This window comes from Bacillus sp. SIMBA_074, assembly GCF_046534555.1.
Classification (GTDB): domain Bacteria; phylum Bacillota; class Bacilli; order Bacillales; family Bacillaceae_G; genus Bacillus_A; species Bacillus_A mycoides.
In genome coordinates, this window is the sequence record NZ_JAWRYM010000020.1 from 1 (window position 1) to 57,671 (window position 57,671).

A 57,671-nucleotide genomic window follows, 5' to 3' on the forward strand; every position below is an offset into this window, starting at 1 on the left:
TTCTTTTGAAGAAAATTTAGCCATAAAAAATGCACCTCCAATTGTTAGACCGTGTCTAACAATTGGGGTGCACTTCACTAGGCCCATGACTTTTTCTATTTATATATATTCAGGGAACACTTTACAACTCTTTTCCTGCTCTATATCATGTCCAAAGAAAACAATTGGGTTCTCTTTCCTAACAACTTCTTTTAAACGTTTAATTGAAGATAAAGCTAATTCCGAATCAAATCCAGCGAACGGCACTTCATCTTCAAAATTTTCTTTCCTATACGATGCATCTATCGTTAATAACACTGGGCCAGAGTTCTCTGTCTCAATGAATAGTGACTGATGCCCCGGAGTATGTCCTGGTGTATACAATAATTGAACTCCTGGTACGACTTCATAATCCCCTTCAATGATCTTGTATTTCAAATTCGGCAATATACATTCTTTCATATATTCTTCACTATGTTGTGCCGCCTCGTATTCAGCACGCTGCACAATAATCGGTGTATTTGTAAAAGCACCATTTCCTCCTGCATGATCAAAATGTAAGTGAGAACTAATAATATACAGAAGGTCTTCCGGCTCATAACCAACGCGTTTTAAAATATTCACGATTCTATCTTCTTCCGTCATTTTCGGTAAAATCTGTCCTTCAACAAATGTACCGTTAAAAAGGCCTTCATTATTAATCGCACTTTCTGGCATACCTGTATCTACTAAAATAGGTCCTTCTTCAGTCTCCAAAAGATAACACCAAACCGGTAAGTCTAATAATTTTCCTGGTGTTAATGTACTGTTAACAGACGAATGATCCAACATACAACGACCTGCTGGGACGAAATAAAGCTTCTTTACTGTCATTATGTATCCACCTTTACAAATAATTTAGGATAAAACAATACTATATTTCGCTTATGAGAAATAAACTCCTTCTCACCTTTCATTATTTCAACTATTATCTTTTCAATTGTTCACAACTTTTCATTCCAAATCCAGTGATACTGGAAAGCCTATGCAGAAATCCAATCTTCCTTTAACTATATAAGATAAAAGTATCACTTTTTCTTATAATAACACTTCCGTTCTCTGAAAACAGAATATATTTGATATTTTTATATAATTGATCAAGTCGTCGAAACCAAGACGTTAAAACGAACTTTGGACATAAAATAACCGACTACCTACATGTTTTAAAAAAGGAGTCGGCTATTTTGCTTATTTATTATTGATTTGCATGCTCTTTATATGTGATGAGCGAAAATTCCCAAGATTAATATGCTACTTTAGTTTCCATGCTTTTTCACTGAAATACTTCCGTTATGTGTGTTTAATTTAATTTGATTTTCTCCCTTCCCAATAACTGCATTTCCATTATATTTATTCAAGATATTCGCTTTTCCATTGTCGACAGAGACATTAAATTGAACATTAGTTGGTTCTTTTTCAGTTTCAATATTAATCTTGCCATTGTGAGTCGTAAAATTGAGATTTCGATCAAGTTCATTTGTTTTAAGAGAAAGACTTCCGTTTTTAGATTGCCCTTCTAGTTCACCTTCAACATGATCTAGCATTATTCGTCCATTATTCGATTTCACATGAATATTTTGCGCCGTTATATCTTTAAAGTCCATACTTCCATTATTTGTTTCCGCATTAATTTTTTGCGAATTGATCTCTCTTAATTCAACACGCCCATTGCTTGTATTGATATCAAAATGCGTTGTATTTTGTTGTTTTGCAGAAACGTAACCATTGTTATTGGAAATTTTTAATGAATCATATTGTTTTTCAGGCAGATAGACATTTAATGTTAATGGGACCAATACTTCAGAAATGTTGAAGTTGAACCAACTCTGTTGTTTTTCTTTGTAAGAAATGAGAAGCGTTGAATCTTTTTCATCCGTAGCTAATGTTCTTTCTATGTTAGGATTAACTTCCCCATCTAATGTTACTTTCATGTTACTTTCTGTTGTAGGATTGATGTTAACACGCACGTTATTCGTATCGATAATGACGCTTGACACATTATTATTGTTAATGACCTTTTCTTCTGAAATTGGTACTGTGGCAATTGAACGATAAGTGAATAGACTTCCCACAATCCCAATAATGAAAATAATACCTGCAATGATTGAAAGTTTCTTTTTATTTATCATGCTTAAAACCACCTTTTACTAGTGCTATATTGAACTTTAAATAACGAACAAATCCATTCTTTGCTAGCTTCGTTAAAAATAACATAGCAATTACAATGAAATATCCAAGTCCACAAAGTGCTAAAGAAACGAAAAGATTAAATAGCAAGAATGTATTTGGATGTATAATAGTGTCAACTAGAACAAGTAATGGTGAACCTAAAAATGAGATTCCTAGAACCCATCCTGAAAAAATCAATGCCGCTAATGTAATTGCAGGTCCAAGCACGATTAACAAATTGAAAAAACCTAATCCAATTACTGCCCAAATTGCCCGAAAAACATTTCCTGTTGTTGCACTTGCTGTTACTTTCTCAATATGATAATCTGCTAATAACTCTTTGGCGATTTGAGCTGGAGAACCTAATGAAGCTACAATTTCTTCTTCACTTTTCCCTTCCTCTAATCCGAAAGTAAAATGTTCTTCATAATCTTTTAAAATATCTGCACGCTCTTTTTCAGATAATTTTTTTAGAGATGCATTTAATTGTTGTAAAAATTTATTTTTCGTCATTACGTACACCTTCTTTTATTAATTGATTGACACCTTGCGAAAACTCATTCCATTCCTCCAAAAGTTGATACAAATACGTTCTACCTTTATCCGTCAGTTTATAATACTTCCTTGAAGGCCCTTCTGAAGACTCCTGTAAATACGTTGTAAAATATTCTTCTTTAGTTAATCTACGAAGTAGAGGATAAACAGACCCTTCTGATATTTCAATTTGATTGGAAATACTTCGAACTAATTCATACCCATAACGGTCTTTCTTATCAAGTAAGACAAGAACACAAAGTTCTAAAACTCCTTTTTTAAATTGTACATTCAATATTCATTCACCCTATTCTAATTAGCATTTACTACTGTTTATTGTTTAGTACTGTTTTATAATAAGTAACTACAAGTATAATATAACACTTGGTATTATTCATTGCAAGGTACACTGGAAAAATAAGTATACCTTGCATCCAACGCCTTATAAAATCAAAACGATGGCTCCTCTCCAGTTACAAAGTTCTAAATGAGGCTGAAACAGGCCTTTAACAAAATGGAAAGGACTCAACTTTTTTACATAATGACACTTTACCTACTATAATAAAAGAGAAAAACTCTTACTTTAATGGAGGGAATAAAAATGAAAGCAATTGGTTTACATGAATACTTACCTATTGAAGAAGAAAACAGTTTAATTGATATTGAAGTTGAAAGACCTGTTGCCACAGGAAGAGATATACTTGTTAAAATTAACGCTATTTCCGTTAATCCAGTTGATACAAAAGTTCGATCTCCGAAAGATAAAAAAGAAGATATAGCAAAAATACTTGGCTGGGATGCTAGTGGTATTGTCGTACAAACTGGCAAAGGTTGTACATTATTTAGAGAAGGCGATGAAGTATTTTACGCTGGAAGCATTACGAGACAAGGTACATACAGTGAATACCATTTAGTTGATGAAAGAATTGTTGGTAAAAAACCAAAAACGTTAAGTGATGCTGAATCTGCAGCACTTCCTTTAACAGCCATTACCGCATGGGAAGGTTTGTTTGAACGGTTAGGGATTGATTATAATAAGAAAGATGAAAATTCATTTAAAAACATTTTAATTATCGGCGGAGCTGGTGGTGTTGGCTCGATTGCTATTCAGTTAGCTAAATGGGCTGGACTAAACGTAATCGCAACTGCATCCCGCAACGAAACCATACAATGGGTTGAAAAATTCGGTGCCGATTATATAGTTAATCATCACCAACCTTTAAAAGATCAACTATTAGAATTTGGGCTAAAAGATGTAGATTATATCTTCTGCTTAAACAATACTGATCAGCATTGGCACGCGATGGGTGACATCATTAAACCACAAGGTAAAATTTGCTCTATCGTAGAAAATGAGCACCCTCTTGAGATGGGGATTTTAAAAAATAAAAGTGCCACATTCGTTTGGGAGTTTATGTTTACAAAAGCGATGTATGAAACTGGTGATATGAGTACTCAGCACGAACTATTAAATAAAGTAAGCGAGCTATTAGATGAAGGTATTCTTCAAACTACTTTAAATGATACGTTAACACCAATTAATGCAGAAAATCTTAAAAAGGCACATGCATTGCTTGAGAGTGGACGTACAATTGGGAAGATTGTATTAGAGAAATTTTAATAACAAAAAGTCCGATTTCTAAATAAGAAATCGGACTTTTTTATTACCTTTATTTACTTGAAATCTCTTGATCATTTTGAACGTCTAACGGAGCTCGCTTCCCTATTCCGAAAGCATAGAAACTAATTGTTACGATAGCTAAGAAAACAATACCTACAATTAGTGAAATACGTGTATCATCGTTAAACCACATTCCGATTAATACCATAATTAAAAAGGCTATCGTTAAATAGTTTGTAACAGGAGCAAATGGCATTTTGAACGGATGATCTTTCATCTCTGCTCCCTTTTCTTTTCTAAAACGAATTTGACTAATTAAAATGACAAACCATGGTACCATACCAGGAAGTACACTCGCACTATATACATATACGAATAAGTTTTTTGGTGCAATATAACTTAAAACAACACCAAACGCTAGACCGATAATTACACCAACTGTACCGAATAAAGGTACACCGTTATTAGAGATCTTCGTAAAGTATTTCGGTGCTTGTCCATTTACACCTAGTGTATAAAGCATACGTCCAGCACTATAAATACCACTGTTACAACCAGACAATGCGGCTGTAATAACAACGAAGTTAATAAGTCCCGCAGCTGCCGTAATACCAACTTTCGCAAAAGTTGCTACGAACGGACTACCAATTGAACTTAATTGATCCCAAGGATAAACAGTTACAATAACGAAAATAGCACCAATATAGAAAATTAGAATACGCCAAATTGTACTTTGAATTGCTCTAGTAAGTGTCTTCTTCGGATCTTTCGCTTCACCAGCAGTAATCCCGATTAATTCCACACCTTGATATGCTCCAACTACAAGTGATAAGGCAAAGAAGAATCCGGAAAAACCACCTGTGAAGAAACCACCATTTTTCCATAGATTAGATATGCCAATTGCTTCTCCCCCGTTCCCAATTCCGAAGAAAATGAGACCGAATCCGGCAATAATCATTAATAAAATCGTAACGATTTTAATCATCGCAAACCAAAATTCAAATTCACCAAATGATTTAACTGAAATTAAGTTAGCCGCACCAAGAATAACCATCGCGATAACACCTGGTATCCAAGCTGGTAAATCCGGGAACCAATATTTCATATACGCTCCAACTGCGATAATCTCTGACATCCCAACGATAACCCACTGGAACCAGTTACTCCACGCTGTCATATAACCAGCTAGCGGATGAATATACTTGTGGCCAAATGTCGCAAATGAACCTGTACTTGGCTCCATATACAACATTTCTCCCATGGCACGCATAATGAAGAAGATAAAAATACCTGCAATCGCATAGGCAAGCATTACTGACGGACCTGTCCATTTAATCGTGCTGGCTGACCCCATAAACAAACCAACACCAATCGTTCCGCCTAAAGCGATCATTTGAATATGACGTGCTTCTAAGCCCCTTTTCAATTCTTTGTTTGCCACTTCATTTCCCCCTCTTAGATGATTCATAGCCGCATTTAAAGTAAGATGGTGTACCCTAATTCCTCTTCGGCTTGAAAATGATGAAACAAACGTCATTTTAGACTAACTTTAAAGCTATCCTAAAATCTTATTTTGCCTCTTATGAAATTTCCAAAACCTCTCATCTTCCTACTTTATATAAAACTTAAAATTGCTTATTTTATAATAATTCATTTATCTGAAAAATACAATTACTTTTTATGGAAGATTGTTATATACAAATCGCATGCAATTCATTACTATACTAGTAACCAAAAACATATATTCAATATTATTGAAAAATAAATATTTTTTTCCAAAATTATCTATTAAATAATAAATAAACTATTACAACGCATTTTTATTCAACAAAACCTTAACTGTCTCTCCTCTGTAAACTCCTTTTCGCTCGCTAACTTTATTCCTGCACATTGTTTTTCTTTAATTATTTCTCAAAGGACCTGCTCATTCATCATTAAAAAGCATAAAGTAACGTAAACCCGTTAAAACAAAAGAGTGACACAATGTTTTCCCCTCTTACGTAAAGGAGGAAGTATTATGGGATATGGTGGTAGTTGCGGTGGAGGCTGTGGTTTTGGTGGCGGATTCGCCTTACTAGTTGTGCTCTTTATCTTATTAATCATAGTTGGAGCTAGTTGCAGCGGATTCAGCTGCAAAAAAAAGACACTCTCGAGAGTGTCTTTTTTTATGCATTCATCTTAAATTATATTACTACTTATATTATTTTAAGTATTACCATACTAGGTTTCGCTACATATCCATCAGGCAAATAAATTCAAATCACCCGAAACGAGAAGATTAGCATCTCCAACAGAAAGATTTGATATCTTTATAACCTTATATATCCCCACCCATATAAACAGGGAACATATACCGCATCATTCTTTACTTAACACTTTCTAATTCCCATTGGTGATAATTACCCGGTGAAGTTGTATGTTCAGATCTTAAAACACGCTCACCAGCACCTACAAGCGGTGCAATACCATTATCTGCAACAGAACTAGTCCACTGATTTTCTCTTGATGTTATATAATTAGAATCAGATTTTATATAGAAGTTCTTCTGATTAGTAAGCTTGTCTAATTTAATAGTAGATTTATTGTGTTCAGTATCTAACCAACTATAGTCATAACCATTTCCAATGTTTAAATACTTATAATTACTATGACTACTATTCGTAAACTTCATAAACACTTCTTCATCTTTTTTGAATGGTTCTTCCGGTCTAGATTTACCTTTTCTTTCAAGTATTACTGGTGTTGCTTGAACGTCTGGTCCATGTATTGCTTGTTGGATAGGACCGAGTCTCAATCCATCCCAATTATTCCCCTTAAGTGAAAAGTGTACATATCTCCCATTAATTGATTGGCTTAAAGTACCGGCGCTCCAAGATTCGTTTACACCGTTAGCGAAGTTAGTAGCTGACTTCAAATAATACTGTTTTCCTTCTACTATAGCTTCTCCGGAATTATCTACTACTATTTTATCGATAGCGTCTAGATAGCTTTTATTTGAAACAAGAGGCGTGGAAACTTCAGTTTTATTGTCTTTTACATCAATTAATTCAAACCTAGCGTGAGATTCTCCAAGAGATGCACGGTTAACTGCTATGTCTACAGGTTCATTTTCTTTAGATTCATATACATTTGAATTCTGATTTCGAACTAATGTTACCTTTTGGCTCTCACCTTTTTTATTACGAACCGTAACAAAGATTTCTTTATTTAAATTAAATATACCTGGTATAACCGAAGCATAAATCTTTTTCTTGCTATAATCATAACTGCTATATGATAGAGTTGGTTGTAGTGCGCGGTGATCAAAGAAACCAAGATTCACACCTCGTTCTAAAAGAGAACGATTTGGACCATAACGAACTAGATTTTCTTTTGGCTGACCATTTACAATATGCTTCGCTACCCAAGCCCCCTTGCCTATCCCGCTATTTTCAAAAAATTCGTCCAGTGAAAGATTATAATCAACGCTAGCAGGTTTTGTTTTGTCCGTTCTTGGTGTATACACTCTAAATTTTGGTATAGAACCCAAATTTGTTTCTACTAATGTAGTAGAAGCATTTACATTTGATGCAAAATGCGACCAATCACCTAAATTTTCAAACTTTCCATCTTTCATTGTATATACATTCATTGTACTGGTAGGCAAGACCTCAATAGAAAGAGGTGCCCCTTGTTCTACCGCTTTTAATTCATCTAATGTTAGAGAAATTTTCACATCCGCTTGACCTTCTACACTATCCATCAGAATTTCAGTTTTATTGTTTCCGCCTTTTGCTGTAGTTAACAAGTTGGCTTTATAACGATCTTGTGTCGCCTTAACAGTATTAATAATTTTATTACCTAATCGAATGTTAAAGTGAGGTGAAACATCCCCAGCAGATGCTGTACCCGTGTTTTTATATTCTAAATGGAAGCGCACATTTGCTGCTTTAGCTAAATCAACAGTTGTTGCTGTTGACCAATCAAAGCTATTAGAGATGCTTTCTGTTTCCGTTTTTGTATTAGAGTAACCATATCCTACATTTAACGATCCTTTTCCTGAAGGTACAGGACCCACTGCCGATCCCTCGGCGCCGCCTTCAACCGCTAAACCAACATTAAAAGAATGTTGTACAGATAGACTTTTTTCCCAGCTCTTAGTACGTGATTCACCATTTGAATCTGTAATACTAGCAACCGGAGTAATATCGATACGTTTTACAGCAATTTGTAGATTTGGCACATTCGCGATCATGGGGTTAAAATCTGTATCAGAATCACTATCATAATGCTCCACTTCATAGCTATCTGTAAAAGGGTCTCCATCTGAGTTGGCACTCTTAGGATTTGTTATAAATCTCTTTTTCCCAAAGTCTTGCACTAAGTCATATAACTGGGCTTCATTTTTCCCTGTCTTTTCATTAAATACAATTTTAAATCCTTTTTCTTCCACATCATTAGGAATACCATCCTCGTCCCAATCATTATTTTTCTGAGGCTCTTCCATAATCATGATTCCTTTTTTTCCAGAATCACCAAAGATAATATTCTGTCCTTCCTTTAGATTAGTATCTTCTTTAAAGGTTTCCACTTTTCCGCCTTGTTCAGGCTTTGTTTCAGCTAAAGCAGGGGATGTTATCGTCAATGCCATAGTTAAACTACTTACTGCACCAAGTATTGGCTTTAATTTTTTCATCTTAGTTTTCCTCCATATTTCCTATACGTGTTTGAACATCTACTAGTAAGATTGATTTCATAATATCTCACAAGTCTTTCATTTCCCTTTCGCAAATGTTACAAAAGTCTTTCACAAATCTTTTTTTACTTTATTGATATAAAGGGTCCCGTTGCAGAATTTCTTAACATATAGAAAGGTGAGAAAATTGCAGAAACAAATTTTATAAATTATTTCCTAACCATACAAAAAGGCAGTTTTACTTTGCTATTTAACAAATTGTAAATCTGATAGGTGACAAAAATAAAAGGAACACAACTTTTTTAAAGTTGTGTTCCTTTTATTGATAAACTATTTAATTATAAAAGATAAAATCCCTATAATTACACATGCAATTCCGCTTAAGAATTGTCCCAGCCCCGCTGTTTCTCCTAAAATAAAGAAATTAAAAATATTTTTTCTTGTTTGTGTTTTCCCTATAAATGCTTCATCCGTTTTCATTCTATATATACCCCATATTACTAAGACTACGCCAAAAAGTATAAATAATAATTTTAAAATCATCGTATAGTTACCTCTGTTCAATATATTTTTTATGTATGTGATTCCATTTTTTATTCTATAAAGGCAGTTTTAAAATAAGGTTCCTTTTTCCATGCCTCTTTATTTTTCTAGTACATCTGAACGAACTAGTATTTAATCATCTGTTTTAATTACATCTGTTGAAATTAAATTTTTCTTCTGGCTCCTATGCATTTTTAATATTTAATGACGGGTTTTCTTTTTCAACAGAAGTGATTGCACTAAAAAATGCTAAAGCTGCGGGAGTTACTTTTTTTCATTTGATCCATTTTATTTCTCCCTCCCTTTCATCATATCTACAAAATTGCAAAAGATGAAATTATACTTATACTTTTCACTTCAGATTAAAATATAATCACCTTCGATACAGTAATCTTATTCTATATATCTTTCAATTTCCTTTCATAAATGTTACAAAAGTCTTTCAACCGCCTCATTTCTTTTCTGATGTAACGGGAAGTGTAAACCAAAATTCACATCCCTGTTTTCCGTCTTGGCGGTCCCGAACACCAATTTGTCCTTTATGCAGTTCAACTAGCGATTTTGCAATGGCTAAACCAAGTCCAGAACCTCCAGATTGTGAACTTCTTGATGGATCCGTTCTAAAGAAACGGTCAAATATACGCAATTGATCATCTCGAGAAATCCCTTCCCCTTCATCACACAAAATGAATTGAACTTGTTGCTTCTGTTTATTTCCCTCTACAATTAATTCGATTGTTCCACATGTAGGAGAATGCCGAATCGCGTTATGCAACAAATTATTGATAACTCGCGCTATTTTACATGGCATAATCCAAATTCGTGGTAATGTCTCAGAAACGTGCAATTGCAAATCAATCTCTTTATCTTGTAATAAGATATCATGTGAATCTATTACTTTTAATAAAATGCTATCTACATGTATTAAACTTGGATAAAAAACTTCTTGTCCAAGTTCTAACTTAGAAAGGTCAAATAAATCATTAATTAATCCACTTAATCGTTGTATGTCATTTAGAATTGTCTTTAAATATTGTTGTTTCATATTAGGATCTTCAATTAATCCATCTTGTAACGCTTCTATCATCAACTGTACGCTAGCCATGGGAGTTCGTAAGTCATGGGAAATATTCGCAATCAGCTCTGTACGCGCTTTTTCTCCTTTTTCTAACTTAGCAAAGCTTTCGTCCAATTTTTTGGCCATTTCTTGAAAAGCTTCTGCTAATTCTTTAAACTCTTCCGGTTCTTTCCCTATTATGTACATCGTTCCAAATTGTCTATCACTAAATTGTTTGGTTAAGGCAATTAAATTTTGAATAGATCTCATAATAGGACGTGTCATTAACCAGTAAATAATTGTAGAAATAATCATCGCTACAATTACTATTACTATTAATAAACGTGTCTGTTCTGGTCTAAGTAACATTTGCCTTTCACTGTACCATATAGAAATTACCATGATACCCGTGCTTAATAGATTCATCAATAAAAGTTGATTTCGTAACTTCATTTATCGTTTCCTCCATCTGGTTCAAAACAATAACCGATGCCCCAAACCGTATGAACCCAACGGTTCTTTATTGTAGGCTTCTCCAATTTCTCACGTAAACGACTCATTAATACAGTTACTGCATTTGTGCAACCTTCATACTCAAATCCCCAAATTTGTTCAAGAAGTTGAGACCTTGAAAACACCTGTTTAGGATGTTTTGCCATGAGATAAAGCACCTCAAACTCTTTCACCGTTAACTCTATTTCATATTGACAAACAAATACACTTCTTTTCGTTGGATCAATTTTCAAATCTGGAAACTCTATCATTCCTGATGTAGGCTCTATTCCTTGAATTGTTACTTGACTTCCTCTTCTTAATATAATTTGTACCCTTAATACTAATTCACGAGGTGAAAAGGGTTTTGTTACATAATCATCCGCTCCCATTGTTAATCCTAAAATCCGTTCTCTTTCTTCTCCTCTCGCAGTTAACATAATAATAGGTACATTGGAATGTTGGCGAATTTCCTCACATAGTTCCCATCCATCTTTTTCTGGCATCATCAAATCTAAAATAATTAGATCAGGTTGAAATTGTTGAAATATATTCCATCCTTCTGTTCCGTTCACAGCAGTGCATACTTCATACCCTTCTCTTTCTAGGTACCGTTTACATATCTCTCGTATATTATCTTCATCTTCTATAATTGCAATTTTTGTTTTCATACATTAAATCTCCTCTGCTCCTTCATCCATGGCGAATGATATAAAATCAATATGCGTAAATTCATCTTATTTTATATACATTGCATTTTTCTTTCGAAAATATAACAAAACCCTTTCACAACTATCATAAAAAATTATCACTCAAGTAAAAAAGTTTCTTTTTCTATAGCCGAGAAAAAGAAACTTTTCACTTTTAAAACATACATGCAACTTAACCTAAATGGTATTTAGAGCGACCTTCTTTTCCCTAAATTAACTTTTTTATCTTTTATTACATCATGAATTATCAATCTAACTTATTAAGTAAATTTTGAAAGAATCCTTTTACTTCATGCATAAAATGTAACGTCTAATAAAATTAGGAGTTGTACTTCAAATTCAAGTTAAATTATCCCTATTAAATCCATTTTTCTTTGCCTGATCAAATCACTTCAGACTCCCTATGTTTCTACAAGATAATAGTTTGATTTTTCATTTTCAGAGATTTATTTGCTAGTTATGATTACATGTTATTTGTACTAGCATCACCAACTGAGTCACCGTTATAAATTGGGAAAAATAGAGTAACAGTAGTTCCTTTCCCAACTTGACTTTTTATACTTATTTTTCCACCATGACTTTCAATGATTCGATAACTCATCATAAGCCCAACACCCGTCCCTTTTTCTTTTGTACTATAAAAAGGTTCACCTAGTCTTTTAATTCTTTCTGAAGGAATACCTATTCCTTTATCTAAAATACTAATCTTAACCTCGGTACTCTTATGTTTTTTCACGCTTATAATGATTTCTTGACCATTTTGTATAGCCTCAATAGAATTTTGTAAAATACTATAGAAAACTTGTTTTAATTGAATTTCGCTACACTCAACTAATAAGTTTTCAGCATCCACATTTAATGTAATACGAATATTCTTCATTATTGCTTGTGTACTTATTAAATCGACTACATTATCTAATATAGTACAAAGGTTTTTAGGCTCAAATACTGCCGCATTCGGTTTTGCAATAGATAAAAATTCTTGAAGAACTGTTTCAATACTACTAATTTCAGAAAGTATTAGGCTTAAATATTCTTTATCCTCCCCCACTTCCTGTTGCAATAATTGCATGAACCCTTTAATTACTGTTAATGGGTTACGAACTTTATGAGCAATCCCAGCTGCCAATTGCCCTACTGCATTAAGGGTATCTGATTTCTTTAATAACTCCGTCGTTATTTTACGCTCTGTAATATCACGTACAATAATCATAATTTTATCCTCAAAAAGCGGTAAAAGTCTTGCTTCAAAATAATAAATTTCATCATCTAGTTGTAGAGAATAATCTATTAATACTGGAGCGGACGAAGTTTTTATTTGATTAATAGCCTTCTCAAATTGCTTTATGATAGGAACTGGTAATATCTCTTGGAATTTCTTCCCTATAAATTCTTCAATTGGAACATAAAATTTGGATACAGAATTAACTTTACAATCCTTAATGGTCCCATCAAGTTCTGACAAAAAATACAAATCAGGAATTGCTTTAAAAATTAATTCTAGTTCATTCGAGGTTTGTTTAAGTTTCTCTTCCATCCTCTTACGCTTAGTTATATCAATTCCAATTGCTCCTACATTCCATCCTAAAGTTGGGATACTATGTAAAATATTGGACCACATAATAGTTTTTATCTCACCGTTTTTACATGTGATATCCATCTCCCAATCTCTAAAATCGTTACGATTAGGTCTATAAGGATGTAGCAATTGCATCGCTTTTGGATTGTTAATTATTTCATCTGCATTATATCCAGTTACTAATTCACATTCCCGATTCCACATAATAATATTTCCTTTTTCATCAATTGCATTAATCATAATCGGCATATTTTGTAATATACTATCTAAACAATTTTCTTCATGATTTGTTATCATATTTATTTGGGAATCTTTTTCATGAATTTTTTTAAGGTGTAATTGTTGTGTTGCCATCTCTTCAATTAGATTTGCAATGCATTTAAAATGTTTTATATGAGAATCCGCAATAACTCCTTTATTAATACTTGAGCCTATAACAAAGGTTGCTATATGCTCCTGCTCAATAATGATCGGAATATGCATTTCTTGGGACGATTGGATTTTTGGATTATGAAAAAAAGGGGCGCCTTTGGAAAATATAACATTTTGATTATTATCAAGGAGACAGAATGGAACTTTAGTTAAATTATAAAATTGCTCTGTTATATTCTTAAACTCGTTTATATTTATAAGATCTTTAAGTGTGTATTTCATTATTTAACCCATCTCCTTTATATTTACTATATCTTTAAGACTCCCAATATAAATTTTCCAACTAGAAACAATAAACAATTCCCTATTACAATGATGGATTCGTTCTGAAATACCCTAAGATCAACCGCATACTTGTATAGAGTAATAATACAAAGGTTTAAACTATAAAAAGGGCCGCAAAGCTTTCTTAAAAAAACGCTCTGCGGCCTTATGCTTTCTTGTTTCACCTAAATAAAAATCAATTGTATTTCTTTCTTAATCAACGGCACGCTATAAATAAATCTATTATCTTCTTACTTTTATATAAACTATTTAATTCTAAATCATACTGATAAACCTAGTTTATAATCATTGTACAAACAAAAAATAATCTATATTTCCCTATTATCTTTACTAATTTTAATAGTTACAAACTAAGCAATTACAACGTTGCATCATCCCTATCAAATCTCAAAATCTTATGTATCAAAATGAGCATAAATTTTTGATTAATAATGTTTTCATTTAAATGCTATTGGTTTATTCATACTATTTCCCTTTATGTGTAGATTCATAACATGAGTATGTCCAAGTTTGATAATACATTTTTATTCACCAAATTTTTTGTCCCCTCCTAAAGACATTTTTTCATGCTCTCCTCCGTAATATAAGTCTATTTTGATAACAAAAATAGCTTTTGTAACTTTTGTAACTGATTTTGTAATTAATGAAACCAAACGAAAACGAAACATAAACCAAGCATAAACCAAACGTAGAACAAACACAGGCCAATACCAGGTTTTATATAAAATCTTATATCCCCCCACATGGCAACTATATTCACAATTTATTGTAGATGATAAAAAACAGTTGCTAAAAAAATCTCTTGTTTGATAAATAAAATTTGTAAAACTGTAGTACTAAAAGAGAGTCTCATTTTTCAATGAGACTCTCTTTTTTTATATACTTAAACAGAATTTTCAGCTCTATCATTCAAAATACATACTCGAGTGAAAACTACCATAATTACTACAATAACTAAAAAATATAGAGGCATGACAACTAAAGAACCTGTATGAAGCTGGCTCATTCCCCAAATCGTCACCGTCACTAGTATATAATAGCCTAGGCTAAATAAGGCACCTGCTGTACCAATGACGTCCTGAAAATCTACTAATGCTAAACTTAAACAGTTAGGTAATGCTACCCCAATTCCTAATAGCAATATAAACATCGCTACTAAAAATCCAATCATATATATTATGTTAGGATTTAATCCAACAAACGTAATAACAGATAAAATGACTGCTCCCCCTGTCATTACAATACTACCTATATATATGATTTTCTCCGGTTTATAAATAGGCAGTAACCGTTTTGAAACTTTCGCTCCAATAATAGAAGCAGACGCAACTACAATTCCTAGAAATCCGTACATACTAGGTGATAACTGAAAGTATTCAATAAAGATAAACGGCGCTTCTGCGTAGTAGCTAAATAAAACACCATTCGTTCCTCCAATCAATAGACCGTATGTTACTACTTTCGGATTTGTAATTAATCTTTTTAACACTGAAAACACATTTATTTTGTCCGTTACTGTGTCCGTTTTTGTTTCCGGAAGAGAAACAAAAGTATACAGCAAAATTCCAACACTCATAACTACTAAACTTAAAAACACCATTTTAAATCCAAACATTTGATCAAGAAAACCACCAATTAACGGACCTATCGCTGGTGTAAAGGCAATGACTGCCGAAATTTGAGCAAACATAACATGACGTTTATGCCCCTCTACACTTTCACGAAGAATCGTTTGTGTCACAACTGAACCAGCACTTGCTCCAAATGCTTGAATAAAACGACTAAACAATAAAAATTCAATAGAATTTGCAATATAGCATAAGAAACTTCCAGCGCCATATACTACAATTCCAAATAACATTGCTGGGCGACGACCAATTATATCTGATAACCATCCAATAAAAAATACACCTAAAGCAAATCCAGCAAAATAAACACTAAGCGTTAACTGTACCTCATTATTACTTACGTGCAACGCCTTTGAAATATCCGGTAAAGACGGTGTGTAAATTGTTTCACTAATTTGCGGAAATGCCACCAGAATGATCATTAACCAAAGTGATGGTACTGAGACTTTTTTCACTTTTAATACCCTCCTATAACTTTGAAAATCTCAGAAATGAATAGACTTTCTTAGCTACGGAACAGGAGGGGCCATTATAGAAATTCGATCATAAAACAACAAAGAAAACACCTCAATTACGCATGTTAATACTTATAGGAGGGTAATATTAACATTGATTTTACAATATAGTCTTTCAATTATATGATAGGTTGTGTTCGTTTTCTAGTGTTCATAATCTGAATATTTGTTAGTAGACGCATATCCTTTCAATTCTCTTGGAAAATTAATACGATTTGAAAAGCGCAACTAAACAACTGAAACGCCCCTTCAATTGTTAAAATCATTCTCACAATTGAAGGGGCGTTTTTTTATTGCTACATTTTCACTGATTGTTCTTTTTGATAGATAATTTCACCATCAATAATTGTTGTTTCTACTTTTAAATCTTTAATTTGGTTTGGATTGACACTTAAAATGCTGTCATTTAATATAACTAAATCCGCCAGTTTTCCGACCTCTATGCTTCCTTTTATCTCTTCTTCAAAACTCGCATAAGCACCATTCCATGTGTATAGTTTAATAGCTTCCATTACGCTTATAGATTGATTAGCACCAACCTCTATTCCAGACTTAGTTTTTCTATTGACAGCAACATGAATTCCTAATAAAGGATTATAGTCAGTAACTGGTGCATCCGAACTACCTGCTGCAATGATACCACGATCAATAAAATCACGAGCAGCGTACATGTGATTAACACGATCACCATAATGCCGGATATATATCTCTCCAAATTCATATGGAAATGGAGGATTTGGAATAGGAATCATCTCGAGTTTTTTCATTCGCTCTTGTAAATCTGGTGAAGAAATTCCCGCGTGCTCGATCCGATGACGGTGATTTTTTCTTGGTGATTCCTCTAGCGCCCTTTCTACACAATTTAAATACATTTCAATGGCTTTATCACCTTGTGCATGTACAGTGATTTGATAACCTTTTTTATGCGCTTCACCTAAAACCTTATAGATTTCTTCCTCACTATAATAAAGAATGCCGTAATTGTTAGGGTCACTTGAATATGACTTACGGGTTGCAATTGTAGGCCCCGTGCTACTTCCATCTGTAAACAATTTAGCCGGTCCAACTTTGAATCTCTCATCTCCGGTACCAGTTATCACACCAGCTTCGACCATTTTATTAACAAATTCATGAGAGTTATTTATTTGACATATCATTGCATATATTCGGACACGAATATCCCTACTCTTCACAGCTCGTTGTAGTAAACGAAAACTCTCCGGTCCATCTCCACCTGCGTCATGTATACTTGTTATGCCAGCTGCAACGAAATGATCTGATGCAATTTTCACAGCCTTCATCATTTCACTTTCTGTATAACTTGCAACCTCGCTCATACTCATATTTGCTGCTTCAATTAACTTTCCTGTAAGCCTTCCTGCCTGATTCTTTTCAATAACTCCCCCACTCGTATCCGGTGTGTTCTCGTTAATTTGCGCAATTTCTAATGCTTTACTGTTCACCACGCTTATGTGGTGACAAGTACGAGTTATAATAATAGGGTGTTCAACTGAAATTTCATCCAACTCAGTAATTGTTGGATAACGCTTTTCCTTCACAGCGGTTTCATTAAAGCCCCAAGCACGTATCCATTCACCTTTTGGCGTCTCTAGGGCCTTCTTTTTCAGATCATCTAACAAAGCATCGATAGAATCAATATGTTCAGCTTTACAACTGACAGCCAACTGATTTAGCCCATGAGAAATGAGGTGAAGATGGGAATCAATGAATCCAGGAAGAAGCGTTTTCCCTTGCAGGTCAATTACATCCGTGTTTTCTCCTATAAAACTCTTAACCTCCTGATTTAAGCCAACAACTACGATATGATTATCTTTTATTGCTACAGCTTCGACTACTGTATTCTTTTGGTCTACTGTAATAACTTCTCCATTTATCAATACAACATCAGCTTTCATACACTCAACCCTTTCGGAATTACTCTTTTCGAGTAATTCATTCAGTATTTAAAGTTACATCTCCTAATAGGCTCATCCGCTTTTTAACAAGATTTATCAATAATTAATTAAAGTTGAGCTAAACATTCTTTCATTGTTTTAACGATAAAAGTAAAGTCTTCCTCTGTGATGCTTAATGGAGGTGCAAGCTGCAAAATATTATTGTAACCTGCAACAGTGTCACCATTTTTACCAATAATTAGACCTTTTTCTTTACAAGCATTGATGACTTTGTTCATCTTTTCAATGGAAGCCGGTTCTTTTGTTTGCTTATCTTCCACTAGTTCAATGCCTAAAAGAAGGCCCTTTCCGCGAACATCCCCTACGTTTGGATGCTCTTTTACATCCTCTAGCTCATATAACAGTCGTTCACCCAATTCTTTGGAACGTTCAATGAGTTTCTCATTCTCCATAATTTCTAAATTCTTCAAAGCTAAAGCGCAAGCAGCAGGATTTCCTCCGAACGTATTTACATGGCGGAAGCGATCGTAATCATCACTACCTACGAATGCCTCATAAACCTCTCGTCTAACTGCTGTTGCTGACAAAGGAAGATACGCACTTGTAATACCTTTTGCCATTGTAATGATATCTGGTTTGACGCCATAATTCATAAATCCAAACGGCTTCCCTGTTCGTCCAAATCCACATATAACTTCATCACAAATGAGCAACGCACAGTGCTTCTCACAAATTTCTTTTACTTTTTCCATATATCCATTAGGAGGCATTAAAATTCCGCCCCCGGTAATAATTGGCTCCATAATCACACCGGCTACTGTTTGGCTTAACTCCCATGTCATGACACGATCGATTTCATTAGCACTTGCCAGTGTATGGACATCATCTGGATTTCGATACGTATCCGGCGGTGCTACATGCAGGAATCCTTGCCCGAGTGGTTCATATTTATACTTTCGCTGTGCTTGACCTGTTGCTGCAAGAGCTCCCATTGAGTTACCGTGATAAGCGCGGTAGCGGGAAATAAACTTATAGCGTCCATGATCACCTTTTTGTTGATGATATTGACGAGCAATTTTAAACGCTGTTTCATTCGCTTCCGATCCACTGTTAGAAAAGAAAATGACGTATTCATCATCAAGCCATTCATTCAATTTTTCTGCTAATTTAATAGCAGGAACATGACTTTGAGTCAGAGGGAAATACGGCATTTCTTCAAGCTGTTCAAACGCCGCTCTTGCAAGCTCTTTTCGACCATACCCAACATTCACGCACCAAAGACCGGACATACCGTCTAAATAACGGTTTCCATCAATATCCGTCACCCATGCCCCTTCTGCTTTTGTGATAATTAAATTCGTTGGACTAGGGGCTGCTCCTCTCATCGCATGCCAAAGGTACTTTTCATCTGTTTTTTTCAAACTTTGTGTTTGCTCCGTCGCTTGCACACTCACCAGCTCCATTCTATCTTTTTATGGTTTTACATCACGCTTTCAATAACGAGCCGTAAGCATTTTCTTGCGAGTATAGAATTCTACGCCATCTTTTCCATTTGCATGGAGATCACCATAGAAAGATTTCTTATAACCTGAGAACGGGAAGAATGCCATTGGAGCAGGAACTCCAAGATTAACCCCAAGCATACCTGCATCAATTTCTTCACGGAATTCACGAATAGCTTTCGCGCTATTTGTGTACAGACATGCACCATTTGCGAATGGCGATGCATTAGCAACATGAATCGCTTCCATCAAGTCTTTTACGCGTACAATAGAAAGAACCGGTGCGAAAATTTCATCTTGCCAGATTTTCATTTCCTGTGTCACATTGTCAAAAATCGTTGGGCCAACAAAATAACCTTGGCTGTTTGCTACATCGTCTTCACGTCCGTCACGAATAAGTGTCGCTCCCTGCTCTACACCGGATTGAATGTATCCGAGTGTCCGCTCTTTATGTCCTTCACGAATAACAGGACCAAGGAAAACACCTTCTTCCAGACCATTACCAATCGTAATTGCATTAGCCTCTTGAAGCAGTCTATTAACGAGCTCATCTGCAACGTCTTCTTCCACGACAACAACAGCCGCTGCCATGCATCGTTCACCAGCTGAACCGAAGGCAGCACTTGTAATTTCTTTCACTGTAGAACTAAGGTCCGCATCTTTTAATACGATCGAATGATTTTTTGCCCCTGCAAGAGCTTGTACACGTTTACCGTTAGCTGCTGCTGTTTTATATATATACTCAGCCACAGGTTGAGAACCAACGAAAGATACAGCTTTCACATCCTCATTGTCAAGAATGCCGTTAACGACGTCATGTGCACCATGCACAATATTTAGTACTCCATCTGGAAGACCTGCTTCTTTAAACAGTTCAGCTATGCGATTAGCCAATAGCGGTGTTCTTTCAGATGGTTTTAATACAAATGTATTCCCGCATGCAATCGCGAGTGGAAACATCCAGCATGGCACCATCATCGGAAAGTTAAATGGCGTTATTCCTGCGATTACTCCGATCGGATAACGATACATCCCTGATTCAACACCAGTAGCAATATCGGGAAGTTGCTCTCCCATCATTAAAGTGGGTGCGCCTGCGGCAAATTCAACACATTCAATCCCCCGCTGCACTTCACCGTATGCTTCCTTATAACTTTTTCCGTTTTCCAAGGTTACGAGTTTAGCTAACTCTTCCCAGTTTTCAATCAATAGCTGTTGATAGCGAAATAGAATCCGAGCACGCCGAGGCACAGCGACCTTTCTCCATGCTTTGAATGCTTCTTTCGCAGTTGCTACAGCTCTATCTAAATCTTCTTTAGTCGAAAGAGGCACACGAGCAATAATCTCTCCTGTTGCTGGATTTGGTACATCTTCAACTTGCTTACTTGTGGATTCTATCCATTGTCCGCCAATATAATTTTTCAACGTTTGTACATTTTTCATTACTACCATGGTGAAGCCTCCTATTTTAAGATAACCGTCCTATGTTATCGCCCCTGAAAAGAAAGCGCATTCATTTGACGGTATGTAAACTTATTTACATACATTTCTTCAACATTATTAATCTTATTCATTGAATACGCAGGAGCAGTCATCTGCTTAGCATTTGTCCACTCCCCAGTTCACATTATTTCAGATGGATCTCATGGTTCATCTTATAATTCTTTTTCAAAAATACTGGGCAATCCCATTCACAAACAAGGTCCTTAGCCAAGGAAACGATCCAGTCCTTTGTAATATGATACTTTTCCCCATCAACAGTAATAAACACTTCACCATCTGTCACATAGAAAACTTCCTGCTCTTCTACATGCCACGTTCCTTTATTCGGTTCGCCTACCCACGTTTCCCATGCGTTGGCACCTAGTTGCTCTGCTTCTTCTGCTGTAAGTTTTTTCGCAAAAAACATGACAATCCTCTCTCTTTCTCTTTCTTATTGGTAATTTTGAAGGAATAAGTCTATAAATCTACTGTCTTAACATTTGTATTTTTTAAACGTTTAAACTCTTTTTTCATAAAGTATATGGCAATGAGAACACCTGGAATTTCTGCAGCAGGAGCAGCGTACCATACACCTTCTACACCCCAGTATTTCGGGAAAATAAATAGAAACGGTAACATGAACAACAATATTTTGCTTACACTAATAAACGTTGCGGACCAGTTTCTCTCTTGCGATTCGAAATAACCGGAGATAAGCAGGCTAACTGCACTAAGCGTAAACAAACAATTGAATACAACTGTCGTCCAAATGCCCAGTTTTTGCAATTCAGGATTACCACCGGAAAAAAATGACACAATTGGATCTGCAAAAATGACTAGTATGGCTGTCACGATTACAAAGAAGGAAACTGTAAAAATGAGTCCCATCTTAATTGCTTGTTTCACACGATCAAGGTTGCCCGCACCGTAATTATAACTAATAATCGGTTGAAGCCCTGTCATCCCACCAAGCGCTGCTAAGGCGAGGAGATTTGTAATGTAACCGTTTTGAATCGTGAAAGCTGCAACGTGCAGACCACCACCGTAGCTTTGCAGTAAGTTGTTGGTGAAAATAATTGCAATAAACATCATGAACTGACTCGAGAAAGATGCAAAGCCCGTCCAAACCACTTCACCAATCTTCTTGAGATTAATCATCATATCTTTCATTTTTGGCTTAAGTTTTGTTTTACCAAACCAGAAATAAAAGATTAGGAGAACAGGAATCGATTGCGAAATCGTATTAGCCCATGAAGAACCCATCATCCCCATGTCATACTTCACTACCATAATCCATTCCATAGTCCCAGCAACAACCGCTGCGACTAACCAACTGTTCATTGATAATATAGGCTTTTCATCGATATTAGCTAAAATACTTAATACAACGGCCAATATCGTTAATGGCAACGAAATCCATAGCAGTCGGCTATATTGCACCGCATACGGAAGTGCTTCATCACTTGCTCCGAATAAAATCATAATATCATTTTCAAAGACCAACCCAAGTATAGCTAACAAAGAAGACAGGAAAAGAGTAAACCATAAAGTTTGTCCCATAATACTTCTAGCTTCTTCGATTTTCCCTTTCCCCAGTCGAAGTGAAATGACCGCTCCGGCTCCCACACCTAAAAGAACACCAATCATACGGGTAATAACCATGACCGTAAATCCAATTCCGATCCCTTCGACTTCCAGCTCCTGAAAGCCACTGACGAAATAGCCATCAACAACCGATACAACTCCTAAAATTACGTTAGCCATAATTCCCGCTAAAGCAAACCGTAAATATAGTAACGGAATACTTTTGGTTCCTAGCAATGAATCATCCACCGGCTTATTCATTACTTCTGGTTGCTCTATTTTTGATGACGGACCGTTGTCCACTATTTTCATGAGCATATCCCCTTATAAATAATTTATATAGCACGTTTTGCTCAATTAATTTGCATACCACCCTACCGGATTTGCATGCTGGTGGATATTGATTTGCTTCGTTTCCATAAAGTGCTCCAGTCCGGCAACACCTAACGCTCTGCCGATGCCACTTTGCTTATACCCTCCCCAAGGACCTTCCACATAAGCGAGATGATAACTATTAATCCAAGTAATTCCCGCACGCAATTTACTAATGACACGTTTTGCCAGGTCCATATCTTCCGTAAATACAGCACCGGCTAATCCATAAATAGAATCATTCGCTTTTTGGATGGCATCTTCCTCATCTTTAAATTTCTGTACAACAAGGACTGGGCCAAAAATCTCTTCCTTCACAATACACATATTCTCATTTACATCAGCAAAGATTGTTGGTGCAATGAAAAACCCTCGATCAAGCCCATTTTCTGTTAAGCGCTTACCACCACAAACTAATTTTGCACCTTCTTCGATTCCTCTCTGAATATAATGTAAAACTTCATTCATATGAGACTCGTTTGTGAGCGCTCCCATTTCAATATTCTCACTTTCCCCGTTGCCAACTACAATTTTGTTCGCACGCTCGGCCAATCTTTCAACAAACTTATCATAAATAGTCTCTTGTACAAGTAAACGAGATGCAGCTGAACAAACTTGCCCAGCGTTGTGGAAAATACCAAACATCGCATTATCGACTGCGGTTTCAAAATCCACATCGTCGAACACAATAAGTGGAGATTTACCACCTAGTTCAAGTGTGATTTTTTTCATATTGCCTGCAGCTGCGCGCATAATACTTTGACCTGTTTTTGTTCCACCAGTAAAGGCAATTTTGTCGACATCATGGCTCTCTGCAAGCTCATTCCCAACCTTTGAACCAGGTCCCAATACTAAGTTTGCTACTCCATCCGGAAGTCCAACCTCTTCGATAATTTCAAATAATTTGAATACGCTTACAGGAGTGACGTCAGCAGGCTTAATTACAATTGTATTCCCTGCGGCAAGTGCAGGAGCAATTTGCCAAACAGCTAACATAAGCGGGAAATTCCAAGGTACAATAAGTCCACAAACACCAATCGGTTCATGAATAATAATCGTTTCTGAAGCATCAGCACGAGTGTAAGATTCCTTTTTCATACCTTTAATCAAGTCAGCATAATAGCGGAAGCATTGAATCGATACAGGAATATCTACATAGGTTGTTGCACGGATAACCTTACCGTTATTTGCAGTTTCCAAACGGGCAATTTCAGCTGTATTCTCTTCAAGACGGTCTGCAATCTTATATAGATAGTCAGCTCTTTCATCAGCCGATAAATCCGACCAGATCCCGCTATCAAACGCTTTACGAGCCGCCTTAATTGCTATCTTCGCATCATCTGCTGATCCATGAGCAGACGTTGCGATAACCTCTTCGGTTGCAGGATTGATAATGTTTCGTCTAGCACCCGATAATGCTTCTACCCATTTCCCGTCAATGAACATGTTAATTTTCATAAACACCTCTCCTTTACGCGATAATATCTACCAGTTTGAAACCAATATGTGCTATATTGACCAGCATCGTTTTCTGATTATAGAATGGGAATGATTTAAGGCGTTCTTTTTCAAATCGATATCCACCTGCACTCCCCGTAACGATCCATTGTGCCAATAACTTACCAAACAATGTCGAGAGAGACGCGCCATGTCCCGTATAACCCGTTGCAAAATATGCGCCTTCTTTGGACCTACCGATAACGGGGAACGTATCAATTGTAACCCCGATAAATCCACCCCACCTGTAATCAATCTTGCTTCCTTCTAGTTTTGGCATTATTTTAACCATGGCATCGTAAACATTTTGATAAACAGCATCACCTAAGTTTGGACGAATATCGCCACCGCCAAATATGATCCGATTATCTGGTGTACGCCTGAAATAGTAAAGGAAACTGCTTGTATCAAAAACCATGCGATCTTTAGGAATGACGCTATTCACCAATGATTCTGGAAGCTGTTCAGTACCAATAATACGTGCCGAAATTGGCAGTACGCCTTTATTCAATTCAGCCATAATTTTTCCGGAGTAACCATCTGTAGCCACAATAATGTCTTTCGCTGTAACAGTACCTTTTTCTGTAATAACTTTCACACTATTTCGGCCGTACTCAATAGATAGTGCTTTCGAATGCTCAAAGATTTTTGCACCGATCGATTTAGCTGCTTCTCCCAAACCAATTGCATAGTTCAGTGGTTGGAACGAGTAACTCGAGTCGTCGACTAAGCAACCATAATATTGCGGGGAATCAATTTCTTGATGCAACTGACTTCGATTAAGCACGCTACAGTCATATCCAAAATTTTTGTTTAAGTATTCACTTTCAAGTTTCAACCCTTCAAAATGCTTGGCTTTGTAAGCCGCCACAATGTGACCTGTCTTTCTGAAGTTACAGTTGATTTGATGCTCGTCAATAATGTTTTTAACTAATTCAACACTAAGCAGAGAAAGATCGTTAAGCTGCCTCGCCTCTTCGGCACCATACTTCTTGGCAAGCTCCTGCATCGTTGACTTATAGCCTGGCAATACCATCCCGCCGTTGCGACCGCTTGCGCCATATCCGATTGTTTCCTGCTCAAGGACAATGACACTCTTCCCTAACTTTTGCAAATGATATGCAGAAGAAAGACCTGTGAAACCTGCGCCAATAATGACAACATCCGCCTCTTCATTTCCTTCAAGAGGTTTTCCTTTGTCATATCTGTTTGCAGTTGCTGTCCATAGTGAGAGTGTATCCATATGATCCATCTTATCCATAGCTAATCCTTCTCCTTTCGTGACATGTATGTTACAATACAGTCAAAAAATATTCTTAATATTCAAACTTATTGAGTTAATAATATGACTTGGAGTTCCCTCCAAGTCAATAGCCATTTGAGAGTTTTTTGAATTCATTTTGCGAAAAAAGTGGAGTAACTCCACTTTTTTCATTGGGGGGTACATCTATGAAAATTGGTACATTTGCGAAGCTTTTTCATGTTACGACTGATACAGTTCGTTATTACATTGAACTAGGATTATTAATACCAGACAAAAAAAACACTCAGTATCAAATGAACCAATTGTGTTTCGACGACATGGCTTTTATTACTGAGTTGAAAAAATTTCATTTTTCATTGATAGAAATCCAACGAATTTTATCATATCGACGTGTCACAAACTTCTCGGACCATGAGGATATCGACTACTACAACAACTCGCTCATTGATAAAAAGGACGAGCTAACCAAGAAAAAAGAAGACATATCAAAAGCTATCCAATTGATTGAAAAAGCGGTTCAAACTAGCTCGCCTTCATCCAAAGAAGAAAGTATTACAGGAATCCCGCTTGACTTTGTAAATTTTCTCTATTGTCCAAAATGCCGCATTCCACTTGAAATGAAAGATGTAACGATTAAAAAAGTCTACATTCACACGGGGAGTTTAACTTGTAGCTGTGGATACGAAGCAGCTATCGAGGAGGGTATTATCATTACCGCGAACTTGTACGAGACGTCTCCTTATCCATCTTATTTTTACGATAAAGAAACGATTAAAGAGATCAATCCGAAAATGATTAACTTATTTGAAAAAAGTAATTTTCGATTTCAAAAAGTTCTACAAAATATAGATTTGAAAAACAAATTAATTGTGGAAACAAACGTTGATGCTTTTGTATCACTACCCAAATATATCGATGTTCTTGAACCAAGCGCAAACTATGTATTCAGTGGCTATTCGCTTGCAATGCTCAAGAAGGTGAGAAATAGAATTGAGCGTATGAATCCGAAGCCACGCGTCCTTTATATTTTGAATTCCGATTTAAATCTACCATTGAAACCGCTTAGCATCGATGTTTTTGTGGATAGTTTTACAATAACTGATTTTTCACTGCTCAACCCAGAGTTCCCAAGTCATGTTCTAAAAAACTATTTACATAACAGTTCAACAATTGTCGGTGGATACTCGTATTATGATAACTCGGCCAAATCCTTGAAAAATATTTCAGCCTTATATCCAAATTCCCATGAGCATATTTTACATCCAAAATACTTAGAAGAAAATTTATCAGATAACGGATTTCAAATCATGCAAAATGAAAATATCGGTTACTGTACAGATCCAGGACCTTATTTCGATTATCATGTAAGAGACGAAAAATTCCACATGCTCATGTATTTGGCTAATACGAAACAATAGCACAAAAAGCGCCATCACAAGTGACGGCGCTTTTTCTATGTAAGAGCTACTAGAAGGTACCCTTCTAGCCTACTCCCATTTATAAGTCCAAAACTGTTCAAGTTGCAGCCATTTTAATGTTGCTGCGTCTTTGTTTTTTATTTTTGCATGCGTTTCTTCTAGCATCGCTTCCGTTTGTGAACGATGCGCGCCTAGTGCAGCTAATTTATGTTCAAATACTTCACTAATATTATTTACAACATCCGGTTCACCGAGTACTGCTTCGCGATTTCTCGTAATCGCAACCGCATGAATGGCTGGACGTTCTTCTTTAGGCATACGTGATACAGCGCGAACTACAGCGCGGCCAAATGCATCATGATCCGGATGTACGCCGTGTTCTGGATAAAATGTAATAATTCGAGATGGATTTACTTCTTGAATTATCGCTTCGATTTTATCGGCAACAAAATCAACATCTTCAAATTCTAACGTTTTATCATGGAAACCGAGCATTCTTAAATCTTGAATCCCCATCGCTTCACATGCATCTTTTAATTCTTTTTCACGTATATTTGGAATCGTTTCACGGTTAGCGAATACGTTTTTCCCCATGTTACGTCCCATTTGTCCAAGAGTACCACATGCGTACGTTACAGGTACTCCTTGATCTGTTAATAAGCGAATTGTTCCTCCCGCAGCAAATGCTTCATCATCTGGATGCGGAAATACAACAAGTACATGTCTCTCCATAAGTTTCCCTCCTTCTTACTTAAATGGCGTTAAGCTTAGCTCAAGCGCTACCGCTAAGCGGCCTTGGTTATCATGCCCTGCTAGTAATAAACGCTCTTTATCGTCTACTTCCCAGTGCGTAATGCCTTCTGCATATACCCAGCCATGATCCATTTTCAAACCAACTCGGTATGGGTTTGTTCCAGTTATTTTCCCACGCTCAAAGCGAATAATTGCATTTCGAATGAATGCTCCAACTGTCATCATCTTTTCATTAAAGTGTGACGCATACGCTCCGTTCGTTGTTTCTAAATGAATATATACATCTTTATTTACAAAACGTTCAATTTCATTTTGAATAAGAGAACTATCTTTTACTATTTCCATCGGAATTCACCTCTTTAAACCATTTTACGCAAAAATAATGTAAATTGCTATCTCTATATTAGAGGACAACGCTCACTTTTCCTAATAATTTGCACTGTGTTTTTTATATTTTTTATATGATATGTAAAAATCACATTTTTTCCTTCACTTTGTTAAATAGTTTTCTTTCTTTTTTGAATTTGCTACAATATAAATTACGCAGAGGGATGCATTTTTACAATTGAATACATACTTTAAAGAAGGTGACATGTTTGGAACATTCAGCACATGAAGTAGCAAATTGGCAATATTATTTTGCAATTGCCGTGTTTTTAGTCACGTACGGTTTTATTATTTCTGAGAAATTGAATCGTGCTGTAATCGCACTATTCGGTGCTGCTATTATGATTATTTTTGGAATTGTAGATTTACATACTGCTTTCACATCACATATTCAATGGGAAACGATCACCCTTTTAATTGGGATGATGATTCTCGTACATATTACAAGTCAATCAGGCGTATTTGAATTTGTAGCCATTAAAGCAGCAAAAGCAGCTGGCGGAAAACCAATCCGCATTTTATTATTACTATCCCTATTAACCGCTGTCGGTTCTGCATTTTTGGACAACGTAACAACCGTATTATTAATCGTACCTGTTACACTATCTATTACACGTATTTTAAAAGTAAACCCTGTTCCTTATTTAATTTCAGAAGTACTATTTTCAAATATAGGCGGAACAGCAACATTAATCGGTGACCCGCCGAACATTATGATTGGATCAGCTAATAAGCATTTAGACTTTAATGCCTTCTTACTAAACTTAGCTCCCATCGTAATTATTATTTCTATCGTTACACTTGGCATTATTTACTTCATGTATCGTAACAAACTAAAAACAACACCTGAGCAAATTAAAATATTAATGGCATTAAATGAAAAAGATTATATTAAAGATCAAAGCCTCCTTTTAAAATCCATTTCGATTTTAGGACTAACTATTTTAGGCTTTGTACTTCATTCTATTATTCATGTAGACGCTGCCGTAATTGCGATGACAGGTGCTACACTTCTTATGTTAATCGGCGTGAAAGAACATGATATTGAAGATATATTTGCCCACGTTGAATGGGTAACCATTTTCTTCTTCGCCGGACTATTCGTTCTCGTTGGCGGGTTAATTGATATCGGACTTATTTCTTCACTCGCAAAAGAAGTACTCGACGTAACAAATGGCGATATCGGTTTCGCTGCTATACTTATCTTATGGGTATCTGGCATCGCATCTGCGACAATTGACAATATCCCATTTGTCGCAACGATGATCCCGCTTATTCAAGATTTAGCTACAGGACTCGGACTATCTGTCGATTCCCCGCAAATCGAAGTACTATGGTGGGCGTTATCTCTTGGAGCTTGCTTAGGAGGAAACGGAACATTAATTGGAGCATCAGCAAACGTAGTCGTTGCTGGTATTGCAAAACGCGAAGGACATGGATTCTCTTATATGGACTTCTTAAAAATCGGTTTCCCCTTAACTATCATTGCGCTATTGTTATCACATGCTTACATTTATTTACGTTATTTAATGTAGAAATTGTATTGCATGAAATTATATCGTCAAATACAAAAGGTTTGCAGCATAGTGCTGCAAACCTTTTTTCGTCACCAAAATATTCCTATAATTGCTAATCCACCTAAAATCATACCACCAATTTGCCCTATGATTGCTGGTGATAATTGAACACCTTTTCTCACTTCAACAACCGGTCTTTCATGCCTTAGTTGCTGCACTTCACTTTGAAGTTGGTGTACACTTCCGTGCAATTCTTTAATTAGTTCTTTTAATTCAGCGACCTCTTCGTTTACTGGTTTTTCTTTTTCTAAATTCATCTCGCATAAATCCTTATAAGTTCAATCAGTACACTGTAAATTTTAGCCAATTATCATTATTTCTCCTGCATACCATATATTCAACAATTCTATTCTTTATAGTGTCTTTTTCATACAAAAAGCTTCACTAAAATTTAGCAGGTGTACCTTGATGAAAATACATTTGCCATCTTCCTTCTCTAAATTTCCATATCGAACTACGTAACGAGTGTTGATTATTTATTTCATTGAATATTCGATAAGTAGTTAATGCTACATCTTTGGATAATGGATGTACTTCAAAATCACTCAAAGTCATTTTTACCACACCAATTCCATTTTTATCGATATCCTCATTTTTATATAAAACTTTACCCGAACTCCCAAACTCAAAAAAATCAGCGGCAAGTATCTTTTTAAGCTCCTTTTGAGATGTGCGAACCCCTGGTTTAAGTAATCGTTCCTCTAGCTGATATAAACACTCTCTTAATGAAGATAAACCTTCCATTAGTACACTCCTCCGCTTATTATCGCCCGAATATTACAACTTTTCATCCTACACTACACAATTATTCTGTATATTTTTGCTAGTTCTGCAGCTCTATCCATTCATCCCGCAATATTCCCATAATTATACGATCAAAGCTCTTACCATCTCGCTGAACTGCTTCTCTCATACACCCTTCCATCTGAAAACCCATCTTTTTATACAACGCAATGGCAGCTTTATTATAAGAAATAACATCAAGGCCAACCCGGTGCAAATTCATTTCATAGAAAGCATATTTTAAAATAATATATATTGCTTCTCTCCCGTACCCTTTTCCTCTATCATTTACATCTCCTATACCAATTGCTAATAAACCTGTTCTGTTATTCCACTCTATGCCGTGAATTGCAACAAAACCAATTAAGCGATCATCTTGAACTGTCCTTAACATGAAAGAAACACTATTAGATCTCCGTCCCTTTAATAGCCCATCACTCGCTATTTCATGTAACGATTGCGGGAATGCTAAGTCTGTATCTACATTTCTTAAATACTCACTATCCTCTTGCCACATAGCCATTACCTCAGCATCTGCTTCTCTAATAGCTGATAATTTAATAGTTTTATTTTGAAAAAGATTAATTGTCATCTGAAACTCCCCCTTTTTTTAATAGCAGGGACAATAATTCTAGCCTATTTATCCCCTTGTTCCATATACTCTTGTATTAACGGGATACTTACAATAAGCGCTGACATCGGCACATCTCCTCTACATTAAATTAACTTCATTGTATAATTTTTCATTTATTCTAACAATAATAACAATAAAAAGACCCTCCAAATTTAGAGGGCCTTTCCTAACAATAAAACTGTATTATTTCGTAAACATTTTCTCCGCTTCATCCATTGCCATTTTGTTGCCTAAAGCAGAATAGTCAAGCCATGGTTGGTCATTAATAGTATATACGTGCTTACCTTTAACAGCTTTTAAGTCTTCCCAAATTGGTGTTTCTTGAAGTTGTTTAAATGCAGCTTTTGCCTTATCATCTCTGTTTACAACAACGAAAATCGCATCTGCATCAAAGTCAGGTAATACTTCTTGTGAAATGACTTCGAAAGGACGGTTTCCATCAATTTTCTCTACACCATTTGCAGGTTGTAATCCTAAGTCATGGAATAAAATTGGTCCCATCGGTCTTTTCGTACTAAAGACACGCAATTCTTTTGCAGTAACGCGAATTGCCATTACTTTTTCGTTATTACCTAACTCTTTATCTATTAAACTTTTCACTCGTTTTGTCTGCTCTTCATAATCTTGAATATACTTTTCAGCTTCTTTCTCACGGTTTACAAGTTTACCTACTTCTTTTAAATGATCTCTCCACGTACCTTCATCTAAATTGAAAGAATGTGTTTTTGCAATTTTTTCGTATTTCGCTAAATCTTTACCAGCATATTTTTCATCAACATAAATTTCAGATGGCTTTAATTGAAGTAACGCTTCCATATTCGGATCTGTTACAACGCCAAGTTTCTTCGTATCTTTCAACTGTTCTTTCACATGAGGTAAGAAATCTTTTAAATCTCCACCAATTACAGAACCTACCGGTGTAATTCCTAATGCAAGTAAGTTATTCGTTAAATGAATAGACATAGAAGCAATTTTTGGATCATTACTTTTTTCAGTTTTTTTAGTTGCCTCTTCACTAGATTTCGTTTGACCACATGCCGATAATACTAAAATAAACATAATGCTAAATAAAATAGTAAGTTTCTTTTTCATATGTTCTCCTCTTTGAAGTATTTATTTTGTTTTTGTAAGTAAATAAAGAAAATATGGCGCACCTAAAGCCGCTACTACTACGCCAGCTGGAATAGAGTTTGGCTCAAATAAAGATCGCCCTATCGTATCCGCCAGTACTAAAATAATCATTCCAATTATGCCAGCTAACGGAAGGAAATGTTGATATGTACTACCTACTAACTTTCTTGCGATATGCGGAGAAACTAAGCCGATAAAGCCAATTCCCCCTGCCATTGATACACTTGCACAAGACAATCCTACCGCTGTAGCTAAAAGCAGTAACCGTTCTTTTTGAACAGATACACCAAGTCCTGCTGCTACACTATCACCTAGTGACAGTGCATTTAACGTTTTAGATTTCAGCCATGCGTACGGAGTTAGTATCAAAATCCAAGGTAATAATGCTAGGACATGAATCCAATCTCTTCCCCACACGTTACCAACTAACCACCTAGAAGCGAATGTATACGTCTCATCATTTAACTTGAGCGAGAAAAATAACGAAAGTGCACTAAAACCAGCCGAAACTGCAATACCAACAAGAATAAGTCTAATGGGAAGTAAACCTTTCGACCGATCACTCGCAAGCAAAACAATAAGAAATGCAGCTAACACTCCTCCGCCAAATGTAAATAACGGTATTAAAATCGATGCACTCTCGTTAATAGAATGAAAGAAAGTAACAAATACAATAAGCCCGAAAGATGCACCCGAGTGTAATCCGAGAATACCAGGATCTGCGAGAGCATTCCGAGATAATCCTTGCAAAATCGCACCGGAAACTCCAAGGCCAATACCCGCTAACATTGTAATTATAATTCTTGGCATACGATAATCGTATAGCACGGTTGCACTCTCAAAATCACCATAGCCAAAAAGCGTTTGAATTACTTTGAGCGGTGCGATGCTCAGCGTTCCCGTATTTAAGCTAATCAAAATTACAGCGATACTTATACATCCGAAAATTGTAGTTACAGTAATAGCTTTCTTTTTATCCGTGCTAAAAAGATTCTTCACTTATAGCTCACTCCCAACTTTACGTGCTATATAGAGGAAGAACGGAACTCCAACAAGAGCTACCATAATTCCTATCGCAAGTTCTTTAGGAGGATTTACTGTTCTTGCTCCTAAATCAGCCAAAACTAGTAACATAGCACCTAATAATGCTGACATAGGAATAATAAGCCGATAATTAACACCTACTAATTTTCTAGCGATGTGCGGAATGACAAGTCCTACAAATCCAATGGAACCAACAGCTGAAACAGAAACACCTGCAAGAATGACTACTATAATCATCCCAAGTATTCTCGTTCGGTTCGTTTTCACACCTAAATTCGTAGCAACATCATCCCCCATTGATATGAGGGAAATAGATCGCCCTAGCACTGTCGCAAAAACAATCGTTATGAGAATAATAGGCACTAAAAATTTCAAGTGGTCCCACTTTACCCCTGCAACACCACCAGCATACCAAAACGCTAAATCTTGGCTTAAATCATAATAAATCGCGATACCTGAACTTAACGAATGTAAAAGCGCGGCCATAACTGCTCCTGCAATCGTTAATCTCATCGGTGTTAAACCGCCTGATGTTGCTGATCCGATAATAAAAATGAGTACTGTACTTAAAACCGCTCCAATAAAAGAGACAATCATTAAGTAGGAATACGGCATATGCGGGAAAAAAGCAAAACTAAGTGCTACTACAAACATTGCACCCGCATTTATTCCAAGCACACCTGCATCAGCTAAAGGATTTCGGGTTACCCCTTGCATCACAGCCCCAGCGACTGCAAAAGCAGCGCCTACAACTGCCGCACCAATCACCCTCGGGAGTCTTAGCCCATAAATAATTTGATGCTGCGTTAACTTCGGATTGTAATCAAAAACCGCTGCCCACACCGTTTGCAAATGAATATCCTTTGCACCGAATGCAATAGCTAAAAATATAGATCCAATTAAACATAAAATTGTTAAGCTCATGAAAGAAATGAACTTAATATGTATCCAGCGATTATTGCCAGCATGTACAGTAAACTTATGTAACATGTTTCATTTCATCCTTTATATTCAGTTGTTTTTTATAATTATTTTTTATTTATAATCATTATTGATAATAATTATCATTTTCATTTAGATATTATATCCCCACTTTTTTTAAATAGCAAACTATTTTTTTACTTTGTTAGACTATCAAAATACTTATTACAATTCCCTTCTAAAACTTCCAAATACATGCAAAATGACGTACTGTTTTATTTTCAAATTTGTAGTATACTAAGTTATTATTTTGATTTTTCAAACAATAATCCTGAAGGTGAAAACATGTTTTATGTAAAACAACTACTCTATTTTACTTATGAACAAGCATTATCCTGTTTGTTCCCTGTCGTTATTTTTTTAACACTTGCTCTTTCAAAAATCATTTCGATTCCAGGGCTGTACCGATATGATTTCATACTCATCGTATGTCTTCTTATGCAGTGGATTGTGTACAAAACAGGTCTTGAAACAAAAGATGAACTAAAAGTAATTACTGTCTTCCACCTCATCGGCCTTTTACTAGAAATATATAAAGTACATTTCGGTTCATGGAGTTATCCTGAAGAGGCGTATTCAAAAGTTTTCGGAGTTCCGCTTTACAGCGGTTTTATGTATGCGAGTGTCGCAAGTTACATATGCCAAGCGTGGAGAAGATTGCATTTACAAATGCATCATTGGCCGAAAGCTATTTTTGCAATACCTCTAGGAGCAATGATTTACTTTAATTTTTTTACACATCATTTTCTATATGACTTTAGATGGGTATTAACTTTAATTTTATTCATTGTTTTCTTTCGCACATTTGTGGAATTTTCATTACGAGGCGTTACATATAAAATGCCGCTCGTACTCTCATTTTTCCTTATCGGATTCTTTATTTGGATTGCAGAAAACATCGCTACCTTCTTCGGAGCATGGCAATATCCAAATCAACGAGAATCGTGGAACCTCGTTCATCTTAGCAAAGTTAGCTCATGGTTTTTACTCGTCGTTATTAGCATTATGATTGTTACGCAGCTCAAACATTTGAAGCAGTTGAATAGATAATGCTGATTATGTAAAAATAGTTAGCCCATCACTCATTAGAGAGTGATGGGCCTTTTTAATAATATTTTTTAAACCGTCCTCATCAAAGGAGTTATAGATTCATCATAATTTAAAAAAGCATAAGCAGTTACACATTATGAACTACTACTAGCAGAAGATGTTGCTGCAGATGAAGCGGCAATCGTTGCCATCATTGCTGCCTGTTGTGCCTGTATGAGGACTTCTATCATTGTTTGTAAACCTGTGTTAGTCGCTTTACTTTCCTCACTTTTCTGACTTACGAACAGTTGAATAGCAATAAGAATATTTGTATCTGTATGCCAACGGAACAATTTCTCCCCCTGCAATTTTTCAATGAATGCTCGAATAGAATGAAACTCTTCCTCTCCACCCTCGAGTAACGCTAGTAGCCCGATAGCTGGATAATGCATCTGTTTCACTTTTACCTTTTCTTGCTTTAATAACTTCCATATGTTTGTGCATTTTGCAACTAATATTTCTTCACGGACATCCTTCTTTAGTGAAAGAATATGACTTAGAAATTGAAGATCATTCCCTTTACGCAAACCAGCTGCCGCTAGTTTCTGATAAAGACGTTCCACTCGGTCCATAAGTATTTCTACATTCTCTGATTGCCCTGCTAGTAAAACCGCAAGCGGATAATCATTTGTACCTGTAAGAAAAAGATGATCCTCTTTCATTCGTTTATATACTTGCATCGAACGCTGAATGTGCGTGCCATGCTGTTCATTTTCTTCAGTTAAAAGCACAGCTGCTGCGAGATAAGTAAATATACTCCGGCTAAAACCACCAGCGACCAATTGTTCATATAAATCTAAAAACTTTCGAAAAGCTTGCTTGTAATCTATAAAGTGAATATCTAATGTTGCGGCCACCACAAAGCGATGATAAGACTTTAAGTATGAAAACATCCCTACCTGATTCTTAATATAACTACTAATTTCTAAAAAACGTCCGAGATCAAACAATTTATCACTACCTGCATACATAGCAGCAATCATCATTCCTGTACGAGAATCACTCGTTTTCCATTTTAGTTCTCCCTTTAACTGTGCATATGTATGTGTGTATTGCTCCAACTTCTGTTCTAATGTAATCATAGTTTTCACTCCTATTTCTAGTTCTTCTCTTTTATTATACGTATATTCCATATTTAGGAATACTATATTTAATACAGTTTTTGCAATCTTATACTTTCTTCGGTATTTTCTATTAAATAAAACAAAAAATAATCACATCATAAACATCAAGATAATAAGCGCTCATAATCCCTAATCCTTCAAGAAGTTCAACAACAAAAAGGATAGATAATAAATTATCTACCCTTTTTGTTTATATATTATTGTGAAAAATAAAGTTGTAACTACTTACCCCTCAATTTTGACAAAACATCTGCGCTTTCTTATTTTATATACAAGTGAACTTTACCCAAAACTAAAGAGCCTTAATAATACGTTCCATCGCCTTCATTTGCCCAATATGATCTGCTTCATGATAAAGCATCATACCGTAAAGCTCCCCTACTGTTTCTAATCCTAAAAATGGCTCTGGAAGTTTGTTTTCAAATGCTTCTGCTGGCATTTCGTTAATACGTTTTGCTTGGTCTTTTAATTGAGCCGTTAACACTTCTAATGATGGTCCTTCTGTTTCCCATTTAGATGGTCTTGATCCATATCCAAACATACCTGGATATTCAGTTGGTAATTGTTTAAATTCTCTTCCAAACATGAAAGTTTCTGCTGCTGATAACACGTGACCAATATGCCAGCGGATTGTATTGTTAAAGCCCTTTGGCTGCGTATCCGCAGTTTTATCATCTAACGTTTCCATAAATTTAAGCAATGCCCCGCGCGTTATTTCAAATTGTTTCAAACCAACTATTCTATTCATTTTATTGCTCCCCTTTTTTATGTACAATTTATTATGAACTAAGAATGTTCAACTTATTAAAGTTTCACCTTGTTTAATCTATCAGAAACAATTAAGAAATACATCTAATATGCTTAATAAAAAGGTTCACTTCTCGTATATATAGAATTACTTACTACGCAAATGGTTTAGTAAACAAAAGAGGAGTGTAATGACATGATGGATGTTTTAAAACAACAATATAATCTTATTAGCTCTACAAGAGAAAATCTATTTACGTTTTTGGAAGAAATTCCACTAGAAAAATTACATAGCACCGTTCCGAATTTCGGAAGCGGCAGCATTATGAAGACGCATATTCATGTAGCCGATTGCTACCGATACTGGCTTGGGTCATTCGCATTCAAGCAAAAACGAGCAGATTTTTCATTCGCTAGTGATTATGAAATTGAGCATGCAGATGTCGAGAAAGTTCGTACTAGGTTTAAGTTAGTCGATGAGGTTGTAATACGTTTTTTAGATGAATACAATGACCGTTGGCTTGAAAATATAGCAAATGAAGTGAAATGGCAAAAAGAAGCTTGGAGCACAACTCCGCTATGGCTATTAACTCATACGGAGACACATGAGTTCCATCATAAAGGGCAAATCGTATCAATGGCTCGCCACCTTGGATATACTCCTCCTGATACAGACCTTATTAGTTGATTCAAAGGCCCCGCGATTACCGAAAAGATTAGAATGAATACAGATCGAGCATGTTTTGAAAACCAATCAAAACATGCTCTTGAAATATGCTATCTTAAAATTTTTATAATATCATCAATACCAAATAGTCTCAGCATAATTATATGCATCGCTATTTGGAATGGCATGTTTCCCCTGCGCTTGCGCCTTTCTTGGATCTAAATCATATACCATTGGCGTATAGCATGATGTTTGCCCTTTATTCACAACACCATTTCCTCCAGCACTCCCACAAGTATATGCCTTTCCATCTGTTTTTCTTACGATTCTTGCATCAGCTTCGTTATTATATACTGCCGGGCGGGTTACAGTAACTTTTGCCCACGCTGTCTTACACGTCGTGCTAAATTTTAATTCCACATAAGAATTTGAATCAATCCACTTCTTTTCTTTCGTTACTGCTGATTGATCACAACTATTGTAATACGGACTTTTCCCATCATACGAATGGTCTTCTGCATATGCTTTATCACTATTGGTCGTACTAAACATACTAGTTACAATGAGCAACGCCAGACAAAGACATGCGCTTACCTTTTTAAAAAGTTTCATAGAATTTCACTCCTTTATTAATAACGTCCAGTTTTCCCGTAACCATTATTAATCGTCACCGCTTCAGCATCAGCTGTATAACCAAAATCAGCAGTTAAATCAAATACCATTCCTGTATACGTGCTCGTTTGACCTGTTTTTATTGCTCCATTACCACTATTAGAGTCTACTGATTTTTGAAATACACCGTTTTTATATTTATTAATAACAGCGTAAGCATATATCCCTCCAGAAACGGAAGGTGCTGGTTGATCTAAAACAAGCTTAGACCATGCTGCGTGACATTTATTACTGTAACGTAAATACACTGTCCCTACTTTTTTACTACCCTCGTACACCGCTGTAGACTTTGCATTAAATCCATCTGCATCACACGTTGTACTTCCCCCGTATACTTTTGTTGTTGCTGGATTTTTCCCGTCATAATAACTACTTAAATCAGTAGCTGCAAATGTATTTCCTTGGAAACTAAATAATACACCTATACTTGCCGCACTTAACACGCATACTTTCATTAACTTTTTAAACATTTTAAATTCCCCCCTCAAAATAAGTACGTATACTAAAGACAACCTATACTGCTATGTAAGCCCTCCTTTCATGCTTCCTAGAGGCATCTTACAGAAACGAATAAACGTTGTAAATTCCCTTATGGTTATTGGAATATACGAAGAAATTTACTTATCCGTCTAAGAAAAAAAGTTGAGAAATACACATTTTATAGCATCCTTTATTTAAAACATAAAAGAACCGATACTTGTTACATGCAAGCATCGGTTCTTTATACAAAAGTGCCATTTTTTCTTTTATATAAAATAAATATTTCTCCACTTAATCCGTTGTAAAAGACTCCCTCGTTACATCAATAAATTGCTGCAGCGGCGCTGTCATCCATTTATCTTTATGCCAAGCAATTTGCGTATAGATCGGAGTGATTGTATTCTTTGAGACTAATTCCTTTATCGTTCCCTCTCGTATATCTTTTTCTACTACTATTGCTGGCAAAACGGCTATACCTAAATCTGCAATAACGCATTGTTTAATTGCCTCGACACTAACAAACTCAATCCTATTTGTTGGATATACATCTTCTGTACGAAATAGCTCTTCAAATAAAGTCCGATACGAGCAACCCAGCTCCGTTAATAAAAGTGTTTCACTCTCTAAATCTTTTGTAGAAACGGAAGGTTGTTCAAGTAAACGATGCGTAGGAGCAGCTACTACTTTTAATTCTTCTTTCATAAGTGGCTCCACATGTAAAACATCCTCTGTTTTACATTCGTCCAAAATAAATACAAGATCTACTTTCCCCTCCATCAATTGTTCCTTCGCATCTTTATTGGAATGTGCAGGTTTAAATATAAGCTTTATTTGGGGAAATTGTGCTTTAAATTTCTTTAATATAGATGGAAGCCTATATGTACATTGACTTTCTTGTGCACCGATTATTAACGTACCCGCTATTTCCTCATCATCTTTCACAGCCATCTTCGCCTCGTTACTAAGCGCAATCATCTTATCAGCATATAGTTGAAACTTCCTTCCTGCTTCAGTTAAGAAAAGACGTTTTCCTAATCTCTCAAATAACGGTGTACCGAGCTCAGCCTCTAACGTTTTAATTTGCGCTGTCACACTCGATTGTGCAAAGTTTAATTTCTTCGCAGTTTGTGTAAAGTTCAAAGTCTCTGCCGCTACTTTAAATGTAATTAATTGTTTTATCTCCATTTATCATCCCTCTTTTCAATCGATATTTCCGATTGATTCCATCGAAATAATTCTCTTTGTCTATTGATATTTGTATTGTATGATAAAGAGCATCTACAAACAATATAAATGGAGGTATTCCATATGAAAGCACTTTATTTCGAACAGTTTGGAAGTCCAGATGTACTACAATATAAAGAAATACCTGATCCAATCATAGATTCAAATGAAATTCTTGTTCGCATGCAAGCAATCGGTTTAAATTTCGCTGATATTTATAGACGCCGCGGTGATTATCATCTCGCTGGTAACCCGCCTTATATATTAGGTTATGAAGGCGCTGGTATTGTTGAAAAAGTAGGAGCAGACGTTACTACTATCAATCCTGGAGACCGCATTGCATTTGCTGACGTTCCATTCGCAAATGCAGAATTAGTTGCCGTTCCATCTGAAAAAGCAATTACGCTTCCAGATTCTATTTCTTTTGAAACAGCCGCTTCTGTCTTATTACAAGGATTAACAGCACATTATTTAACGAAAGATAGCTATCAAATAAAACAAGGCGATATAGCTTTAGTACACGCTGCAGCTGGTGGCGTTGGTCAACTTCTCGTTCAAATGATTAAACTACTGGGCGGAACAGTAATCGGTCTTACATCATCAAAAGAAAAAGCACAAGTAGCTACGTTAGCTGGTGCTGATCACGTATTTTTATATACTGAAGCATGGCATACAAAAGTAGTTGAAATAACAAACGGTGATGGAGTAAATGTTGTATATGAATCAGTAGGTTCTACACTAGAGGAAAGTTTTAGCGCAACTAAAACTGGTGGTACTGTCGTATTTTACGGAATGGCCGGTGGTAATCCTGCGCCCGTTGATCCGCGTATGCTTATGGATACTTCGAAAACTTTAACTGGCGGAGACCTTTGGAACGTGCTTACTACTTTTGAAGAACGTAAGCAGCGCTCTACTCAATTATTTGATTGGATTACGACTGGAAAATTAAACATCGCGAGTCCTACTACATTCTCTTTACAAGATGGTGCTCTTGCACATGAATTATTAGAGAACCGTAAAAGTACTGGGAAGATTTTATTAACCCCATAATTTACAAAATAAGAAAGGGAAGCTAGATTTTCTAGCTTCCCTTTCTTATTTCTATTTGAGATATAATTATATTTCCACACTTTCTTTCCCTTTTGCAACATAACTCATATCCCCAACTGATTCGACTGTGTACTTCCCATCTTGATATGCAATTTTCGTCACACTAGCATTTTCCACTCCCAGTTTTGTTTTACTACTGTCTAACATTTCTATTAAGGCAGTAATCAAAAGCCCATGAACGACAACTAAAACGTTGCCACCTCCATTTTTAGCAGCTTCTTCACTAATTTTATCAATCTCTGTTTTTATACGAGTAGAAAATAATTCCCAATCTTCCGCCTGTTTCGTAGGATCTGCTGCTCTAATAAGATTAATCACTTCTTGAATAGAAAACTTCATGAGTTCTTCTGGTGATGCAACGCCCGCAGCTTTTCCAACCACATCCCACATATTTTCAAGTTTTTCACCTTCAAAAATACCAAAATTTAATTCTCGTAAATTTTTCCTTTGCTCAAGTTTTAAGGTGGATTGCTCACTATATTTTAATACTAAATTAGCAGTTTCAATCGCTCGGCCGCTATCACTACTATACGCATTCGCAAAATGAACATCTTTTAGTCCTGTTCCTAAATTAGAGGCAACTTCCACACCTTTTTCTACTAACGGAGAATCTGCCCAACCTTGCGCGCGCTGGTTCGTATTTAATATTGTTTTTCCATGTCTTGTAACATATAACGTAACTACATTCTCATTGCTATCTGTTTCTCGCTTCTTCATTCTATTCTCTCCCTTTACATTTCTATATCAATTTTACCATCTCAATTATTCATTGAGCAAAATATACGTAAGTAGATCTGCTTAATAAAAAAAGCTATCTTTCTGTATATCCCTACAAAAAGATAGCATCTTTTATGATTACATTTCTTAACCGATACTCCTACTTAACAAAAGCACTCGAATATTGTACAACTCCTTCTACACCTTCAAGAGCATTCTCTCTAAGTTCCATCGCCATAAACACTTCATCAGGTACTTCAAATGGTGCTTTTATATTCCACTCACTTGCTTTCTTAAAATCAAATTTCGGATAGTATTCTGGATGCCCTAATACTACAACTGAACCATATCCAAGTTCTTTCGCCTTTTCTAAAGCAGCTTTGATAAGTTTTCCGCCAATCCCTTTCTTCTGATGGCTCGGAGCAACTGAAACTGGTGCGAGCGCTAATGATTCTATAGAAGTTCCATCCTGTTCTATCGTAATTTTTGATAACATAATATGCCCGACTATTTTCTCATCTACTGCAACGATTGATAATTCAGGAATAAACGCGTCACATTCTCTAATACGTTTTACAAGTTCATGTTCCTTTTTATCACTAAATTCTTCATTTAAAAATGATTGTTGTACAACTTCTTCAGTTTTACTACAATCATTTTGTTGTTCTTGTCTAATCGTTACCATTCTATATTATCCTCTATTCTTTCTTATTTCTTTTTCAATTTTACGAAGCGCTTTTTTCGATCCGCGCTCAATATCGTGCTGCATTTTTCTTTCTTTATAATCAACAAATAGTGTATTTAAATCATATCCTTCTGGGTATAATTCTTTCGCCGCTACCTCTAAAGTAATACGTTTTACATTCACTTCAACGAATTCACCGTTATAATATACAACGACATTATAGAAATTATCTTTTTCCTTATAGATGATACCAAAATCATCATGATCCAATAAATTCACACGGTCGCCGATTTTATATTCATAGTCATTTTCTCTTTTTTCTTGCACGAATTTTGGTTTTCTAATTTTACTTTCATTCACTTTTTCTAGAGCGTATTCTTTATTTGCCATATACTCTTTCGCTCTTTGCAGTACATGGTCTCTCACATTCATTTTATTCGCAATCCAAAGTGCATTACTTTCACCAGATTTACCAATCACTAATTTATAAAGAGGCTCCAATGTCTCACTATTAAATTGCATTGCTGCATTCATAAAATCATCGTGCATTTCTGAGAATCGTTTTATTTCACCGTAATGCGTACTGGCAATTGTAATACATCCCGTTAGATAAAATTCTTCTAAAATAGAAATCGCAAGCGCCGCACCTTCATTCGGTTCTGTACCACTTCCTATTTCGTCAAATAGTAGTAACGTATTATTATTTGACATCCTCATAATCTCGGATAGATTTTTCATATGCGATGAGAATGTACTTAGTGCATTTTCAATACTTTGATTATCACCAATATCTACAAATACGTTGTCAAAAATAGCAATTTCCGTTTCTTTATCTCCAGCGATGTGCAGGCCTGACATTGTCGCTAATGTTAACAATCCGATTGTTTTTAACACAATCGTTTTTCCGCCCGCATTCGGTCCTGTAATAATTAAACTACGGTATTCTTGACCGATTTCAAAGTTTAATGGCACTACTTTTCCACTTAAAAGCGGATGCTTACAATTTACTAAATGAATGTAGCCATGATCGTTTAATTTCGGCTCTATTCCATCGATTGATTTACTAAACTTTGCTTTTGCAAATACCATGTCATATTGACTAATCAATTCCATATTAATTTTTATATCATAAATGTTTTCTAACACCATTCCTGATAATGTCGCTAAAATTTGATACTCTTCCATCGCTTCTTCTGCTTTCAAACTTGCTAGTTCTACATTTAGCTTTGTAACCGTATGTGGTTCTATAAATACAGTAGCACCTTTTGCAGATGCTTCAACAATACTTCCCGCAACTTGATTTTTATAGGTAGATTTGATTGGAATCGTATAGCGATCATCCTTTTTACTAATAAAGAATTCCTGAATATATTTCTTATTTGCACTACTATTTAAAAACTTCGTTAAACGTTCTTTTATTTTTCCATCTACAGAATCAATGTTATTTCGAATTCGTTTTAACTCTTTACTAGCAGCTGCATCAATGTTATTTCCTTTAATCGAAAAGTTAATTTCTTCTTCAATACTTTTAAATTCAGTCATTGAATTTGCATACGAAGATAATACTGGCGCAAAAAATTCTTTATCTAACATAAATTTTTTAATCTTTCTACATCCACGTAAAAAGTCTGAAACACTCACTAACTCTTCTGGATCTAAAATCATCCCTTTTTCTAATTTTTGAATTGTACTCGCGATATTAGAAATTCCGAAAAAAGGCACATGCCCTTCCGCATCTAATATAGCTCGTGCTTCTGTCGTTTCATTTAAACGATTTCTCACTACTTTTATACTCGTACTAGGCTCTAATTTATTTATTAATTCTTTTCCTAATCCACTTACACAATATGATTTCACTATTTCCTTTAATTCGTTATATTGTAACTTTTCAAAAGTCATCTTATTCATTTTGTTTCTCCTCACTATGATTGGTTTTCATCATTAATGAAGATACCTACTCATTAGATTCCAATGAGTTCTACATTATTCAATTACCATTTTTATACATCATAAATATATACAAAAAAGCTGCGGGGATACCGCAGCTTTTACATTTACAAGGCATGTGTAATAACATATGAGAAAATAAGCCATAAAAACAGATGGCAATCCCCTTATTACACGCTTTATAAAGTATTGTAGGTATCTTCATAGGTTTCGAAATAAATCCATGACAAAATTAGGGGTATGATGTACATAAAAATCCCCTGGTCTTATCCGATTTATTTCATTAAATTTTTCCTATTTAGTACCTACCGCACTCACAAAAAGCACCTCTCATTAATTTATATTTTATGTTCATTGAAATCTAATTTATTGAAATCATCATACTATATGTTTTGTAATAAGTAAAGGTGTCAGACTATTGCCTTTCACACCTGAGGAAGGACAATTTTTTCGGATAATGCTTTTTTCACTTTGTAGACTGTAAAACTTTCATATAATCAACCTTTTTCTCAAGGGTCTTTTTCGCATCTTCAGCCGTTACTATATAATCTACAGCAATATTTTGTAATACATCTTTATTAGTATTTGGCAGCTGAATCGTTATATCTTCTACACTACTTTTACTATTTTCAATCGTTTTATTAAATTCCTGAATACTTCTTGCAACCTCCGCTAATGTTTCCATATGTACAGGATTATTTACATCTAATACAGTATTACTTTTAAAAACTACCGTATAATACTGGCGTAAATTTTTCTTCGTTATTTTTTTCTCAGCATTCTTATCGGAAACATTATCCCCAGTCTGCATTTGATCAAAAGTAAGTATAGTGTTATTCTCTTTTTCTCCATAATATGTATTAAATTTCTTTTGTAAATCATATGTTTTCTTTTTCATTTTATAATTGTCATTATTTACTTCTGGAGAGATTTGTCCATCAAAATAAAGTTAAAATTGCAAATGCGGTTCATCGACTTGCTGCACAGAAGCTATCCGCCCCTTTGGACCAAGGAAATCCTTTCCGTTATCCAGTGTTTCAACTCCGTTTAATTTAACAGACATACCATATTCCGCTTTTGTATAATTTTGTGCTTTTTGTTCAATTTCTTCATCCGATATATCACATGATGTTAATAGTAATAAACTAAAAACTATGCTATATTTCATTTTTGTTTTTTTCATATTGCCTCTCCTTTTGCTACTACTTCCTATACAGAAATACCCTTAAAAATCTAAAATTACGATTTATATAAAGAACTTCCTCTAATAACCGCTACATCAAATTGTCTTCGCTGACTTGAATAATAAAAACTCATCATCTTGCTTTAGAAAGAACTAATAACCACAAGTGAAAAAAAAACCATTTGTTATCACTTTACACTTATAGTGTATTTTTACACTATAATCATTTTATCGTAAAGCAAATATAACATCTATTAAAATCACGTTAAAAACATACTAATATTTAGTTCTATAGCAATCACAGTACGGTTTTTATCGTATCCAATTTTAAAGTAGCAACTTTAATTTCGTTGTAGAATAATTAAATAAGCGCCTCCGCTATTGCGAATGTCATTTACTTATCCTAATACATTTAATAATTATGACAAGCAATCATAGGAGGTTACTATATGAGCGAAGAATATATTATTTTACATGGACCTGCTCTTGAACCAAATTTAATTGGCCCCACACTACCAACCATTCCATCATTTACATTCCCAACCGGACCTACTGGAATCACAGGACCTACCGGTGCGACAGGTTTTACTGGAATTGGAATAACTGGTCCCACTGGGATTACAGGACCTACTGGAATTGGAATAACTGGTCCTACTGGTGTTACAGGAATTACTGGAATCGGAATAACTGGTCCTACCGGCGCTACAGGAATCGGAATAACCGGTCCCACTGGAGTGACCGGTTTAGGAATTCTCCCGGTATTTGGAACAATAACTTCTGAAGTAGGTATCGGTTTTTCAGCAGTAGTTAATACAAATGTTAATTTGACAATTCCAGGACCTGTTAGTGGAACTACTCTAACCCCAGTAGACAACTCCATTACAATTGATACCACTGGTGTGTACTCTGTATCTTTTTCAATTGTATTTGTGATACAAGCTATTTCGTCTAGTATATTAAACCTTACAATAAATGATTCCATTCAATTCGCCATTGAAACACGAGTTGGTGGTGGTTCTGGGGTAAGAACTACATCCGCTAGAACTGATCTATTACCTTTAAACCAAGGAGATGTCCTTCGAGTACGAATAAGAGAAGCCACGGGTGACATTATTTATTCCAATGCATCTCTTGTTGTTTCAAAAGTCGACTAGTTCATTTATTAAAATAAAGATTTAGGAATGATAACAATGTAAAAAGAAGAGGAAACTTATATTTCAGTCTACCTCTTCTTTTCATCACCAATTTACCGCTGAACATATATGGAAACTGAGCCTCCACTTACATAGAACTGCCCCCATCCGTCCTTATTAATTGTTACAGTATTTGTTTGATTACCCGTAATATCGTACCATACTTCCCCAGCGTTATTCTTTCCAACATCCATCCACTTTGATCCTCCTGGTCCGTCCGAGAGTAATGTCGCTAAACCAGAATTAGCATGTACACCATCGCCTTCTCTTGTCCAGCCAATCACATCTGGATGGTCTAAATAATCACGCTGCGTACCATATGCAAAGTTTTTTCGTGCCGTCAAAATTGGATCAATTTTATCTTTTAACGCTGGAATTTCATAACTACTATTTCCGCTTGTCCCATAGTAATCACCATAGAAAACTGAAGGATAGCCCTCTGCACGAGTTAAAATAAATGCATATGCCAGCGGCTTAAACCACGGACTTACTACAGATTCCAATGACTGCCCAGGCTGAGAATCATGATTCTCAACGAGAGTAACTGCGAGTGCAGGGTGATTTTTCATTACTGTTCCATTTAAAATATTTCTCATATCATAATTCCCATTTCCTGTTGAAGCATAATGAAAATTGTAATGAAGCGGTGCATCAAACACAGATTGATTATAATTGACTTTCGCTAAATAATTGTTTAAAGCTTGAACATCATTTTGCCAATATTCAGCTACTGTAAACATTTCTTTCCCCGTTTGCTGTCTGACATGATTTACCCAATCGCGTAAATATTCATGATCAATATGTTTAACAGCATCTAAACGAAAACCATCTAAATTTAATTCATTCGCATACCACGTCCCCCAATTTTTCATCTCATTCGCAACATCAGGATGATCAAAATCAAGATCTGCATACATCAAATAATCATAATTCCCATTCTCGCTAGACACTTCCGAGTCCCACGCTTTACCTATACCCCTAAATTTATAAATTCGATTTAATTTCCTTCCTTCATCCCAATCCGTTCCGTCAAAATGATACCATTTCCATTTGAAATTAGAATAAGAATCTCCGCGCCCTGGAAAGTTAAACCCCGTCCATGCATTAATTTCATAATCACCTGACACTTCAATATTTCGATTGTTTCGGTCTACCTCTACAGCTGTTACGGTTTCGGTATAATCAGCCCCACCTTTATGATTCATAACTACATCACCGTATACGTCGATGTTTTGCTTATGTAAAGCGTCAATTGCAGATTTCAACTGTGCTTTTGTCCCATATTTCGTCCGCACCGTTCCTTTTTGATTGAACTCCCCTAAATCATATAAATCATAGGCCCCATACCCTACATCATTTTGCGAAGTCCCTTTATATGCAGGTGGTATCCATACAGATGTGATTCCTTTATGAGCTAAACTTTCAGCATCGGAACGCAAACGATTCCAATGATCCCCATCATTCGGAGCGTACCACTCAAAATACTGCATTAATGTTCCATTGTTCACTGTTGCTGCTTCTGCCTTATTTCCCTCATATATATTAGGAAAAAGCAAAATAAACAATAAACAGACTACCGTAATCCTTTTCAACATATTTACACCATCCCCTTCAAGAAAACGTTTGCATAATTCGTTAAAGTTATTATAATATTCGTTCTACAGTTAGTAAAGTAACAATCTTTTAATCTCTCACATTATTTTTCAAAATATGAATTCAACTATTCCACAAATACCCCATATAGTTTAAAATTCACATCGGATTCAAAATTGTTTACAATTTATCTATAAAAGCATAACGGAGGGATTTCTATGACCGACTTTCAAAAACAATTTTTCGCAAGATTAAATATAGAAGAAAAACACAAAGTTTCATTTGAAGATTTACCTAACATTATGTACGCAATGGCACAAACTGTCCCTTTTGAAAACTTAAATATTCTCGAAAACAACTTTAAAGAAATATCAAAAGAAAATCTAAAAGAAAAAATTTTAATAAACAACCGTGGCGGCCTTTGTTATGAATTGAATCCGGCTATGTATTACTTCCTTAAAGACTCTAAATTCGATGTCCATCTCGTTTCAGGAACAGTTTATAACGCTGCAAATTCTATATGGGCTGTAGATTCAGGGCATATCGCAACTGTTTTACAACATCATAATGAACTTTACTTAATTGAAGTAGGTTTCGGATCATATTTACCCCTTTCCCCTGTTCCTTTCTCAGGTGAGATCGTTCATTCTGTAACAGGCGACTATCGTATTCGTAAAGAAACGACTGAAAAAGGTAATTATATTTTAGAAATGCGTAAAAACAATGAGTTTCTAGATCAATCTTCTACTGATGATTGGACAGTAGGTTATGCATTTTACTTGGAAGAAGTGGATGAAACGAAAGCAAATGCAGCACAAAAAATTATTGTTGAACATGAAGGTTCACCATTTAACAAAGTACCTCTTGTTGTAAAACTTACTCATGACGGGCACGCATCATTAACAAAAGATAGCCTTACAGTAACGAAAAATAGAAATAAAACAAAAGAAACAATTACAAAAGAGCAATATACAAACCTCCTTCATTCAACGTTCGGCATTACATTATAACTTTTAAAGCCTCGCCATTTCCGGCAAGGCTTTTCATTTTCCAGCAGGGATTTTTTGCAATTTGTTGTATTTCATAGTTATATAGGAATATAACTACATATTTAGAAAGGAAATGATTATGACTGAACTTAAAGATCGACTACAAGTAGCTGATAAAGAAAAATGGGATTTAACGGATATTTATCATACAATTGAAGATTGGGAAAGCGATTTTCATAAAATTGAAGTATTAACGAATGAATTACACAAGTTTAATGGAAATATTCACGATGGCAATAGTTTATTAGCTTATTTAACAAAGAGTGAAGAAATATCTAGCATAATATCTTTAATGTTCGCTTATGCACGATTACAATCTGATCTTGATACACGCGATACTGACGCTCAATCCCTTGTCGATAAAGTATCACAATTACATGTGAAAGTAAGTGCGGCTAAATCTTTCTTTTCTCCATTCTTACTTAGCGTAGATGAAAACACATTACATTCTTACATAGAAAAAACCGAAGGCTTACACTATTATAAAGAAGACTTATTTGAGTTATACCGTTATAAAAAACACGTTTTGAATAAAGACCAAGAAGAGATTTTATCACAAATGGGTGAAGCACTCTCCTCCCCACAGCATACATTTGGCATGTTAAATAATGCAGATATAATTTTTGGTGAAGTGACTACTGATGATGGAGAAAAAGTAAACTTAACACGTGGAATGTATTCAAAGCTAATAGAAGATGAGAATCGTGAGAAACGTGAAGAAGCCTATAAAGCTTATTACAAGCCATATGTTCAGTTAAAAAACTCTATCGCTTCTACTTTGTCCGCAGCTATTAAAAACAATGTTACTGTCTCAAAGCTACGAAAATATCCATCAGCTTTAGAAAAATCATTATTTGGCGACATGGTTCCGAAAGAAGTATATGAAAATTTAATTGAGACAACGAAAAAAAACATTCAATCATTACATACGTATAATGAACTTAGAAAAGAAAAATTAAATGTAGATGAACTACGACAATACGACTTGAGTGTTGATTTAGTAAAAGGTGTAAAACAAGACATTCCATACGACGAAGCGTTTGATATAATGATTGCGTCACTAGCTCCTTTAGGTAAAGAATATATCGAAACATTAAAAAACTTTAAAGATAAACGCTATATAGACGTGAGAGAAACACCTGGAAAACGTTCTGGCGCTTATAACTTTGGTGTATACGGTGTTCATCCTTTCATTCTTTTAAATCATCATGATGATTTAAATAGCCTTTTCACCCTTACTCATGAATGCGGGCACGGTATGCATACGCATTACTCACACGGATACCAACCAAGAATTTCTGCACACTATTCCATTTTTGTTGCAGAAGTCGCTTCTACAGTAAATGAAGTGTTATTAATTCATTATTTATTAAAAGAAGCAAAAGAAACGAACGTACGTAATCATTTAATTAACTACTTTATCGATAGCTTTAAAGGTACTTTCTTTACACAAATCATGTTTGCAGAATTTGAAAAAATTACACATGAAATGGCCGAACAAGGTAAACCATTAAATGCCCAAGTCTTTAGCGAAGTTTATGAAAACTTGTTTAGAGAGTATAATGGCGACTCTCTCGTATTTGACGAAGAAGTAAAATACGGCTGGGCTAGAATACCGCATTTCTATCGTCCATTTTACGTGTACAAATATGCAACTGGATTCGCTTCTGCAATCCAAATTGCTGATAAGTTATTGAGCGGCGATCCAAATGCTCAGAAAAACTATATTGAATTCCTTAAAGGCGGAAGTTCTGACTATCCATTAAACTTACTGAAAAAAGCTGGTGTTGATTTAACTACGCCAGAACCGATTGAAAGTGCACTAAATCGTTTTAGCTCACTTGTTGAAGAGTTTTCAGCATTATAAAAAGCATGCAGAGTATATACTCTGCATGCTTTTTTCATTTCGGTTACTTTATGCTAAATGTTGCTGTGTTACACAGTGAATCATACCACCATACGCAAACAGTTCATTTACATAAACACCGACAATTCTTCTTCCTGGAAACTGCCCTTCAATGATTTGAAGTCCTAACTTATCATGTTCATCACCATATATAGGAACTAATACAACTTCATTTCCAATATAAAAGTTCAAATACGAGCCCTTACAGTCTGCTTCTTTTACCACTTTTCTTGTTACCGGTACTGGGATGAGCTGAAATGGATTTCCATCTATATTTCTCGCTTGTCGCAATTCTTGATAATACTTTTCCTGCGCCTCCAAAAGGTACGACTCTCCTTCCCCAAAAGGATCATATTCATAAAGAATTGTATTTTCATTTACAAAACGCGCTGCCCCATCAATATGGTAATCTGTATCTTCATCATAATTATCCTCTCCGCGAATACCAGTTATCCATATAAAATTCGTTACTCCCAAATACTTCGTTAACTCTATTTCAATCTCTTCCTGACTTAGTGTAGGATTTCGATTTTCATTTATAATAGAAGTTTTTGCCGCCATTAAGGTGCCATTTCCATTTATCTCTATTCCTCCACCTTCTATACAGACACTAGATTTAACTTTTGGAATGCTATACATTTCACTTATTTTTTCTGGAATAACAGCATCATTTTCATACGGATATTTCTCACCCCACCCATTAAAAATCCAGTGTGTTAAGCAGAGATTGCCTTCCTTATCTTTTACAAAGATCGGTCCGTTATCTCTTATCCATACATCATCCGTCTCTTGAACTAAGAAATCAATTTTATCCATATCCACTTTCGCTTCAATTAACTTCGATTGGACATGTACTTTTTCTTCTTCATCATATACAACAATATGCACAATTTCTCCGTAATGAAGCTCCTTTGCCATCGTTACCCAAATATCATCTAACTTAGCTCTGTAACCTTCACCTCTATGAGCTTTATCATGAGGCCACTGGAGCCATGTCTCCTCATGCTTTTCCCACTCAGCTGGCATATAATATAAACTATTTTCCATATTTCTCATACATGTTCACCCCTTCTTCGAATGTAAGTTCAGTCTAAACTTTGACATCGTGTTAAGGTCAACAGAAATATATTAACTACTTCATAAACTGATTCTTTATTTTCCCTTGTGATACACTACTTCTCCTTGTAAAACCGTCACTAAAACTTTCGCATTTGGAATCTTATCGACACTCATTTTAGTAATATCTTCATTTAGTAATACCATATCGGCTGATTTACCTACTTCAATTGAACCAGTAATATTATCAAGGCCTAATGCTTTGGCGGGCTTAATTGTATAAGCATCAATAGCTGCATATATATCAGATAAGCCTTTCTCTTCAATACTTAACGCATTCGAAATTGTCACAAGTGGATTTAGTTCATTTACATCCCAATCACTACTAAGCGATACATTTGCTCCTGTTTTCCAAATGCGTCCTAACGGCATAATTCGTTTCATCTGTTGATCTGTAAAATACGTACTTGCCCAGCTTTGTTTAGGATCTTCCGCAAAATCATGGCCTACTTGGAAATCAGCGCTAATACCTAACTTAGCAAAACGATTTATATCACTATCTTCTACCATCTCAACATGTGTGAGCGTATAAGGCTGATTCGCACCTTCTTTTTTCGCTGCTTCAATTGCATTTAAACTCTCTCTTACCCCGCCATCCCCAATCGTATGAATGAGTGCACCGTAACCAAGTTTATTAAGTTCCGTTAACCACCATTTCATTTTTTCTTCTGGAATATAGTTCAAACCGTACGGTGTTCCTTTAAACCACTCAAATTTATATTTTTCTAGTATTTTAGCTGTGCTGTTAATGCTAATTCCATCACTATACATCTTCACTTGATTAATAAGCATTCTAGATGATACATCATCACGCTTAATTTTTTTGAAATACTCCATTTGCTCTGCTTCATTTAAGTTCGGATATACCCACGGACGAAGTACTACTCGCGACGTTAACTTTTTCTCATCATTAACTTTATTCCAAACATCTAACCAGCCTCGTTTCCAATAAAGACGTCCATCGCCGACTGTAGTAATACCATTCTTCGCAACCTCATCTAAACCGTCTAACAAACCTTCATAATTTTTTTCAAAGAGATTGGGCTGGGAATTCCATGCTTTTTCCATCACGATATCCCCTGCTGTATCATACAGAAGCCCGAAAGGTTCTCCTGTTTCTGGATCCCGGATGATTCTTCCGCCTTGCGGATCTTTCGTCTCTTTATTTATTCCTGCTGATTCCAATGCCTTTGAGTTAACCCATACAGAATGAGAAGTTCTTTCCATAATTAATACAGGGTTATTAGGAAATAACTCATCAAGAACTTGTAATGGCGTTTGTTGTTCTGATTTTTCGTCCATATCTTTTAACAGCTCTTCCAAACTAAATCCTGTTCCGCTTATCCATTCGCCATCTTTCACATCTTTTTTACAAGCCTTTAAATACGAGCGTTGTTCTTGCAGCGCAGCATCCGGTGAAACACTACAATTCCCTGCTGCTGGTGATTTCGCCTCAAATATATGATTGTGATTGTCCACAAAACCAGGAAGAATAAAACGCCCTTGTAAATCCACCACTTTCGTATCTTCATTTATAAATCCTTCTACATCTTTGTTTGAACCAACAAATGTAATTTTCCCTTCTTTAACGGCTACAGCCTCTACAATGTCTTGCTTGTCATTTGAAGTATAGATTGTACCATTTTTAAACACTACATTTTTTGGCAACTGATTTGGTAGAACGAAGCTACCATTCTCACCTTCTCCTACTCCAGGAGTACACGCTGAAACCCATGTCATACTTAGAATCAGACAAATAATCATGATTGTTCTTTTCATATTCTTTCTCCTTTTTATTATGATGAATTACTTACATAAATAGAATAAGGATTGACATAATGTTAATGTCAATCCTTATTCTCATTCTATTTTCGTAACTAAAAAACAAATTTGTGTGACATACTCTTCTACTAAACAATCACATTCAGATCCCTTTATGTAGACCTCATATGGTGAACCATCTATTACATAACCATTTCTTTCAATCCATTTTTCTAACGCAATATAAGCGTAGCCTATATAGTCATAACTTCCATAATGCATAGTAGTAACGATTTGATGTGGATTTAATTTTTTTATTTCATATTCTTGTACTACATCTTTATTGTTCCCATGCATGACCGGAATCCTTAATTCAACATCACTTTCGTTTGGAATATACTCTTCATCATAAAAGACCGTAGAGGGCGAACCAACCATTTGTAAGTTATGCTTTTGTACTTTTTCATATAAGTCATAAAAATAATCATCCATATCATCTATATCTATTTGCAGTCTTTGAGCAATTACTGTTATTTCATTTCTCATTCCAATAAATATATCGTAATTTCTATGACAAGCAGTATTTAAAGCATGATTCATATTTACCATTTCATTCATTTCTGAAATGACCTGTAAATTTTGTTTCACCTCATGAGACAACTCTATAATTTGTGATTGCATATGTTTAATAAATGAATCTTGATCTGATGATTGAAGAAGTATTTTAATTTTCGGTAAAGGGAACTTGTACTCCCTTAGCTTTTTAATTTTCAACGCTATCTCAAGCTGTCCTTGCTCATAATATCTATATCCATTTACCGGATTCACATATGCTGGTTTCAATATTTCCTCTTTATCATAATGCCTTAACATTCGTGTACTCATTTTACAAATCCGTGAAAATTCAGTAATTGTATACATATAAATACCCCTTGAATACATTTTCTTATATATAAGCTTATTTATTAAAACCAATCAAATATTTTTCTGATTGTAGAACCTTCATTCTGATCGTTCAGCCTTTTCATTTTTGAAGGTAACAAATGACTAGGACAATACCACGTTAAACAATTCATCGCGCCTCCCATTGTCGATATTTCTCCTACATGACTTTGAATAACTTGTTTCTCAGTATGCTGTTGAATATATCGTAAAACTTCCTCATCTTTAGCTAATCCAAACTTAGGAACGTAAAGCGTATCACATGTTTCTAACATATTTATATATAAACCTTTTGCTGACGCTATCTCTTCATCGTATTGACCCTTCTCTGTATATGACGAAGGAACAACTATAAATTCAGCCTCTGGCATTTGCTCTTGAATAATCTCTTGAACCTTATATCTAAATTCATGATCCCCTAAAAAATCACTAATAAACATTGTATGTTCATCAATAAATTTAACCATCCCGTCTGCGTGTGCAAGTACATCTCCCTCTTCAGCAGGAATAATAATAACCCGACTCACATCTAAATCCCATTCCAGTTGCTCTATAATTTCTTCTTCCGTCCAATCATAGTTATCATCAAATATGCGTTCCGTTAATATAACGGTATCTTTTTTATTCCAAATAAGATTTCCACCGTCTAATATCAATGGAGATGTCACATATTCAAAATCGTTCTTTTTCAACCATTTATTAAATTGTTGATCTAAATATCGTCCTTGATCTTTCGGTAAGTAATTTGGTTGATATTTGAATTTAACTAGATGATTTGTTACAACTGGTGCAACATCTCTTAGCCAAATATCATCATACTCAAAAAAGTTTGTATGAAAGTCTTGCTCTTCAACAGATAAAGATATAAGTTGATCGGTAAATGCTTTATTTTCATTTAAGTATTCATTAAAATAAATAATGTCTTCATAAAATGGTCGATAATATTCATTCGATTCATCTGGTATTGCAGTAAAAATAATGCCACTATGTTTTTGTTCCATATTACTTACCTCGCTTTTTAATAATGATTGAATAACTGTTTTCAATAAGCCAACTATTCCCCAATTCATTTCTCTTTTCATTACAATTTTTGAAACGTGCACATTTCATGAATGGATTATAGCACGGAGAAATATTATATATTTATATAAAAAATATAAAGCCATCGTTAAGCCATAAACTGACTCTTGACAAAATTTTTAAATTTTAATCGCCGTACACAATGACGGATTAGATGATTTTTTTATCAAGATTCAAATCCATTACTTCTAACAGGGCGTTTTGATTATATAAATTCACTAAATGTGTTTCTACCCCTATGCAAATCCCTTCTAGCGGAAGATCGTTTGGATCTTGACCAAATGGATCCTCAATTTCAACCCCTATTGCTTCAATCCCTATAAATGCAAAACTTATAAACGTAGTTGCAAGTACTGTAAACCATCCAAGACTATCAACAAGACCAATCGATAAAGTCCCGCAAAATATGAGCAGTAAAATTTTAATATGAGCAAAATAGGCAAAAGGAATAGGCGTTGTTTTGATCCGATCACATCCACCCATAGCCGTAAGCAGAGTATTCAAATCAGCTTCCATATTAATTATTGCATTTGGGTGAATTTGACCCGTTTTCAAACCTTTTGATAGTATAGTTTTTAACATAAAAACTATACTAATTGGTAAATGAATAGACTCAGCCAACATTTCTTTTTCCTTCTCAGAACAAATATCAAACAATGCTTTTATTTCGGATAAATCTTTTTCGTCTCTCAAATGTCCTTTCGCTATCTTTGGAAAAGCAATTAACAAATGTAAAAATTTTAATTTTTCCTGATCCGTCTTTTTCCCTTCAGACTCCCAATAACATAAAAAACTAACTGCCA

Annotated in this window: 49 protein-coding genes and 3 pseudogenes (1 of these 52 running past the window's edge); 10 read left to right on the forward strand and 42 right to left on the reverse strand. The window is 35.3% G+C overall.

The features are described 5' to 3' along the window. Positions 1–99: 99 nt before the first annotated feature. From aiiA to SB773_RS19700, 4 genes are all read right to left on the reverse strand, one after another. Positions 100–852, reverse strand: a complete 753-nt coding sequence (gene aiiA, locus SB773_RS19685) for a quorum-quenching N-acyl homoserine lactonase AiiA (RefSeq protein WP_131245382.1) — start codon at positions 850–852, stop codon at positions 100–102. Positions 853–1,274: 422 nt separating this feature from the next. Next, positions 1,275–2,147 carry a DUF4097 family beta strand repeat-containing protein gene (locus SB773_RS19690; protein WP_215576505.1) on the reverse strand — a complete coding sequence of 291 codons (873 nt, stop codon included), beginning with the start codon at positions 2,145–2,147 and terminating at the stop codon, positions 1,275–1,277. Beyond that, on the reverse strand, positions 2,137–2,700 hold the full coding sequence (locus SB773_RS19695; RefSeq protein WP_131245380.1) for an HAAS signaling domain-containing protein: 564 nt from the start codon (positions 2,698–2,700) through the stop codon (positions 2,137–2,139). The genes SB773_RS19690 and SB773_RS19695 overlap by 11 nt, the downstream gene beginning before the upstream one ends. Continuing rightward, positions 2,687–3,016 (reverse strand): PadR family transcriptional regulator, encoded by a 330-nt coding sequence (locus tag SB773_RS19700; protein WP_131245379.1) that lies wholly within the window; start codon positions 3,014–3,016, stop codon positions 2,687–2,689. The genes SB773_RS19695 and SB773_RS19700 overlap by 14 nt, the downstream gene beginning before the upstream one ends. A gap of 306 nt (positions 3,017–3,322) precedes the next feature. Here SB773_RS19700 and SB773_RS19705 point away from each other — a divergent pair, with 306 nt between their 5' ends. After that, a complete protein-coding gene (locus SB773_RS19705; protein WP_410591583.1) occupies positions 3,323–4,342 on the forward strand; it encodes a zinc-binding alcohol dehydrogenase family protein in 1,020 nt (339 codons plus the stop codon). 49 nt (positions 4,343–4,391) lie between these two features. Here the strand turns inward: SB773_RS19705 and SB773_RS19710 are convergent, their stop codons facing one another. Continuing rightward, positions 4,392–5,783 carry an amino acid permease gene (locus SB773_RS19710; protein ID WP_410591585.1) on the reverse strand — a complete coding sequence of 464 codons (1,392 nt, stop codon included), beginning with the start codon at positions 5,781–5,783 and terminating at the stop codon, positions 4,392–4,394. A 576-nt stretch (positions 5,784–6,359) separates the two neighbouring features. Here SB773_RS19710 and SB773_RS19715 point away from each other — a divergent pair. After that, positions 6,360–6,458: pseudogene (locus SB773_RS19715) on the forward strand (YjcZ family sporulation protein); the annotation flags it as partial. A 249-nt stretch (positions 6,459–6,707) separates the two neighbouring features. On the opposite strand, the gene SB773_RS19720 reads toward SB773_RS19715, so the two are convergent. From SB773_RS19720 to SB773_RS19785, 14 genes and pseudogenes are all read right to left on the reverse strand, one after another. Further along, positions 6,708–9,017 carry a binary toxin-like calcium binding domain-containing protein gene (locus SB773_RS19720; RefSeq protein WP_131245376.1) on the reverse strand — a complete coding sequence of 770 codons (2,310 nt, stop codon included), beginning with the start codon at positions 9,015–9,017 and terminating at the stop codon, positions 6,708–6,710. A 330-nt stretch (positions 9,018–9,347) separates the two neighbouring features. Then, complete coding sequence (locus tag SB773_RS19725) at positions 9,348–9,560, reverse strand: hypothetical protein (protein WP_131245375.1); 213 nt, start codon at positions 9,558–9,560, stop codon at positions 9,348–9,350. Between the two features lie 451 nt (positions 9,561–10,011). Next, a complete protein-coding gene (locus SB773_RS19730; protein ID WP_410591588.1) occupies positions 10,012–11,070 on the reverse strand; it encodes a sensor histidine kinase in 1,059 nt (352 codons plus the stop codon). Then, the gene (locus SB773_RS19735; RefSeq protein ID WP_410591590.1) at positions 11,067–11,780 is read right to left on the reverse strand and encodes a response regulator transcription factor; all 714 of its coding nucleotides are present in this window, start codon (positions 11,778–11,780) and stop codon (positions 11,067–11,069) included. Before SB773_RS19735 ends, SB773_RS19730 begins: the two co-directional genes overlap by 4 nt. 502 nt (positions 11,781–12,282) lie before the next feature. After that, a complete protein-coding gene (locus tag SB773_RS19740) occupies positions 12,283–14,052 on the reverse strand; it encodes an ATP-binding protein (RefSeq protein WP_410591595.1) in 1,770 nt (589 codons plus the stop codon). 168 nt (positions 14,053–14,220) lie between these two features. Then, positions 14,221–14,307 (reverse strand): annotated as a pseudogene (locus SB773_RS19745) (IS6 family transposase); the annotation flags it as partial. Positions 14,308–14,998: 691 nt separating this feature from the next. Then, entirely contained in the window at positions 14,999–16,198 is a 1,200-nt protein-coding gene (locus SB773_RS19750) for a multidrug effflux MFS transporter (RefSeq protein WP_410591597.1), read from the reverse strand. Positions 16,199–16,554: 356 nt separating this feature from the next. Next, positions 16,555–18,174: an amidohydrolase gene (locus SB773_RS19755; protein WP_410591599.1), complete on the reverse strand. Its 1,620-nt coding sequence runs from the start codon at positions 18,172–18,174 to the stop codon at positions 16,555–16,557. 107 nt (positions 18,175–18,281) lie between these two features. Further along, entirely contained in the window at positions 18,282–19,637 is a 1,356-nt protein-coding gene (locus SB773_RS19760; RefSeq protein WP_410591601.1) for an aspartate aminotransferase family protein, read from the reverse strand. Positions 19,638–19,667: 30 nt separating this feature from the next. Continuing rightward, positions 19,668–21,128 carry a CoA-acylating methylmalonate-semialdehyde dehydrogenase gene (locus SB773_RS19765; protein ID WP_410591603.1) on the reverse strand — a complete coding sequence of 487 codons (1,461 nt, stop codon included), beginning with the start codon at positions 21,126–21,128 and terminating at the stop codon, positions 19,668–19,670. Between the two features lie 175 nt (positions 21,129–21,303). Continuing rightward, positions 21,304–21,585 (reverse strand): cupin domain-containing protein, encoded by a 282-nt coding sequence (locus SB773_RS19770; RefSeq protein ID WP_410591606.1) that lies wholly within the window; start codon positions 21,583–21,585, stop codon positions 21,304–21,306. A 50-nt stretch (positions 21,586–21,635) separates the two neighbouring features. After that, on the reverse strand, positions 21,636–23,054 hold the full coding sequence (locus SB773_RS19775; protein WP_215576507.1) for an MATE family efflux transporter: 1,419 nt from the start codon (positions 23,052–23,054) through the stop codon (positions 21,636–21,638). A gap of 45 nt (positions 23,055–23,099) precedes the next feature. Next, a complete protein-coding gene (locus tag SB773_RS19780; RefSeq protein WP_410591609.1) occupies positions 23,100–24,572 on the reverse strand; it encodes an aldehyde dehydrogenase family protein in 1,473 nt (490 codons plus the stop codon). 13 nt (positions 24,573–24,585) lie between these two features. Then, complete coding sequence (locus SB773_RS19785; RefSeq protein ID WP_002128397.1) at positions 24,586–25,872, reverse strand: NAD(P)/FAD-dependent oxidoreductase; 1,287 nt, start codon at positions 25,870–25,872, stop codon at positions 24,586–24,588. A 188-nt stretch (positions 25,873–26,060) separates the two neighbouring features. On the opposite strand from SB773_RS19785, the gene SB773_RS19790 reads away from it, so the two are divergent. Beyond that, entirely contained in the window at positions 26,061–27,293 is a 1,233-nt protein-coding gene (locus SB773_RS19790) for a MerR family transcriptional regulator (protein ID WP_131245366.1), read from the forward strand. 69 nt (positions 27,294–27,362) lie between these two features. Here SB773_RS19790 and bshB2 read toward each other — a convergent pair whose 3' ends face one another. Continuing rightward, entirely contained in the window at positions 27,363–28,025 is a 663-nt protein-coding gene (gene bshB2 / locus SB773_RS19795; RefSeq protein WP_000439465.1) for a bacillithiol biosynthesis deacetylase BshB2, read from the reverse strand. A gap of 15 nt (positions 28,026–28,040) precedes the next feature. Further along, positions 28,041–28,391 (reverse strand): YojF family protein, encoded by a 351-nt coding sequence (locus SB773_RS19800; protein ID WP_000407039.1) that lies wholly within the window; start codon positions 28,389–28,391, stop codon positions 28,041–28,043. Between the two features lie 251 nt (positions 28,392–28,642). On the opposite strand from SB773_RS19800, the gene SB773_RS19805 reads away from it, so the two are divergent. Continuing rightward, positions 28,643–29,968, forward strand: coding sequence for an ArsB/NhaD family transporter (locus SB773_RS19805; RefSeq protein ID WP_410591613.1), 1,326 nt, complete (start codon positions 28,643–28,645; stop codon positions 29,966–29,968). Between the two features lie 71 nt (positions 29,969–30,039). Here the strand turns inward: SB773_RS19805 and SB773_RS19810 are convergent, their stop codons facing one another. From SB773_RS19810 to SB773_RS19835, 6 genes are all read right to left on the reverse strand, one after another. Further along, the gene (locus tag SB773_RS19810; protein ID WP_070144276.1) at positions 30,040–30,267 is read right to left on the reverse strand and encodes a coiled-coil domain-containing protein; all 228 of its coding nucleotides are present in this window, start codon (positions 30,265–30,267) and stop codon (positions 30,040–30,042) included. 127 nt (positions 30,268–30,394) lie between these two features. Next, positions 30,395–30,754 (reverse strand): nuclear transport factor 2 family protein, encoded by a 360-nt coding sequence (locus SB773_RS19815; RefSeq protein WP_002199772.1) that lies wholly within the window; start codon positions 30,752–30,754, stop codon positions 30,395–30,397. Between the two features lie 79 nt (positions 30,755–30,833). Further along, positions 30,834–31,385 carry a GNAT family N-acetyltransferase gene (locus tag SB773_RS19820; protein ID WP_410591616.1) on the reverse strand — a complete coding sequence of 184 codons (552 nt, stop codon included), beginning with the start codon at positions 31,383–31,385 and terminating at the stop codon, positions 30,834–30,836. Positions 31,386–31,610: 225 nt separating this feature from the next. Further along, positions 31,611–32,519 carry an iron-hydroxamate ABC transporter substrate-binding protein gene (locus tag SB773_RS19825; protein ID WP_410591618.1) on the reverse strand — a complete coding sequence of 303 codons (909 nt, stop codon included), beginning with the start codon at positions 32,517–32,519 and terminating at the stop codon, positions 31,611–31,613. 21 nt (positions 32,520–32,540) lie between these two features. After that, the gene (locus tag SB773_RS19830) at positions 32,541–33,557 is read right to left on the reverse strand and encodes a FecCD family ABC transporter permease (RefSeq protein WP_410591620.1); all 1,017 of its coding nucleotides are present in this window, start codon (positions 33,555–33,557) and stop codon (positions 32,541–32,543) included. Further along, positions 33,558–34,592, reverse strand: coding sequence for a FecCD family ABC transporter permease (locus tag SB773_RS19835; RefSeq protein ID WP_410591622.1), 1,035 nt, complete (start codon positions 34,590–34,592; stop codon positions 33,558–33,560). A 276-nt stretch (positions 34,593–34,868) separates the two neighbouring features. Here SB773_RS19835 and SB773_RS19840 point away from each other — a divergent pair, with 276 nt between their 5' ends. Next, on the forward strand, positions 34,869–35,633 hold the full coding sequence (locus SB773_RS19840) for a DUF817 domain-containing protein (RefSeq protein WP_410591624.1): 765 nt from the start codon (positions 34,869–34,871) through the stop codon (positions 35,631–35,633). A gap of 134 nt (positions 35,634–35,767) precedes the next feature. Here SB773_RS19840 and SB773_RS19845 read toward each other — a convergent pair whose 3' ends face one another. Next, positions 35,768–36,805, reverse strand: a complete 1,038-nt coding sequence (locus SB773_RS19845) for a DUF4003 domain-containing protein (RefSeq protein ID WP_410591626.1) — start codon at positions 36,803–36,805, stop codon at positions 35,768–35,770. A 283-nt stretch (positions 36,806–37,088) separates the two neighbouring features. Beyond that, positions 37,089–37,544 carry a DinB family protein gene (locus SB773_RS19850; RefSeq protein ID WP_410591628.1) on the reverse strand — a complete coding sequence of 152 codons (456 nt, stop codon included), beginning with the start codon at positions 37,542–37,544 and terminating at the stop codon, positions 37,089–37,091. Between the two features lie 195 nt (positions 37,545–37,739). On the opposite strand from SB773_RS19850, the gene SB773_RS19855 reads away from it, so the two are divergent. Continuing rightward, positions 37,740–38,231 carry a DinB family protein gene (locus SB773_RS19855; protein WP_410591630.1) on the forward strand — a complete coding sequence of 164 codons (492 nt, stop codon included), beginning with the start codon at positions 37,740–37,742 and terminating at the stop codon, positions 38,229–38,231. Positions 38,232–38,345: 114 nt separating this feature from the next. Here SB773_RS19855 and SB773_RS19860 read toward each other — a convergent pair whose 3' ends face one another. The 3 genes from SB773_RS19860 to SB773_RS19870 form a co-directional block, all read right to left on the reverse strand. After that, a complete protein-coding gene (locus SB773_RS19860; RefSeq protein ID WP_410591632.1) occupies positions 38,346–38,822 on the reverse strand; it encodes a DUF2690 domain-containing protein in 477 nt (158 codons plus the stop codon). 17 nt (positions 38,823–38,839) lie between these two features. Further along, the gene (locus SB773_RS19865) at positions 38,840–39,352 is read right to left on the reverse strand and encodes a DUF2690 domain-containing protein (protein WP_131245360.1); all 513 of its coding nucleotides are present in this window, start codon (positions 39,350–39,352) and stop codon (positions 38,840–38,842) included. A 301-nt stretch (positions 39,353–39,653) separates the two neighbouring features. Continuing rightward, positions 39,654–40,547, reverse strand: coding sequence for a LysR family transcriptional regulator (locus tag SB773_RS19870; protein WP_410591635.1), 894 nt, complete (start codon positions 40,545–40,547; stop codon positions 39,654–39,656). Positions 40,548–40,670: 123 nt separating this feature from the next. Here SB773_RS19870 and SB773_RS19875 point away from each other — a divergent pair, with 123 nt between their 5' ends. Further along, positions 40,671–41,636 (forward strand): quinone oxidoreductase family protein, encoded by a 966-nt coding sequence (locus SB773_RS19875; protein WP_410591637.1) that lies wholly within the window; start codon positions 40,671–40,673, stop codon positions 41,634–41,636. 66 nt (positions 41,637–41,702) lie between these two features. Here the strand turns inward: SB773_RS19875 and SB773_RS19880 are convergent, their stop codons facing one another. The 4 genes and pseudogenes from SB773_RS19880 to SB773_RS19895 form a co-directional block, all read right to left on the reverse strand. Further along, positions 41,703–42,413: a histidine phosphatase family protein gene (locus SB773_RS19880; protein ID WP_201052665.1), complete on the reverse strand. Its 711-nt coding sequence runs from the start codon at positions 42,411–42,413 to the stop codon at positions 41,703–41,705. 160 nt (positions 42,414–42,573) lie between these two features. Continuing rightward, positions 42,574–43,098 carry a GNAT family N-acetyltransferase gene (locus SB773_RS19885; protein ID WP_410591640.1) on the reverse strand — a complete coding sequence of 175 codons (525 nt, stop codon included), beginning with the start codon at positions 43,096–43,098 and terminating at the stop codon, positions 42,574–42,576. Positions 43,099–43,104: 6 nt separating this feature from the next. After that, a complete protein-coding gene (locus tag SB773_RS19890; protein ID WP_410591642.1) occupies positions 43,105–45,006 on the reverse strand; it encodes an endonuclease MutS2 in 1,902 nt (633 codons plus the stop codon). 505 nt (positions 45,007–45,511) lie between these two features. Next, positions 45,512–46,228, reverse strand: a pseudogene (locus SB773_RS19895) (hypothetical protein). Positions 46,229–46,677: 449 nt separating this feature from the next. Here SB773_RS19895 and SB773_RS19900 point away from each other — a divergent pair. Next, positions 46,678–47,382, forward strand: a complete 705-nt coding sequence (locus SB773_RS19900; protein ID WP_410591644.1) for an exosporium leader peptide-containing protein — start codon at positions 46,678–46,680, stop codon at positions 47,380–47,382. Positions 47,383–47,474: 92 nt separating this feature from the next. On the opposite strand, the gene amyS is transcribed toward SB773_RS19900, so the two are convergent. Then, entirely contained in the window at positions 47,475–49,016 is a 1,542-nt protein-coding gene (gene amyS, locus SB773_RS19905; RefSeq protein WP_410591646.1) for an alpha-amylase, read from the reverse strand. 216 nt (positions 49,017–49,232) lie between these two features. On the opposite strand from amyS, the gene SB773_RS19910 reads away from it, so the two are divergent. Further along, positions 49,233–50,024, forward strand: coding sequence for an arylamine N-acetyltransferase family protein (locus SB773_RS19910; RefSeq protein WP_410591648.1), 792 nt, complete (start codon positions 49,233–49,235; stop codon positions 50,022–50,024). A 118-nt stretch (positions 50,025–50,142) separates the two neighbouring features. Beyond that, complete coding sequence (gene pepF, locus SB773_RS19915; protein ID WP_044440014.1) at positions 50,143–51,930, forward strand: oligoendopeptidase F; 1,788 nt, start codon at positions 50,143–50,145, stop codon at positions 51,928–51,930. A 48-nt stretch (positions 51,931–51,978) separates the two neighbouring features. On the opposite strand, the gene SB773_RS19920 is transcribed toward pepF, so the two are convergent. From SB773_RS19920 to SB773_RS19940, 5 genes are all read right to left on the reverse strand, one after another. Then, positions 51,979–53,025 carry an agmatine deiminase family protein gene (locus tag SB773_RS19920; protein WP_410591651.1) on the reverse strand — a complete coding sequence of 349 codons (1,047 nt, stop codon included), beginning with the start codon at positions 53,023–53,025 and terminating at the stop codon, positions 51,979–51,981. Between the two features lie 96 nt (positions 53,026–53,121). Next, positions 53,122–54,864 carry an amidohydrolase gene (locus SB773_RS19925; protein ID WP_131245352.1) on the reverse strand — a complete coding sequence of 581 codons (1,743 nt, stop codon included), beginning with the start codon at positions 54,862–54,864 and terminating at the stop codon, positions 53,122–53,124. 81 nt (positions 54,865–54,945) lie between these two features. Further along, the gene (locus tag SB773_RS19930) at positions 54,946–55,767 is read right to left on the reverse strand and encodes a MerR family transcriptional regulator (protein ID WP_410591654.1); all 822 of its coding nucleotides are present in this window, start codon (positions 55,765–55,767) and stop codon (positions 54,946–54,948) included. Between the two features lie 44 nt (positions 55,768–55,811). Continuing rightward, positions 55,812–56,789 (reverse strand): agmatine deiminase family protein, encoded by a 978-nt coding sequence (locus SB773_RS19935; RefSeq protein ID WP_410591695.1) that lies wholly within the window; start codon positions 56,787–56,789, stop codon positions 55,812–55,814. 229 nt (positions 56,790–57,018) lie between these two features. Beyond that, positions 57,019–57,671: the 3' portion of a bestrophin family protein gene (locus SB773_RS19940; protein ID WP_410591656.1), read on the reverse strand. It continues 280 nt past the right edge of the window; the window shows 653 of its 933 coding nt (coding positions 281–933); its start codon lies beyond the right edge, outside the window; its stop codon occupies positions 57,019–57,021.

Bases quoted from the DNA above. Each gene is read 5' to 3' on its own strand.
- aiiA (WP_131245382.1), bottom strand. From the start codon at position 852: ATGACAGTAAAGAAGCTTTATTTCGTCCCAGCAGGTCGTTGTATGTTG.
- SB773_RS19690 (WP_215576505.1), bottom strand. From the start codon at position 2,147: ATGATAAATAAAAAGAAACTTTCAATCATTGCAGGTATTATTTTCATT.
- SB773_RS19695 (WP_131245380.1), bottom strand. From the start codon at position 2,700: ATGACGAAAAATAAATTTTTACAACAATTAAATGCATCTCTAAAAAAA.
- SB773_RS19705 (WP_410591583.1), top strand. From the start codon at position 3,323: ATGAAAGCAATTGGTTTACATGAATACTTACCTATTGAAGAAGAAAAC.
- SB773_RS19720 (WP_131245376.1), bottom strand. From the start codon at position 9,017: ATGAAAAAATTAAAGCCAATACTTGGTGCAGTAAGTAGTTTAACTATG.
- SB773_RS19725 (WP_131245375.1), bottom strand. From the start codon at position 9,560: ATGATTTTAAAATTATTATTTATACTTTTTGGCGTAGTCTTAGTAATA.
- SB773_RS19730 (WP_410591588.1), bottom strand. From the start codon at position 11,070: ATGAAGTTACGAAATCAACTTTTATTGATGAATCTATTAAGCACGGGT.
- SB773_RS19735 (WP_410591590.1), bottom strand. From the start codon at position 11,780: ATGAAAACAAAAATTGCAATTATAGAAGATGAAGATAATATACGAGAG.
- SB773_RS19740 (WP_410591595.1), bottom strand. From the start codon at position 14,052: ATGAAATACACACTTAAAGATCTTATAAATATAAACGAGTTTAAGAAT.
- SB773_RS19755 (WP_410591599.1), bottom strand. From the start codon at position 18,174: ATGAAAGCTGATGTTGTATTGATAAATGGAGAAGTTATTACAGTAGAC.
- SB773_RS19760 (WP_410591601.1), bottom strand. From the start codon at position 19,637: ATGGAGCTGGTGAGTGTGCAAGCGACGGAGCAAACACAAAGTTTGAAA.
- SB773_RS19765 (WP_410591603.1), bottom strand. From the start codon at position 21,128: ATGGTAGTAATGAAAAATGTACAAACGTTGAAAAATTATATTGGCGGA.
- SB773_RS19770 (WP_410591606.1), bottom strand. From the start codon at position 21,585: ATGTTTTTTGCGAAAAAACTTACAGCAGAAGAAGCAGAGCAACTAGGT.
- SB773_RS19775 (WP_215576507.1), bottom strand. From the start codon at position 23,054: ATGAAAATAGTGGACAACGGTCCGTCATCAAAAATAGAGCAACCAGAA.
- SB773_RS19780 (WP_410591609.1), bottom strand. From the start codon at position 24,572: ATGAAAATTAACATGTTCATTGACGGGAAATGGGTAGAAGCATTATCG.
- SB773_RS19785 (WP_002128397.1), bottom strand. From the start codon at position 25,872: ATGGATAAGATGGATCATATGGATACACTCTCACTATGGACAGCAACT.
- SB773_RS19790 (WP_131245366.1), top strand. From the start codon at position 26,061: ATGAAAATTGGTACATTTGCGAAGCTTTTTCATGTTACGACTGATACA.
- bshB2 (WP_000439465.1), bottom strand. From the start codon at position 28,025: ATGGAGAGACATGTACTTGTTGTATTTCCGCATCCAGATGATGAAGCA.
- SB773_RS19800 (WP_000407039.1), bottom strand. From the start codon at position 28,391: ATGGAAATAGTAAAAGATAGTTCTCTTATTCAAAATGAAATTGAACGT.
- SB773_RS19810 (WP_070144276.1), bottom strand. From the start codon at position 30,267: ATGAATTTAGAAAAAGAAAAACCAGTAAACGAAGAGGTCGCTGAATTA.
- SB773_RS19815 (WP_002199772.1), bottom strand. From the start codon at position 30,754: ATGGAAGGTTTATCTTCATTAAGAGAGTGTTTATATCAGCTAGAGGAA.
- SB773_RS19820 (WP_410591616.1), bottom strand. From the start codon at position 31,385: ATGACAATTAATCTTTTTCAAAATAAAACTATTAAATTATCAGCTATT.
- SB773_RS19825 (WP_410591618.1), bottom strand. From the start codon at position 32,519: ATGAAAAAGAAACTTACTATTTTATTTAGCATTATGTTTATTTTAGTA.
- SB773_RS19835 (WP_410591622.1), bottom strand. From the start codon at position 34,592: ATGTTACATAAGTTTACTGTACATGCTGGCAATAATCGCTGGATACAT.
- SB773_RS19840 (WP_410591624.1), top strand. From the start codon at position 34,869: ATGTTTTATGTAAAACAACTACTCTATTTTACTTATGAACAAGCATTA.
- SB773_RS19845 (WP_410591626.1), bottom strand. From the start codon at position 36,805: ATGGAATATACGTATAATAAAAGAGAAGAACTAGAAATAGGAGTGAAA.
- SB773_RS19850 (WP_410591628.1), bottom strand. From the start codon at position 37,544: ATGAATAGAATAGTTGGTTTGAAACAATTTGAAATAACGCGCGGGGCA.
- SB773_RS19855 (WP_410591630.1), top strand. From the start codon at position 37,740: ATGATGGATGTTTTAAAACAACAATATAATCTTATTAGCTCTACAAGA.
- SB773_RS19860 (WP_410591632.1), bottom strand. From the start codon at position 38,822: ATGAAACTTTTTAAAAAGGTAAGCGCATGTCTTTGTCTGGCGTTGCTC.
- SB773_RS19865 (WP_131245360.1), bottom strand. From the start codon at position 39,352: ATGTTTAAAAAGTTAATGAAAGTATGCGTGTTAAGTGCGGCAAGTATA.
- SB773_RS19870 (WP_410591635.1), bottom strand. From the start codon at position 40,547: ATGGAGATAAAACAATTAATTACATTTAAAGTAGCGGCAGAGACTTTG.
- SB773_RS19875 (WP_410591637.1), top strand. From the start codon at position 40,671: ATGAAAGCACTTTATTTCGAACAGTTTGGAAGTCCAGATGTACTACAA.
- SB773_RS19880 (WP_201052665.1), bottom strand. From the start codon at position 42,413: ATGAAGAAGCGAGAAACAGATAGCAATGAGAATGTAGTTACGTTATAT.
- SB773_RS19885 (WP_410591640.1), bottom strand. From the start codon at position 43,098: ATGGTAACGATTAGACAAGAACAACAAAATGATTGTAGTAAAACTGAA.
- SB773_RS19890 (WP_410591642.1), bottom strand. From the start codon at position 45,006: ATGAATAAGATGACTTTTGAAAAGTTACAATATAACGAATTAAAGGAA.
- SB773_RS19900 (WP_410591644.1), top strand. From the start codon at position 46,678: ATGAGCGAAGAATATATTATTTTACATGGACCTGCTCTTGAACCAAAT.
- amyS (WP_410591646.1), bottom strand. From the start codon at position 49,016: ATGTTGAAAAGGATTACGGTAGTCTGTTTATTGTTTATTTTGCTTTTT.
- SB773_RS19910 (WP_410591648.1), top strand. From the start codon at position 49,233: ATGACCGACTTTCAAAAACAATTTTTCGCAAGATTAAATATAGAAGAA.
- pepF (WP_044440014.1), top strand. From the start codon at position 50,143: ATGACTGAACTTAAAGATCGACTACAAGTAGCTGATAAAGAAAAATGG.
- SB773_RS19920 (WP_410591651.1), bottom strand. From the start codon at position 53,025: ATGAGAAATATGGAAAATAGTTTATATTATATGCCAGCTGAGTGGGAA.
- SB773_RS19925 (WP_131245352.1), bottom strand. From the start codon at position 54,864: ATGAAAAGAACAATCATGATTATTTGTCTGATTCTAAGTATGACATGG.
- SB773_RS19930 (WP_410591654.1), bottom strand. From the start codon at position 55,767: ATGTATACAATTACTGAATTTTCACGGATTTGTAAAATGAGTACACGA.
- SB773_RS19935 (WP_410591695.1), bottom strand. From the start codon at position 56,789: ATGGAACAAAAACATAGTGGCATTATTTTTACTGCAATACCAGATGAA.